The sequence below is a fragment of the Streptomyces rhizosphaerihabitans genome (assembly GCF_025399795.1).
Taxonomy (GTDB): Bacteria; Actinomycetota; Actinomycetes; order Streptomycetales; family Streptomycetaceae; genus Streptomyces; species Streptomyces rhizosphaerihabitans.
Genome location: NZ_JAODTZ010000003.1, coordinates 1 through 57,282 on the forward strand (window position 1 = coordinate 1; position 57,282 = coordinate 57,282).

Sequence of the window (57,282 nt, forward strand, 5' to 3'; positions counted from 1 at the left end):
GATCAGCCCCAGAGCCTCACAGCACGTGCAAGGCGGCACCCCGCTTCCCCGGGGCTGCCGCCTTCGTCGTACCCGGACACGCTCGGGTACGACCGCCTCCCCCGCGGCTCCGCCCCGGACCCCGCCCCTCAGGCACCGGAGGGGCTGAATCGCCCCACGGCAAACCCGGGACCGGACGCGAGCGCGAGCGCCCCCGTGGTGGACTGACCTCCATGACCACGCAGACGGACACGCCCCACGACCCTGAGTCACGAGGTCTGCCACTGACATCCGCGCTGCTGTCGCTGACCGTGGTCAGCGGCCTCATCGACGCGGTGAACTACCTGGGCCTGGGGCACGTCTTCACGGCGAACATGACCGGCAACGTGGTGGTCCTCGGATTCGCGGCGGCCGGAGCGCCCGGCTTCTCCGTACCGCACACACTGACCTCGCTGTGCTGCTTCCTGGCGGGCGCGGTGACCGGCGGGCGGATCGCGGTGCGGTTCGGCAAGGGCTCACGCCGGAGCTGGGCCCGCGGCACGTTCGCCACCGAGGCGGTCCTGACGGCCGCCTGCGCGGCAGTCGCCTTCGCCGCACCGGACGCCACCGCCACGGCCTACACCCTGATCGCCGTCACGGCCTTCGCGATGGGCCTGCGCAACGCGACGGTCCGCAAGCTCGGCGTGGCCGACCTGACGACGACCGTCCTGACGATGACCCTGACGGGCCTGGCCGCCGACTCCCGCCTCGGCGGCGGCACGAGCCACAACTCCCCGCGCCGCATCGGCTCCGTGTTCGCGATGCTGCCAGGCGCCCTGCTCGGCGCATGGCTGGTCCTGCACCACGGCCTCGCCATCCCCCTGCTGATCGCGGCGCTGGTGCCGGCGGTCCTGGCGACAACAACCTCCGGCCGGGAGTGACGCGACCCGAGGCCTGCCGGCCGGAGCACCTCTCGGCCCCTCAGGCCGGAACGAACCCCGGCCACCACGGCGGGACGTTCCCGGGGCACACCGGATCGGGGTAGGAACCCATCGTGCCCAGCGCCGTCACGACGTACCAGAGGAACCACAGGTTGAAGAGGACGCCGACGGCGACGACGGCGCCTCGGCCGAACCTTCCGATCGCACCGTGGACGAGGGTCCAGGAAGCCGCCGTACCGATCCAGACGACGGGTGCGACGAGAAGCAGGGACAGTGAATTCGCCGACGCGTTCACACCGATGCCGCAGGACGCCCACACCCGGCCGATGACGAGAACCGCGACGAGCGAGGTCGGTACTCCGAGAAGCGCACCCAGGCGGAACCCCGCGAACCAGGGCCCTGACGTCTCCTCCGCCTCGGGCACCGCCTCCATGACCGGCCCCCCTTCTTCCCGCCCCCGCGGGACCGCACGTTCGCGGTGGCACAAAAACGCCGCCGCGAACAGTCCGCACCACGCGTGGTCCGGGAACCGACCTGACGCCGAACTCTACTGACCCAAGGGGAGGTCGGTACCGCGAACTACAACCGCTGAATGATCGTCCCCGTGGCCAGCCCCCCACCCGCGCACATCGTGATGAGCGCGAACTCCTTGTCGCAGCGCTCCAGTTCGTGCAGTGCCGTGGTGATGAGCCGGGCCCCTGTGGCCCCCACCGGATGGCCGAGCGCGATCGCGCCCCCGTTCACGTTCACCTTCTCCAGGTCCTGTTCGAAGACCTGCGCCCAGCTCAACACCACCGACGCGAAGGCCTCGTTGATCTCGACGAGGTCGATGTCCTTCAGGGACATACCGGCCTTGCCGAGCACGGCCCGGGTGGCGTCGATCGGGCCGTCCAGATGGAAGTGCGGATCGGAACCCACCAGCGCCTGCGCCACGATCCTCGCCCTCGGCCGCAGTTTCAGCGCCCGCGCCATCCGCTTGGACGCCCACAGGATGGCGGACGCGCCGTCGGAGATCTGGGAGGAGTTGCCGGCCGTGTGAACGGCCGTCGGCATCACGGGCTTCAGCTTCGCCAGCGCCTCCATGGACGTGTCACGCAGCCCCTCGTCCCGGTCGACGAGCCGCCACATGCCCTGCCCGGCCCGCTGCTCGTCCTCGGTGGTGGGCACCTGCACGGCGAACGTCTCACGCTTGAACCGCTCCTCGCCCCACGCGATGGCGGCCCGCTCCTGCGAGATGAGCCCGAGGGAGTCGACGTTCTCGCGGGTCAGACCGCGGTGGCGCGCGATGCGCTCGGCGGCCTCGAACTGGTTCGGCAGATCGACGTTCCACTCGTCGGGGAACGGCTTGCCCGGACCGTGCTTGGACCCCGAACCCAATGGCACCCGCGACATCGCCTCGATGCCGCAGCTGATCCCGACGTCGATGACACCCGCCGCGATCATGTTGGCGACCATGTGCGAGGCCTGCTGCGAGGAGCCGCACTGGCAGTCGACCGTCGTCGCCGCCGTCTCGTAGGGCAGCCCCATCGTCAGCCATGCCGTACGCGCGGGGTTCATCGACTGCTCGCCGGCATGCGTCACCGTGCCGCCGACGATCTGCTCGACGCAGTCGGCGTGGATGCCGGTGCGGCCGAGGAGTTCACGGTAGGTCTCGCCCAGGAGATAAGCGGGATGCAGATTGGCGAGCGCGCCACCGCGCTTGCCGATGGGGGTCCGTACGGCTTCGACGATCACGGGTTCCGCGGCCATGGGGGCTCGTCCTCTCCTCAGGCCTGCCCGGCGGTCAGGCCCTGCTGACCCGCGCAGCGCGGGGCGTCCCGGCCCACCCACCGCGCAGAACTAGAACGCGTACCAGTTCTGCGTGCAGTTTGCTGAGCGAACCCCCCGCGCCGCAAGGGTCCTGCAGCTCCCGAAGTCGTGATCTGCACGAATCCCGCACGCAATTGGGAGGCCCACACCTCTTGCCACTTGTAGAACCCGTTACTACCTTCTCGGCGATTCCCTGTTCCTGATGGACCGTCAGACCCGACCGCCGGACCCGCTCCCGGGAAAGGCGGTCACCACCGCAGGCACCACCGTAGGCGCGAGACCTGGAGTTGCCGATGCCCTGTCCAGCGCTGCCCGACGGGTTCGATTTCACCGACCCCGACGTACTGCACCAACGCGTTCCCCTCCCGGAGTTCGCCGAGCTGCGCCGGGCCGAACCGGTCCACTGGATCCCGCAACAGCCCGGTGTCGCGGGCTTCGAGGACGACGGCTACTGGGCCGTCACCCGGCACGCGGACGTCAAGTACGTCTCGACGCACCCCGAACTCTTCTCCTCGTTCCTCAACACGGCCGTCATCCGCTTCAACGAGCACATCCAGCGCGAACAGATCGAGGTCCAGCGGCTCATCATGCTCAACATGGACCCGCCCGAGCACACCCGGGTCCGTCAGATCGTGCAGCGCGGCTTCACCCCGCGCGCCATCCGCTCCCTGGAGGACGCGCTGCGCGCCCGGGCCGGTTCGATCGTGGCGAACGCGCTCGCGCAGGCCGGCCCCGACGGCGCCTTCGACTTCGTCACCCAGGTCGCCTGCGAACTGCCTCTGCAGGCGATCGCCGAGCTCATCGGCGTCCCGCAGGAGGACCGCGTCAAGATCTTCGACTGGTCCAACAAGATGGTGGCGTACGACGATCCGGAGTACGCGATCACCGAGGAGATCGGTGCCGAGTCGGCCACCGAACTCATCTCGTACGCGATGAACATGGCGGCGGACCGCAAACAGTGCCCCGCCAAGGACATCGTCAGCACGCTGGTGGCGGCGGAGGACGAGGGGAACCTCGCCTCCGACGAATTCGGCTTCTTCGTCCTGCTGTTGGCGGTCGCCGGCAACGAGACGACCCGCAACGCCATCACCCACGGGATGCACGCCCTGCTCACCCACCCCGACCAGTGGGACCTCTACAAGAGGGAGCGGCCCAAGACCACCGCCGAGGAGATCGTCCGCTGGGCGACCCCCGTCGTCGCCTTCCAGCGCACCGCGACCCAGGACACCGAGCTGGGCGGACAGCGGATCAGGAAGGGCGACCGCGTCGGCATCTTCTACTCCTCCGCCAACAACGACCCCGAGGTGTTCGAGGGCCCCGAGGTCTTCGACATCGCCCGTGACCCCAACCCGCACCTCGGCTTCGGCGGCGGGGGTCCGCACTTCTGCCTCGGCAAGTCCCTGGCCACGCTGGAGATCGACCTGATCTTCAACGCGATCGCGGACGCGATGCCGAATCTGCGGCTCGTCGGCGACCCGCGCCGCCTCCGCTCCGCCTGGCTGAACGGCGTCAAGGAACTCCAGGTCAGTCACGTATAGCGGGCGTCGCACGCTCGGGCCGACGGCCTCCCGGCACCGTCGGCCCGTCCCGAGGGAGGCAGGGGCTCATCCCCCCGCGCCCGCCCCTGCCTCCCCCGAGACCGCACAGACACGTCCGCACACACGCCCGCCCGTACACACGCCCGCCCGCACCCTCGCCGGGACGTACCGGATCAGTTCCGGCTACGGCCCGTCGCCGTGACCGGCTTCCTCGTGCCGGCCGCGACCGCTTTCATCGGCGTCCGGGACCGCGGGCCCTGGAGGAGATGGGTCAGGCCGAAGCCCGCGGCGACCACGGCCGCGCCGCCGAGGGCGTCCAGGACCCAGTGGTTGCCGGTCGCCACGATCGCGGAAACCGTGAAGAGCGGGTGCAGCAGACCCAGCGCCTTCATCCACCATCTGGGCGCCAGAATCGCGATGACGACCCCGCACCACAGCGACCAGCCGAAGTGCAGCGAGGGCATCGCCGCGTACTGGTTGGTCAGCGCGGTCAGGGTGCCGTAGTCCGGCTTGGAGAAGTCCTGCACGCCGTGCACGGTGTCGACGACGCCGAGGCCCGGGATCAGGCGTGGCGGGGCGAGCGGGTAGAGCCAGAAGCCGACGAGGGCGAGCAGGGTGGCGAAGCCGAGGGCGGAGCGGGCCCAGCGGTAGTCGGCGGGGCGGCGGACGTAGAGCACGGCGAGGACGGTGAGCGGGACGCCGAAGTGGAACGACTCGTAGTAGAAGTCGAAGAAGTCCCGCAGGAAGGGGATCTTCACCACCGCGTGGTTGACGCCGTGCTCGATGTCGAGGCGCAGGAACCGCTCGACGGTGAGGATCTGGTCGCCGTGGTGCTCGGCGGTGGCCCGGCCGTGCGCGTTGGAGCCGCCCGTCACGGCGAGGCGTACGGAGGCGTAGGCGGAGTAGCCGACGCGGATCAGGAGCAGTTCGAGCAGCAGGTTGGGGCGGGTGAGGACCCGGCCGAGGAACGGGAGCAGCGGCACGCGCTTCCACCGGGCGGGGACGGGCGCCGCATGGTCGGTGGAGACCGGGGCCCGGTAGAACTCCGAGGTGCGGGACAGGAACGGTACGACGGTGGCGGCGGCCAGCGCCGCGATCAGCACCACGTTGTCGCGCAGCGGCTCGAGCACCGGCTTGTCCGGCAGCATCATCCTGGCGGGCAGCGTCATGACGAGGACGACGGCGACGGGCCACACATAGCGGTCCGAGGCCTTGCGCCCGACCCGGCCGGCGAGCGCGAGCAGCACCCACAGCAGCTGGTGCTGCCAGGTGGTGGGCGAGACGGCGACGGCGACGCAGCCGGTCATCGCCACGGCGAGCAGCAGCTGCCCGTCGCGCGCGCAGCGCACCGCGCGTCGGAGTCCGACGGCGGCGACGACCGCGCCGAGCGCCAGGAAGAGGCCGATCTCCAGCGGCCCGGTGAGTCCGAACCGCAGCAGCGCGCCGTGCAGGGACTGGTTGGCGACGTCGTCGGCGTCCTTGCCGAGGCCGACGCCCGCAAGGTGGTGCACCCAGTAGGTGTTCGAGTCGCGCGGCATCGCGGCCCAGGCGAGCGCGGTGAGGGCGGCGAAGGTGGCCCCGGTGGAGGCGGCGGCGCGGCGGCGGCCGGTGAACCAGAGAAGCGGCGTGAAGAGCAGCACGGTCGGCTGGAGGGTTGCCGCGAGCCCGATGAGGACCCCGCAGACGCGCTCCCCGCGGACGGCGAAGCAGCCCAGCAGGACGAGCAGCACCGGGATGATGCTGGTCTGGCCGAGGTAGAGGGCGTTGCGTACGGGGAGCGACAGCACCAGCAGGCTGATGGCGACGGGCGCGGCGAGCAGCGACGTACGCCGGCTCACGGGGTGCGGCAGGGCTCGCGCGGCGACCAGGCCGAGCGCGACGACCAGCAGCAGGGTGCCGAAGGTCCAGCCCCAGCCGAGGGCCTGTTCAGCCGCCCGGGTGAGGGGTTTGAGGACGAGTCCGCCGAACGGGGTGCCGGTGAACCGTGTCGAGTCGTACAGCGAGCCCTTCATGTGCAGTACGCCGTTGGGGCCGACCCAGGTCTCCAGATCCGTCAGCCGGTCTGCCTTCGGTGCACTGAGGACGGCGGCGACCTGCCGTACGGCCAGTGTCGCGGCGATCGCCCAGAGCCCGATGCGGAGCGCGCGCAGCCGTGCCCGCGCCGTCTCCGCCGCCCCCGCGACGGCATTGCCCGCTCGTCCGCCGTGCTCCACGTTCGCCACGCCCTGTCGGCTCTCCCGCCACGTTGATTACCGCGCGCCCCACACGTCCCCTATGTCAGTCCATATCAGGACCTTATGGGGTGCGGCCGTCCTCGTCGAAATGCGCAGGAACCCCTCGCTCCACCTGACACCCCTACCCCTTTTGTCCGGTTGACGATAGTTCGCGGAGAGTCCGGTCCCCCCTCGACTTCGCGACATAGATCACAAATGCCCCTTCGGAGGGAGCGCCCCGGCCGCCTCGTCACACCTGCGTACGCCGCCTTTATGTGCGCTGCGCGGCGGGTCGCACACCGCACGTGACGTGGACGAACAGTCCTAAGGTCGCTTCTTCGGTCCGCCCCGGGCGAGCCGCCGGCCGCCTCCGGGCGAGCCGCCGGTCCAGTCCGGGCGAGCCGCCGGTCCGCCTCCGGGCGGACCCGTCCCTGTCCCCGGCGAAAGGAAGGCCCTTGCCGACCGCGACCCCGACAGCCCCCGCCGTATCCGTCCCGGCCCCCGCACGGCCGGCCTCCCCCGAGGTCACCGTCACCGACCCCGCGCTGGTCAGGCGCGCCGTGAAGGCGGCAGCGCTCGGCAACGCGATGGAATGGTTCGACTTCGGTGTCTACAGCTACATCGCGGTGACCCTGGGCAAGGTCTTCTTCCCCTCGGGCAACCCGACCGCCCAGCTGCTGGCGACCTTCGGCGCCTTCGCCGCGGCCTTCCTCGTCCGCCCACTCGGCGGCATGGTCTTCGGCCCGCTCGGCGACCGGATCGGCCGCCAGAAGGTCCTCGCGCTCACCATGATCATGATGGCGGCGGGCACCTTCGCGATCGGTCTGATCCCGTCATACGCCACGATCGGCGTCGGCGCCCCGGTCCTGCTGCTCGCGGCCCGTCTGGTGCAGGGGTTCTCCACCGGCGGCGAGTACGCGGGCGCCTCGACCTTCATCGCCGAGTACGCGCCCGACAAGAGGCGCGGCTTCTTCGGCAGCTGGCTGGAGTTCGGCACGCTGGCCGGATACATCGGCGGCGCGGGCCTGGTGACCCTCATGACCGCCCTGCTGTCCACCGACGACCTGCTGTCCTGGGGCTGGCGCGTCCCGTTCCTGATCGCGGGCCCGATGGGCATCATCGGCCTCTATCTGCGGATGCGCCTGGAGGAGACCCCGGCGTTCGCCGCGGAGCTCGAGAAGTCCGAGGCCGACCGCCCCAAGGTGCCGCTGCGCGAGATGATCACCGGCCAGTGGCGCAACCTGCTCCTGTGCGTGGGCCTGGTCCTGGTCTTCAACGTCACCGACTACATGCTGCTGTCCTACATGCCGAGCTACCTGACCAGTGAGCTCAAGTACGACGAGACGCACGGTCTGCTCGTGGTCCTCGGCGTGATGGCGCTGATGATGATCGTGCAGCCCTTCGCGGGCGCCCTGACCGACCGGATCGGCCGCCGCCCGGTGATCGCAGCGGGCTGCGCGGGCTTCCTCGCCCTGTCCGTCCCGGCGCTGCTGCTGATCCGCCAGGGCAGCCTGTTCGCGATCGCGCTCGGCATGGGCGCCCTCGGCCTGCTGCTGGTCTGCTTCACCGCCGCGATGCCCGCCGCGCTCCCGGCCCTCTTCCCGACGCGGGTCCGCTACGGCTCGCTCTCCATCGGCTTCAACATCTCGGTCTCGCTCTTCGGCGGCACGACCCCGCTGGTGGTCACGGCCCTCATCGGGGCGACCGGGAACATGATGATGCCCGCGTACTACATGATGGCCGCGGCCGTGATCGGCGGTGTCGCCGTCTGGTTCATGACGGAGTCGGCGGGCCGCCCGCTGCCGGGTTCCGCGCCCGCCGTGGAACCCGCGCGCCGCTGAGGCGGCACTACTCTCGCCGGGCCCGCGCGCCACTGACGTCGTGGCCCTCCTGGCGCCCGCGCGCCACTGCTGTCACACCTCCGCAGGTGCCCTCGCGCGCCCGCCCCGGAATCGGCCCGCCGGGCCCGAATCCTGCTGGCACGCGCGGGCGCCGGCGGATAGGTTCGTCTCCGGAAGTCCTTAGCGCATCTAACTAGGCATATGAAAGGCCCGGTGCATGAGCGAGTCGCAGCTCTGGAACGACGTCGACGACCACTTCACCACCCTCCTGGCCCCCGCCGACGAGATCCTGACCGCCGCGCTGCGAGACAGCGACGCGGCCGGACTGCCGCCCATCAACGTCGCGCCGAACCAGGGCAAGCTGCTGCAGCTGCTCGCCGAGATCCAGGGCGCCCGCCGCATCCTGGAGATCGGCACGCTCGGCGGCTACAGCACGATCTGGCTGGGCCGCGCCCTGCCCGCCGACGGGCAGCTGATCACCCTCGAGTACGACCCCCGGCACGCCGAGGTGGCGCGCGCCAACCTCGCCCGGGCCGGCCTCGACAGGATCGCCGAGGTGCGGGTGGGCCCCGCCCTGGAGTCCCTGCCGAAGCTGGCGGACGAGAACCCCGAGCCGTTCGACTTCGTCTTCATCGACGCGGACAAGGTGAACAACCCCCACTACATCGAGTGGGCGGCCCGGCTCACCCGGCCCGGCAGCGTGATCGTCCTCGACAACGTCGTCCGCGGCGGAGCTGTCACCGACGGGGCGAGCACCGACCCGAGCGTGCTGGGCACCCGGGCCGCGCTCGAACTGATCGCCTCCCACCCGAAGTTGAACGGCACGGCGGTGCAGACGGTGGGCAGCAAGGGGTACGACGGGTTCGCGCTGGCACGCGTACAGGCCTGATCACCCGCCCCGCCCGGCCCGATCGGTCCTAGGCCTCGTGATAGAAGCCCACGTTCACGGTGTGGGGGCCGGTGCGGTCCTGGATGACGAGTTCGCCGGAGCCGCCTGCCGGGAGTCCGGCCGTCCCGCCGTACGGAAGCGGCTGGGACGGCAACCCCGCCAGGATCAGCCGGACCTCGGAGGACGGTTCCGCGTGGGAACCCCGAAGCCAGGTGACCTGCCAGGAGCCGTCCGGGCCGCACAGGAACTCCAGGTGGACCCGGGACACGAACAGCCAGTCGTCGGGGGTCGCGAGACGGCACACGGCCCGGTCCCGGCCCACCCGCAGCATGGCCCCGGGGTCGCTCGGCGCGTCGGCCATCTGCATCCCGGCCGTCGCACCGGCGTCCGCTCCGGACACCGAGGCCATGGTGAGTTCGAGCACGCGCGCTCCTTCGTGAGGTACTGGTCCAATTGTCCTGGCGCGGAACGTGGTTGCCCCGTCGCCGCCGCATGATAATTCGCCCTTTCCCCTCGCCGTGTGACCTCCGGCACAATGGACTCATGACCGAGCGCAAGCCACCCGGTGTCAGCTTCGAGTCCTGGGTCGACAAACAGATCCGTGAGGCGGAGGCCCGCGGCGAGTTCACGGGACTCCCCGGCGCCGGCAAGCCGATGCCGGAAGTCACCGACACCCCGTACGACGAACTCTGGTGGATCAAGCGGAAGATGGCCCGTGAGGGGCTGTCGGTCCTGCCGCCCACACTTGCCCTGCGCAAGGAGGCGGAGGACGCCCTCGTGGCGGCCTCCGCGGCCCCTTCGGAGCGGACGGTGCGGCGGATCGTCGAGGACATCAACGCCAAGATCCGCGAGGTCATGTTCAAGCCGCCGCCGGGCCCTCCCCTCGGGCTCAAGCCGTACGACGTGGAGAAGATCGTGCGGGAGTGGCGTGCGGCCCGCGAGGACCCGGCCCGAGCGGACCCGGCCCCCGGCGGCGGACACCCCGAGGGACGGGCCGACGGGCAGGGAGGCACCGGAGCCGCGTGAGGCCGCGGAGGACCGCGGGGATACCGGAGGAAGTCCGGTGAGAACCCCGCGGCACTGTGAACCGCGCGGCCGCACACGGACTCGACGGCCCGCGCGAAGTACGTGCTGCCAAGCCCGCGACGAGCCCGTGCGGCCGCTGGAAGGACGTGCGGCCGCATGCATGCGTGAGGCCGCGTCCCGGGGCATGGTCCGGGACGCGGCCTCACCTCACCAGGGAGGTGTCCGAGTGGGCTCAGAGCCGCAGGAGCCGCTCGGTCATCTCGCGGTAGTCCCGCAGAGCCAGCCGGAGCTGCTCCGTGTCGGAGCCCGTCGCCTTGTCCTCGCCGCCGGACTGCCAGGACGTGCGCAGGGCGCGGCGCCGCCGGGTCACGGCTTCCGTGAACCGGCCCGCGAGCTCTTCGAGCACATGGTCGGCCTCCTCGACGGAGGCCTGCGGACCGTCGACGAACCCGCCGACCGCGTGCCGCATCCGCAGCGAGAACTTGTCGTACTCGTCCAACGGCAGCATCCGTTCGTCAGACGCGGCACGATCTTCCGTGCCCGTGCCCGTGCCCGTGCCCGTGCCCGTGCCCGTGCCCGTACGGCCCTTGGTGTCCGCCGGGCCGCTCTGGGGGAGCGCTCCCCCGGCGCCACGGGGCACGGGTCGCGGCCCGGGGCCGTCGGACGTGCGGGGTCCGTCGCCGGCGCCCGTGCGCCCTGTACGGTCGCCGCTCCGGGCCTCCCGCTCGCCGACCTCAGCACCTGTCGTCTCGCGGGCCTTCGTGCCGGTCCCCGTCGGCCCGCTCGGCCGGGCTGCCGCGCCGTCACCGTTCCTGGCCGGATCGCTGTTCCTGGATGGGTCGCCGTTCCTGGCCCGGTCGCCGTTCCCAGCCGGGTCGCGCCGGCCGGTCTCGGCGGACGCGGGATCCACCTGGCCCTTCAGGGCCTCGCGGCGCGACACTTCCTCGGTCTCCTGACGGTTCTCGCTCTCCCGGTCGTCCGGGGAGCGCTCGGCGGGTACCGGGGTCACGCGGCCTTTCACGACAGCCGCTTCACGCGACGGGGTCTGCTCAGAATCCTGGTCCGGCTTCATGGCGCTCACCTTCTTCAACTCCCCTTCGCCTGACGCCTGTTGAAGGACCAGGGCAGAGGGGAGCGAGTGTCGGGGGTGGAGGTCTCGGTGCTCTCGGTGCGCTCAGTGCTCTCAGCGGTTTCGGCGCTCGTCGGCGCCTGCGCGGACTCGGTGCGCCGGACGTCCTTGGTCATGCCGAACCGCTTGGGGCGCTCCGAGCGGGCGGCCGTCGGCTCGCTGACCTCGTCCGCGTCGCGCACACGGCCGGGGGAGGTCTCCTGGCGGGTCGGGGTCAGCAGGTCGTCGAAGAGGTCGCGGGCCTCCAGCATGGCCTCGCGCATCTGCTCGGTGTCGACGCCGCCGTTCTGGCCCCCGCCGGTGCGGGCCAGCGCGGCACGGTGCACACGCCGGTAACCGTGGACGTGGTGTCCGTGGTGAACGGAGAGGGCGGAGACCTGCTCCTCGTAACGGTCCCCTTCGGGGAACCCGCGTGCTCCGGCCAGCTCACCGAGCAGCCGGTCGGCCTCGGCCACCGCCTCCTGGGGCGAATCGACGAAGCGTTCCTGGGCGGCCGTCCAGCCGGCCGCGTACCGTTCCCGGGCCGCGGGTTCGAGGGGCCGCTCGCGCAGCGCGCCGTGCTGCTTCACGCGCTCGTTGAGGTCGCGTTCGGCGGCCTGGGTGTCGCCGTCGTGCCGGGCGACGGTTCGGTCGTACTCCGGTCCGAAGCGCCGCCGCAGGGTGCGCCCGCCCGGCGGCCTTCGGGCGAGGAGGGTCAGGGCGGCCGCGACAACGGCAACGGCCGCCACAATCACGATCAGAGCGATGATCACGCCTGTGGACATGGGTGCCTTCCGGGGTTCTCGACCCAACGGGCCGGTTCTTGAACCGGGTTGCCCGGAACCCGTTCCTCAAACGACCCCCGCTCCAGCGCGAACCACCGCACCCCCGAAGCCGATCACCCACCGACCGTTCAGCGATCGTCCGGCGATCGCCCGGCGACGATCCGTCCACCCCTCACTCACGAGAACCGCCAACGCCCGCTAGCCGCCGGGCGGTTCGGTCCGACACCCTTATCCGGTTGCGCGCCGGGGGCGGCCCCTGACGACAATGGCCGGCATGACCCGATCGCCTTCCGGCACGCCGGCCCCCTGGAGTGTGGCCCCCGAACCCTTCGGCTCCCCTGTCGCCGCCGCACTTTGGAGGGCGTACTACACGGAGGTCAGCGACCGGTGGTACCTGCTGCACGAAGGGCGTACGACGGATCCCGAGGAGTTGGAGCGGGAGGTCGCCGCGCTGACGGGCAGCGAGTTCGCGCCACCGACGGGTGTGCTGCTCGTCGCGCGCCACGACGGTGACCCCGTCGGCACCGCGGGGGTGCGGATGCTCGACGCCACGACGGGCGAACTGCGCCGCGTCTTCGTCCGCGAGGACCTGCGCGGCAAGGGCGGCGCGTCCCTCCTGCTGGCGGCGGCCGAGGCGGCGGCTCGCGGCCTGGGCGCCCGGCGGCTGGTCCTCGACACCCGCGGCGACCTCGTCGAGGCGCGGGCGCTGTACGCCCGGCACGGCTACGAGGAGACGGCGGCGCACAACGACGAGGTCTATGCCGAGCACTGGTTCCGGAAGGATCTGACCGGCTGACGCTCAGCCCATTTCTCCTTCGGGCCGGCCGAGCAGCATGCGCTCGTGGGGGCGCTCGGCATCAGAGCCGCACATCTCTTCGTTCAGCTCCTCGACCAGCTGAGTGAGGTCCGTCGGGCGGTCCGGTGTCCACCAGTCGCCGAGGAGGTCGGAGAAGGACTCCTCGCGGGCTCTGGACAGATTCCCGGCGGCCCCGCGGCCCGCGTCGGTCAGGACCAGGTCCAGGCCCTCGCGGCGGACGAGCCGGCGTTCCTCGAGCTGGCGGGCGGCGGCCAGGACGACGTTCAGGGGGACGGCATGGTGCTCGGCCAGGAGCGCGGGCTCCGCCCACCCGTATTTCTTGATCCGCAGCAGCAGCCAGCTCGCCGCGGGCAGCAGGTCGTAGCCCGCCCGCTCGGTGATCTTCTCGTAGATCTCGCGGCGCCCCTCCCGGGTGCCGAGCACGGACAGCGCCCGGCACACCTCGTCGTACGACGACCGCTCGACCGGGTTGCTGGCGAGTGTCTCCGTCACGTCGGGGGCCGTGACGGAGCCGCGCAGCTTGTCCTCCCGCAGGAACCAGGCCAGCACGAAACCGAGCAGGGCGACCGGGGCGGCGTACAGGAAGACGTCCGTGATCGACGTCGCGAACGCGTGCAGGACCGGCGGCTGGAGATCGGCCGGCAGCCGGCTGATCCCCTTCGGGTCGGCCTTCAGGGAGTCCGTGGTGATGCCGGGGGGCAGTTGCTGCCCGCTCAGTGCCTTCGTCAGGTTGTCGCCGAGACGGCTCGCGAAGACCGTGCCGAAGATCGCGACGCCGAACGAGGCGCCGATCGACCGGAAGAAGGTCGCCCCCGAGGTGGCGACGCCCAGATCCTCGTACGACACCGCGTTCTGCACGATCAGGACCAGGACCTGCATGACCAGGCCGAGGCCCAGGCCGAAGACGAAGAAGTACGCGCTCATCTCGCCCGTGCTGCTGTTCTCGTCCAGCTGGTGCAGCAGGAGCAGACCGAGGGCGGTGACCCCGGTGCCCGTGACGGGGAACACCTTCCAGCGGCCGGTACGGCTGACGATCTGCCCGGAGACCGTGGACGACACCAGCAGCCCGAACACCATCGGCAGCATGTGCACGCCGGACATCGTGGGCGACACGCCCTGCACGACCTGGAGGAACGTCGGCAGATAGGTCATCGCGCCGAACATCGCGAAGCCGACGATGAAGCTGATGATCGCGGACAGCGTGAAGGTGTGGATACGGAAGAGCTTGAGCGGCAGAACGGGTTCGGCCGCGCGCCGCTCCACCACCACGAAGACGACGGCGAGGACCACGCCGAGGATCACGAGACCGATGATCTGCGCCGAGTCCCAGGCCCAGGTGATGCCGCCCAGCGAGGCCACCAGGACCAGACAGGTGGCGACCGCGGCGATCAGGAACGTACCGAAATAGTCGATGACGTGCCGCGCCGACTTCTTCGGGATGTGCAGGACCGCCGCGATCACCGCGAGCGCGACGACGCCGACGGGGAGGTTGATGTAGAAGACCCAGCGCCAGCTGAGATGTTCCGTGAACAGACCGCCGAGCAGCGGCCCGAGCACGCTCGTCGCGCCGAAGACCGCACCGAACAGCCCCTGGTACTTGCCCCGTTCACGCGGCGGGACGAGGTCGCCGACGATCGCCATCGACAGCACCATCAGCCCGCCGCCGCCGAGGCCCTGCAACGCCCGGAAGCCGATCAGCTCGCCCATGTTCTGCGACATGCCGCACAGCGCCGATCCGATCAGGAAGATCACGATCGCCGTCTGGAAGAGCTTCTTGCGGCCGTACTGGTCACCGAGCTTGCCCCACAGCGGGGTCGCCGCCGTCGACGCGAGCAGGTACGCCGTGACCACCCACGACAGATGCTCCAGACCGCCGAGGTCGCTGACGATGGTCGGCAGCGCGGTCGACACGATCGTCTGGTCCAGCGCGGCGAGCAGCATGCCGAGCAGCAGTGCGCCGATGGAGACGAAGACGCTGCCGTGGACGGTGTCCCGGGCGTCGGTGGCCGCCGCGGTGCGGCGTCGCACCGCCGACTCGCTCACCTCGACCGAGTCGTGCAGTCCGGGCGGCCCGCCCATGCCGCTGCCGGTCGGCGCGTCCGCCCCTTCCGGCCCATGGCCGGACGGCGTGTCCGAACCGTGCGCGTCCCCGGTCATACGGCCTCCCTGAGCCCCGAGGGTCCCGGTCATCCTCCATCCTGATCGGTGTGTCCGGTTATGGCCTGTCGAGCTAACCGGAATCCGTGGTTCCGGGGGGCTGCTTGAAGGTTGCATGAAGGTCGTCCGGATAATCACTGGAGTTTTCAGGGGGGAGGGACCCACTCGTGACTGAACCGACCGGGCATGTCTGCCCAGAGTGCGCCGCACACCGGGCGCAGGACGGCACACCGTTCTGCGGCTGTGCCCGCACGGCGTCCGACGCGCTGCGCGACAAGCGCGCGGCGCAGGCCGCGGCGGAGGACTTCAACCCGCTGCGCATACGGCCTTACGTAGAACTGGGTACGGAGAACTCCGGGCACACCGGAGGAGGCCTGGGGCCGGCCGAGGGCACCGGTGGCCCTGGCGGCCCGGCCGGAACGGCCCCGGGGCCCTGGCATGCCGCCCCGACCGCCGGAGAGCCGTGGGCGGCCGCCGAAGCGGGTGCCTGGGCGGCGGCCGAGACCAGTGCCTGGACGGCGGCCGAAACGGGTGTCTGGGCGTCGGAGGACGCCTCGGCGCACGTGGGCTCTCACGGAGCACCCGCGAGCGGCGGCATGCCCACCGGCAGCGCCGGGACCATGGGGGGCTTCGGGGAAGCCCACACCATGCAGGTGCACGGCACCGACCCTCGGTTCCACGGCGGCATGCCCGCCGACGGCGTCGAGCCGACGGTCTCCGTGTACGGCACTCCGCCGGTCGGCGGAGCGCCGATGTCGCCCGCGAACGGCGAGGACGCGACCGCTTCCACCATGCAGCTGGCCGCGATCCCGGCGGACGCGACCATGCGACCGGCCCTCGTGCCTGCGGACGCGGCCCCGCGATCGGCTCCGCTGCCGCCGGAGGTCACCACGCCGTCGGCGGCAATGCCGGCCGACGCCACCATGCAGCTGAAGGCGCTCCCCTCGGACGCGCGCGCCACCGACGTCCGCCTTTCCCACGGCGGCTCGCGCGGCCCGAAGCCCGGCCAGGAGGTCTCGGCCACCGGCCGGCCCAGGCGTCGCCGACGTACCGGGGTCCTCGCCGTCACCGGAGTCGTGGTGACCGTGGTGGCCGCGGCGGGGGTCGTGAGCGGACTGCTCTCCTCCGACCCGCACTCGCGGGACGAGGCCCAGCCGAAGGACGTCCGGACGACCGCGCCGGACGTCCTGTCCGACACGGCTTCCGCGGTGCCGTCGGCGAGCGCGTCCTCGACGGCCTCGACGTCGTCGTCCCCGTCCGCCTCGGCGAGCGCGAGCCCGTCGCCGTCGGCGTCCGCGTCCGCGTCGGACACGTCGGCGACACCGTCCTCGTCGGCCACGGCGTCGGCGACGTCCGCGCGGCCGAGCCAGACGGCGACCGCGCCGGGATCCGCGGCCTCCACGGGTGGCGGCGGTGCGAACGTGGCGGCCGGGCCCACCCTGCGGCGTGGCGACAGCGGGGCCGAGGTGACCGAGCTCCAGCTACGGCTGAGCCAGCTCAGGATGTACATGCGGAAGGCCGATGGCCAGTTCGACCGTCACCTCGAGGACGCCGTGGGCTGGTACCAGTGGGCGCGGGGCATCACGGGGGATGCCCCGGGGGTGTACGGCCCGGCGACGCGGGCGAGCCTGGAGTCGGAGACGGCGGAGCCGTAGCCGACCGTCCGGGTACCCGGTACCGCGTGGCGGGTGTGCGGTGGGTCGGGTACGTGGCAGGTCGTGCATGCGCCAGGCCGGGTACGTGACGGGTCGTGGCCCTGCGCTTTTGTCCGGAGGGGCAGGATTCGGCCCCTCCGGCGTTCGAAGAGCGGGGGCTGGGGCGCGGAGCCCCGGGTCCGGAAGGGAAAACGCGGAGGCGGCGGAGGGGCGAAGGACCCTCCACCCGCCCTCTCCCCTTCCGGCCCTCAGCCGATGTGAAGGCGAACCGTCCCGTCCCCGACGACCTCGACCCGTACCTCGGTCAGATCACGCACGAGCACGTCCGGCCCATGGAATCCCGCCCGAGGACCGACCCCGACGACCCGCATTCCGGCGGCCCGCCCCGCGGCGATCCCCGCTCCGGAGTCCTCGAAGACGACACAGTCCTCGGGCGCGATCCCCAGCTCGGCCGCGCCCTTCAGAAAGCCCTCGGGATCGGGCTTGCTGGCTCCGACGGACTCGGCGGTGACCCGCACGTCTGGAAGCCTGAGCCCGGCGGCGGCCATCCGCCCGCTGGACAGCGCCACATCCGCCGAGGTGACGAGCGCATGCGGCACCGCCGCGAGGGAGGCGAGGAACTCCGGCGCTCCCGAAATCGCGACGACGCCGTCCATGTCGGCGGTCTCCTCGGCCAGCATCAACGTGTTGTCCGCGTAGTTCTGCTCCATGGGCCTGTCCGGCAGCAGCAACGCCATCGAGGCGTAACCCTGCCTGCCGTGGACGACCTTCATGACCTCGTCCCCGTCCAGCCCGTGTCGCTCCGCCCAGCCGCGCCAGCAGCGCTCGACGACGACGTCCGAGTTGACGAGGGTGCCGTCCATGTCGAGCAGGAAGGCGCGGGCGGTCAGAACGGTGGTGGCCGTCGTCATCGGCATGCTCCAAAGCGCAGATATGGGGGGTCGACACACCCCCGGAAAACAAGGCGGCCCCGCCCACCGGTCAGGGAGGTGCGGACGGGAACCACTTTGTTCCTACAAGATACAAAACAAGCGGCCCCGGCGCCACCTCCCCCGACCTGCCCTTTATTCACCCAGGCGCCGAACGCAACCCCCAGGACGCCATCGAGACACTGCCGGGACACCCCCCGGACACCGACAGCCCCCACCGGCGGCCCCACCGACATCCACCCACAGCCGGCCCCCGCACGGAACCCGCCACGCCCACTCGCACGCCGGAGGCGGCCACACCCGCCCACACGCGCGAGGCGGCCGCACCCGGCCCCCATGCACCCGCGGACACCGGGGTACGAGGCACCCGCCGAGACACGTCCCGGCACCACACAGGGTCCCGTGAAGGGCACCCCGCGAAGAGCGCCCCGCCGAGGACGAGTGCCGGCCCCGACAGGGCTCAGCCCGCGACAGCCTCGTACAGGCTCCAGGCCCCCAGCCCCAGCATCAGCATCGCCGCCACCTTGGTGATCAGCGTCAACGGCACCCGCTTCATCAGGGCCTTGCCACCCACGATCCCGAGCCCCGCGACAGCCCACAGCCCCAGCACCGCACCGAGCCCCACGGACAGCGGGTCGTCGTACCGCGCGGCGAGGTTCGCCGTCATGATCTGCGTGAGGTCGCCGAACTCGGCGATGAGGATGAGCATGAAGCCCGCCCCGGAGACCTTCCAGAAGGTCTGGTTCTCCGGCTTGCGGATCTCTTCCTCGCCCTCGTCCTTCTTCATCAGCAGCACCGCGGCACCGCCGAGGAACAGCACACCGGTGACCGCGTGCACGATCTGCTGCGGCAGCAGCGTCAGCACGCTGCCCGCCGCGACGGCGAGTGCCACATGGACGGCGAACGCGGCGGCGACACCGGCGAAGACGTACGAGGCGCGGTAGCGCGTGCCGAGGACGAGGCCCGCGAGAGCTGTCTTGTCCGGCAGTTCGGCAAGGAAGACGACACCGAAGACGAGCGCCATCACGCTGAAGCTGATCAAAATTCCTCAATCGGTCGGGCTGCCCCGCCGAGAGTGTTGCGACTGCGCGTGCTGTGACTGCGCGACACCTCGGCACGGCAGCACACAGCGACACCCGCACCGGGAGGCGCGGGAAGAAGCACCCACGCCGGAAGAGCCCGGCACGGGCAAGTGCACTGCTTGCCGAAGGTCTCGCTGGCCGGCCTCGTGAACGAGGTCTGCCTCCGGGCGCCGGCTCAGACGAGCTGAGCAGTATGTCGACGGTCCGGCGAAGAGCTACTCCCCTTCTGCGCCGTCCATAGTACGCGACCAGCGAAGCGGCCTCCCAGGGCCGAAAGTCCCGCGGTCGGGATTTCCCCCCGAGCCGAAAGTTCTGCCATAAACCTTGTTATGTCATGTGCACGTCACTAACTTCTAACCGCGCACTTACCTCCCGGCAATACGACGCCGCGAGCATTCGTTCGCTCGCACTCCAACGCCCCCACACCCCAAGGGAGTTCGCATGCCAAAAGTCTACGCGCGTCGACGACTGAGCATACTCGCAGCCATCACGGGCCTGATAGCCATGGCCAGTGTTTTCAACGGCCCGACCGCCTCCGCCGCCCTCCCCACCCCGGTCAGCGCGGCCACCGCCCGCACCTACCTCGCGTCCCTCACCGTCGCGACGGAGAACCGCACCGGCTACGACCGTGATCTGTTCCCCACCTGGATCACCATCAGCGGCACCTGCAACACCCGTGAGTACGTGCTCAAGCGCGACGGTTCGAACGTCGTCGTCAACTCCGCCTGCACGGCCACCAGCGGCAGCTGGTACTCCGTCTACGACGGCGCCACCTGGACCGCCGCCTCCGACCTCGACATCGACCACCTCGTGCCGCTCGCCGAGGCCTGGGACTCCGGCGCCAGCGCCTGGACCACCGCCCAGCGCCAGGCCTTCGCCAACGACGTGACGCGCCCGCAGCTCATCGCCGTCACGGACAACGTGAACCAGTCCAAGAGCGACCAGGACCCGGCCGAGTGGATGCCCCCGCTCAGCTCGTACGCCTGCACCTACGTCCGCGCCTGGGTCCAGGTGAAGTACTACTACAACCTCAAGGTCGACTCCGCCGAGAAGTCGAAGCTGAGCTCGGTCCTGAGCGGCTGCTGACCGCACCGCGCCACAAGACCGGCGGCCCAGGTCGCCCGGGTTCCGGACATCGTTCCCCCCACGGTGTTCCCACGGTTTCCGGAACCTCCCCACAGGCCTCCGTCGTTCCGTACCGTACGGGGCGACGGAGGAGGGGGATCATCATGGCTGAACTGCGCCTGGGACCACTGCTGAGGTACGTCGACGGCTCGTCCGCGACCTTCTGGGTCGAGGCGAGCCGTCCGTGCACCGCCGAGGTGCGCTGCGCGGACGGCGCCGGCGGAAAGGCCCGTACGTTCCAGATCGCGGGCCACCACTACGCGCTGGTGCCGGTGAGCGGACTGACGCCGGGCACGGTCACCGCGTACGAGATCCTGCTGGACGGGGCGACCGTCTGGCCGCTGCCGGACTCGCCCTTTCCCCCCTCGGTCGTCCGCACCCCCGAGGGCGACGACGCCGCCGTCCGCGTGACCTTCGGTTCCTGCCGCTGGGCGGCGCCGCCCGCCGACGAGAAGGACCCGGTCGGCCCCGACGCCCTGGACACCCTCGCCGCCCGCATCGCCTCGGCCCCGGACGGCGAACGCCCGGACGTACTGCTGCTGTTGGGCGACCAGGTGTACGCGGACGAGGTCTCGAAGGCGACCCGTGCGTGGATCGCCGCGCGAAGGGGTCTGGCGGACCCTCCGGGCCATCAGGTCGCGGACTACGAGGAGTACACCCGCCTCTACTACGAATCCTGGCTCGACCCCGAGATCCGCTGGCTGCTGTCCACCGTACCCAGCTGCATGATCTTCGACGACCACGACGTCATCGACGACTGGAACACCAGCGCGGCCTGGCTCGCCGAGATCCGCGCGACCCCGTGGTGGCGCGAGCGGGTGCTCAGCGGTCTGATGTCGTACTGGGTCCACCAGCACCTCGGCAACCTCTCCCCCGGCGAGCTCGCCGCGGACCTGCTGTACGCGGCCGTACGCGAGACCCCCGACGGCACGGACGTGCTGCGCGCCTTCGCCGCCCAGGCCGACGCCGACCCGGCCTCGGTCCGCTGGAGCTACCGCCGCGACTTCGGCCGGACCCGCGTTCTGATGCTCGACACCCGCGCCGCCCGCGTCCTGGACGAGAAGCACCGCTCGATGCTCGATTCCGGCGAGGCCGCCTGGCTGCGCGAGCAGGTCCTGGAGGCGCCGGACTCCCGCGACCATCTCCTGATCGGCACGTCCCTGCCCTGGCTGCTGCCCCCGCTGATCCACCACGCGGAGACGTGGGACGCGGCCCTGTGCCGGGGTGAACGGGGCGCGCGCTGGGCGCGGTTCGGCGAGCGGCTGCGGCGGGCGGCCGATCTGGAGCACTGGGCGGCGTTCCCGGAGTCGTTCGAGGAGCTGGCGGAGCTGATCGCCGAGGCCGGGTCGGGCGAGGACGCGCCGGCGACGGTGTGCGTGCTGTCGGGAGACGTGCACCACGCCTATGTCGCCGATCCGGTCTGGGCCGACCCCGCCCGGCAGCCCGCCGCCCGGGTTCTCCAGCTGACCTGCTCCCCCGTCCACAACTCCATCCCGCCCTACATACGGCTCGGCTTCCGCTTCGGCTGGAGCCGCCCGGCCCGGCTGCTCGGCAACCTCCTCACCCGGCACGGCCGTTGCAGGCGCCCACCGGTCGACTGGCGCAAGTCCGGCGGCCCTTGGTTCGGCAATCAGCTGATGACCCTGACCCTGCAGGGCCGTTCGGCCTCCCTGCGCCTCGAACAGGCACGGGAGGCACGGGGCGGCGACACCGGCAGCACGGCGAGAGGCGCCCGGCTGACCACGGTGGAGGAGTCCGCGATCACCCTCGGATAGGGGCATTCCCCACGGGCGGGCCCTGGTCGCGCGCTCACCCGACGCGCCCGGGGGCCGGCCGTCCGCGCGACGACTCCCGCGGAGGCTCGGCTACCGGAACCTGAACCGGATGCGCGGCGGGCGGCGGGCGGCGGGCGGCGGGCGGCGGGCGGCGACGGACCAACGACGAACTCCTCGCCCGGCAGACACGGACGGGACAGCGCCGGGCCCGGAGTGGATTCGGTCAGGTTTCCGGGCGCCGATGCCGTGGCGTGAGGGGCACTACGTGCAAGGACGGCCGAAGCGGAATCGTAAACGGAAGCCCAGCCATGGCTGAATGTTGAACTTGCAAGCATAGATTAGGTCCACCTAACCTTGGTGACTCACTCGGTTCCGTCCCACGGTCCGGCTCTGCCCGGACCGAACCAGACCGAAGGAGTTCCCCCACATGACCGGACGCCTCAACAGCGCCCAGCCGTACGCCATTTCCCTGTTCCGCATCGTCGTCGGCCTGCTCTTCGCCGCACACGGTGCCGCCTCGCTCTTCGGTGTGCTCGGCGGCGCGATGGGCACCGACGGCGGCACCATCGACACGGGCACCTGGCCCGGCTGGTACGCGGCCGTCATCCAGCTCGTCGCCGGGGCGCTCGTGCTCCTCGGCCTCGGCACCCGCGCCGCCGCGTTCATCGCCTCGGGCTCGATGGCGTACGCCTACTTCGACGTCCACCAGTCGGCGGCCCTGTGGCCGATCCAGAACGGTGGCGAGCTCTCCGCGCTGTTCTGCTGGACCATGCTCCTGCTCGTCTTCACCGGCTCCGGCGCTCTCGGCCTCGACCGGCTGCTCGCCGCCCGCACCTCCTCGGCAATCGAGGACGAGCGGGCAGCGGAGCCCGTCACCGCCTGACCCGCACGAAAGCGCCCGCCCCGGTCCACGGAGGCGGGCGCCGTCGGGTCCGGGGCCGTCCAGCCTCGCCGACGGGCCTCGCAACTCGTCGACGGAGCCGCTCACCCGGTTCGCCATCCGCACCCATGGCGGACATCGGCGCCATGCGGCGGACTGCGGACTGCGGACTGCGTACCGGAGCGTGCGGGCGCGTGAACGTGACGTGACCGACACATGCGGCCCCCGAGGATCTTCTGTCACATCCTCGGCGTACGCTGTAGGGCTGTCACAGGCCGCCCCGCCACTCCCCCGCGAGTCGCGGCGCGGCCGTGCTTACGGGGAGTCGGGGGAGAGTTTCGGTGCTGGAGAGTGTGGGGTCGCTGACGGGCAGCCCATGGATCTACGCGGTGGTCGCCGTGTCCATCGTTCTTGATGTGTTTCTGCCGGTCCTGCCGAGCGGTGTCCTGGTCATCACGGCGGCGACGGCCGCGGCGGGCTCCGCCACCGCCACCGGCGCCGTTCCGCACGCCGTGCCCGACATCCTGGTGCTGACCCTCTGCGCGGCCACGGCCTCGGTCTTCGGCGACCTGGTGGCGTACCGCCTCGCCTGGCGCGGTGGCGACCGCCTGGATCGCGCCATCGCCCGATCCCGCCGCCTGACCAGCGCGCAGGAACGTCTCGGCGAGGTCCTGGCGCGCGGCGGCGGGGCCCGCGGCGTACTCGTCGTCGTCGCCCGTTTCGCTCCGGCCGGCCGCTCGGTCGTCTCGCTCGGCGCGGGCGCCGCGCACCGCCGGGTCCGCGAGTTCCTGCCCTGGTCGGTCCTCGCGGGGCTGGCCTGGGCCGGCTACAGCGTGGCACTCGGCTACTTCGGCGGCCAGTGGCTGGGGGCCACCTGGCTCGCGACGGGCGTCTCGTTCGGGGCCCTGTTCGCCGCGGGAGCGGGTGCGGCCTACCTCGTGCGCCGGCCCGCGGTACGGGAGCAGGCCACCGGCGCCTGAGCCGCGGCCGCCCGAGGGCTTCGGACCACGGACCACGGGTGGACCACGGGTGCGGATCCCCGACTGCGCGTGCGGGCCCCGGACCACGAGTACGGACCACGCGTACGGGCTACGGGTACGGACTACGGACCGCGCGTACGGGCTACGGGCCACGCGTGCGGACGGCGGCCTGCGGGTAGCGGCGCGCAAGCCGCGGCCCACGGGCTGTGCGGGGCTGTGGGCGCGCTATCCGGCGGCGCGCTGGGGGACCGCCCCGCGTACCTCCAGGTCGTCCAGCAACTCGGCCGTGGCCGCCGCGACCGCCGCGACGGCGCGGTCGAAGACCTCACGGTTGTGGGCGGCCGGGGCACGGAACCCGGAGACCTTGCGGACGTACTGCAGAGCGGCGGCGCGGATCTCCTCCTCGGTCGCTTCCTCGGGGATCGCGGGCGGGCGAAGTGTCTTGATGCTGCGGCACATGAGTCCAGTCTCGCGCGTCCGGCGCCGTCGTGGTCACCGCTCGCGAAAGAGGGCCGCCGGGGCCGGGAATAGCGCCGCCGGTTCCGCGGATTGAGCTGAGCATGACCTCAACGGAGATCACTTACGTCGGCGGCCCCACCGCCGTCATCGCGATCGGCGGCCTGCGGCTTCTCACCGATCCGACCTTCGACGCTCCCGGCGAGTACCCCGTCGGCGCACGGAAACTGGTGAAGACGACCGGGCCCGCCCTGCTGGCCGAGAAGCTCGGCCCGGTCGACGCCGTCCTGCTCTCCCACGACCAGCACCCGGACAACCTGGACGCGTCCGGGCGCGGGTATCTCCAGGACGCCCCGGTGACCCTGTCGACGGCGTCGGCGTACGAACGGATCGGCGCGCCCGTACGGGCCCTGCGCCCCTGGGAGTCCGTCGAACTGGCGCGTCCGGACGACGGAGTGCTGCGCGTGACGGCCGTTCCGGCGCAGCACGGACCCGACGGCTCGCTGCCTCTCGTGGGCGAGGTGACCGGTTTCGTGCTGTCCGGGGAGGGGCTGCCCAAGGTGTACGTGAGCGGCGACAACGCGTCCCTCGACGTCGTACGGGAGATCGCGGTCCGGGAGGGCCCCTTCGATGTGGCCGTGCTGTTCGCGGGGGCGGCGCGAACTCCGCTGGTACCGGACGCTCCGCTGACCCTGACCAGCGAGGACGCGGCACGGGCGGCGGAGATCCTCGGCGCCGCCCGGGTCGTTCCGCTGCACTTCGAGCACTGGGGCCACTTCACGCAGGACGGCTCGACCCTGACGAAGGCCTTCGCGGAGACCGGTCTCACGGACCGGCTGCGGCTCCTTGAGCCCGGGGCTTCGGTACGGGTTCCGTAGCGGCGTCCGCGGTCCCTTCCGCCGCGAAACCCCGATACCCCAGTGAATCCTTGGAGTTGGGCAAGCTTCTCCGAGGATTGACTCGGGTGACGGCTGGTTGTGAACATCACCGGGGCCCTCGTTCGGGGGCTCACCGAGAGGAGCGGGGTCACATGGCGAACGACGGGCTGACGGTGGCGGTACTGGGTCCGGGTGGGGTCGGCGGACTGCTCGCGGCGCTCCTGGCCCGCGCCGGCCACCGGGTGATCTGCCTCGCCGGGGACGAGACCGCCCGGACGCTGGCCGCGGACGGTATCGAGGTGCGCAGCGGTCGCTTCGGTGACTTCACGGCGCGGGTCGCGGCGGACACCGAACTGCGCGAGCCGGCCGACGTATGCCTGATCGCGGTCAAGGCGACGGCCCTGGACGCCGCGCTGGAGCGCCTCCCGGCGAAGACTCTGGGCGAGGAAGGCCTGATCGTCCCGCTCCTCAACGGTGTCGAGCACCCGGCGCTGCTGCGCGAGCGCTATCGCCCCGAGCAGGTGGCCCCCGCGGTGATCCGTGTGGAGTCGACGCGGATCGCGCCGGGAGTGATCGAGCACGGCAGCCCGTTCGCCGAGGTCGACCTGACAGCCGACACGGCACCCCGGGCGCGGATCGAGACACTCGCCGGGGTCCTGGAGTGGGCCGGGGTGCGCGTCCGGATCCAGGACAGCGAGGCGGCGACGCTCTGGGCGAAGATGTCGTTCCTCGCGCCGTTCGCACTGCTGACGACGCGGTACGGGGTGCCGGTGGGCGACGTACGCACGCTGCACCGCGAGGAGTTGGCCGCCCTCGTCGAGGAAACGGCGGCGGTCGGCCGCGCCTGCGGAGCTCCCGTCGACCCGGCGGCCGCGCTCGCCCGCTACGACGCCTTTCCGGCGGCCACCAAGTCCTCCATGCAGCGGGACGCCGAGGCGGGCCGCACACTCGAACTCGACGCGATCGGCGGTGCGTTGCTACGGGCGGCGGAGCGGACCGGGGTGCCGGTACCGGTGACGAGCAGACTGGTCCGAGACCTGGCACCGGCCGCCGACAGGGGCAACTGACAGCGGGACGGCGCCCGATGATGTCGGGACCTGCGGGACCGGGTGGCGAGCGTGACATCTGACGGCCCATGAACCCGGGACGGCGGTCGACGGCATCCGGGGGCCTATGGGACCGGGGCGGCACCTCGGGCCGGCGAGACCGAGCGGCACCGTCCGGCGGCTTCCGGGGGGGCTTACGGGACAGGTGTCGGCGTCAGTCCCCCGTTGCCGTCCCGGCGTCCGCGCAGTGCCGGGTCACCGTGTCGGCGAAGGCGTGCGCCACGGGTGACAGGGCGTCCCACTGACGTACGGCCCAGCCGACCGTGAGGGGCGGCAGGGCCGGTACGGGGAGGAAGCGGAGGCAGGGATGGCCGGGTCCGGGCAGGCCGGGCAGGGCGGGGACGACGGCGTGGCCGAGCCCGAGTTCGGCGAGCAGGATCGCGGTGTCCCAGTCCGCGACACTGGTGTCGGAGGTGCCCGCCGGTATCCCCAACTCCCGGTAGGCGGAGTCGAGATGGGCACGGGAGGTGGAGCGATCGGGCAGTCCCACGATCCGCAGTCCGGCCAGCTCCCGCGCCTCGATCCGTTCCCGCGCGGCGAGTTCGTGGTCGGCGTGTACGGCGAGCACCCAGGGGAGTTCGGCGACGGCCCGCTGCTCGACCCCGCGTACGGGAGGGCCGAGGGTGACCCAGGCGAGGTCGAGTCCGTGGTCGGCGAGCGCGTCGAAGCAGCTCCGGCTGGAGTTCTCGGTCTGGAACTCCAGGCTCACCTTGGGGTACCGCCCCCGGAACTCGACCACGGCCTCGGCCATGAAGTGCCGCACGGTGGTGCCGCCGGTGGCGATCCGTACCGTCCCGGCGCCCCCGCGCGCCAGCTCGTCGAGCCGGCGCAGCGCGAGATCGAGACCGGCCATTCCTTCGGCGGCGGCCCGTTCGAGGACCCGCCCGGCTCGGGTGGGCACCACACCCCGGGCCTGCCGCTCGACGAGGCCGACCCCGACCTCCCGTTCCAGCCGGCGTACGTGCTGGCTCACCGCCGACTGCGTACAGCCCAGCTCCCGGGCCACGGCGCTCAGACTCCCGGCCCGGCAGACGGCGACGAACACACGAAGATCATCCAGGGTCATGGGCCCCAAGGTAGCGGCGGCCCGCCGGAGTCGGCCGCTCAGGCCCGGGTCTTGTCGAGCAGCTCGACGATCTCCTCGGTCGTGCCGGTCTCGCCGAGGCGCGGGAAGATCCGCTCGACGCTGTTGCGGTGCGTCTCGGGGTCGAGGTCGGACATCGCGTCGGTGGCGAGGGTGACGTGGTAGCCGTGTTCGTGGGCGGCGCGGGCGGAGGACTCCACGCCGATGCTGGTGGCGATGCCGGCCAGCACGATCTGGGTGATCCCGCGGCGGCGCAGCTGGAGGTCGAGGTCGGTGCCGTAGAAGGCGCCCCAGTTCCGCTTGGTCACGGTGATGTCCTCGGGGTGCCCGGACAGGTCGTCCACGATGACGTCCCAGCCCTCGGGGAAGGCGAGGCCGCGGCTCGGGCCGTCGATCCGGCCGGGAACGGCGTCCGCGCCGTCGGCGGCGGCGGTGACCCGGACAAGGACGACCGGGAGGTCGTGGCCGCGGAAGGCGTCGGCGAGCCGGACGGAGCGCTCCACGACGTCGGCGGCGGCGTGCGGGGCGAGGCCCGGGTTGCCGACGATGCCGTGCTGAAGGTCGATGAGCACGAGCGCGGTGCGGGGGTCGAGCGTGGTGACTGCCATGGTCAGGCCTTTCGGGGGATGAGATCGCGAAGGGATCGGTCGATGAGGGTCACCGCCAGGAGCAGCACTGCTCCGGCGAGCATGAAGAGGGCCAGATGGTGCAGGCCGCCGGTGTCGGCGCCGTGCGTGAAGAAGGCGGCGTCGGCGGCGGAGGCGGCCATCGCGCCCAGGTAGGTGAAGGTGCGCAGGAGTCCGGCCGCGGAGCCCATCCGGGCGGGGTCGGCCTGCCGGTACAGGGCATTCTGATTGGCCAGGCCATTGAGACCCTGCGGAACACCCATGAGGGCGCCGACACCGGCCAGCATCCAGATCGCGCTGCCGGAGTTCATGGTCAGCAGCGCCGCACACCCGGCGATCTGGACGAGACTCCCGACCACCAGCTTGCCGCGGACGGCCTCCCGCCGCCCGGTGACACCGGAGACGACGAGTCCGCTCAACGACAGCGGCAGCAGGACGAGCCCTGCGCCGGCCGCGTGCAGCCCGTGTCCCTCCTCCATCCACTGCGTGAACCCGTAGAGGAAGGCGTACGCCGTGGTGTAGCTGAGGAACTGGCGCAGGAAGGTGGCCAGCATGGGACCGTTGCCGCCGAGCACCCGCAGGTCGATGAACGGCTCCGGGACCCGGAGTTCCCGCCGCGCGAAGGCTCCCCCGGCGAGGAGTGCCAGGACCGGCAGGTACCAGTCGGCGGCCCGCGGTTTCATCAGGAACAGCATCAGTGAGACGAGCAGGGCGGCGAAGAGGGCCATGCCGATGAGGTCGACGCTGCGCGCGCCCGGTACGTGCGGCTCTTGGGGGGTGTGGGGTTCGTGGGGTTCGTCCTGCGCGGTCGCGCGGTCCGGGGCGGTCACGCCCGGATGCGGCGTCGACTCCGGAACTTCGGGCGTCCCCGCCCTTGGCGGTCGCGCTTTTGCCGGCTGTGATTTCGGCAGCCGCGCTTTGGGCATCCGCGTCTTCGGCAGCCGCGCTTTGGGCAGCCGCAGCGCTCCGAGAACCAGACAGGCCAGCGACAGGGGCACGTTGACGAGGAAGATGGTGCGCCAGCCGCCCGCGCCGATGAGCAGGCCGCCCAGAGTGGGCCCGACCACGGCGACGGTCTGGGCGGAGACGGCGAGCGCGGTCAGCACTCCTGCCGGGCTGCCCTGCCCGGTGCGTTCGGCCTCGCTGCGGGTGAGGTGCATCGCGGCGGGGTACGCGGCCGAGGTGCCGAATCCGAGCAGCACCCGGGCGGCGACCAGCGCACCGAGGTTCGGGGAGAGGGCGCCGAGAAGTCCGGCGACACCCACCATCGCCGTACCGGCGAGGTAGAGGCGGCGGGGTCCGTACAGATCGACGAGCCGTCCGATGACGGGCTGCCCCACGGCGGTGGCGAGGTAGAGCCCGGAGACCAGCCACGCGGTCTCGGCCGCCGACGCCCCGAGAGCTCTGCCGATCGGCACCAACGCCACCGCGATCATGGAGGAGTTGACCGGGTTCAGCACGGACCCGAGGACCATCGGGGCGATCAGCCGACGGTCGAACCGGTCGGGCGGGCGGTGGCGCGCGGGGGTGAGGCGGTGCTGGAGCCAGTCCCGGATGGTGGGTATCACGGCCGGGTGAGTCGTTCCAGCAGTGCCATCGCCTCGATGACCGTCTGCCGCTCGTCCTCCGTGCACCTGTCCTGGAGGGCTCGGGCGAGCCACTCCGAACGGGCCTGCCGGGTGCCTTCGACGCGCTCGCGTCCGGCGTCCGTGAGCGTGACCAGCTGACGCCGGCCGTCCCCGGGGTCCGGGTTGCGCTGGATGAGTCCGTACTGGTCGAGGGCCGCGAGCGTCGCGGCCATCGACTGCGGGCGCACTCCCTCGGTCGCCGCCAGCGCACTGGCCGTGGCGGCTCCGCTCTTGCTCACCAGGGTGAGCGCGGAGATCTGGGAGGGCGTGAGGTCCTGCTTCTCGGAGACCTCGCGGATCCGCCGTCGGAGCAGGCTGAACGCGACCCGCAGATCCTGCGCGGCGCGCGCCGCGGAATCCGAGACGCCCGCGTCGCTCCGTCGATTGCCACTCTGATCCATACCGTCACCGTAAATCGCTCAGCCCAAACTGTCCAGTTGAAACTGCCCAGTTTCAACTGGGTAACTCTTCCGGACTCACGGGGCAGCGACCGACCGGCCCGGGGCCCGACCGGAATCCGGGCGGACCTCGGGCCGAGTCCATCCGGGGTCCTCCCGGGGTCCGCCCGAGGCGCTCCCGGGGCACTCCCGGAACCCACCACCGGGCGGAACCCGGGAGGCGAAGCGTTCCCCCAGGTCACGCACCATCTGAACACCCGTTCGGAACACCCGTTCGCGTGAAGTCCCGGAAGGAACTCGCATCACAAAATCGAACAGGCGTAGCATTGCCGTGTGGCTGCGACCTACGACTTTCCGAGTGACCTCCTCGCCGGTCAGGAGGAGCTGCATCAGGTCCGGGCCGAGCTACTGGCCCTGCTGAAACGACTCCCCTGGTCGGTGGAGCCGCTGGACGGCTTCAGTGACACCGGCGGCTGGCGCAAGGTGGAGCGCCCCGCTTCCCCCGGCTGGACCTCCGACGAACAGGCCGAGGTCGAGAAACTCCGCCAACGCGAGCGCGAGCTCACCGTGTTCGTCTCCGGCCACCGCTTCTGGTCGGAGGTCGCCCCTCCGGACAAGGTCGACGCCCGGATGCGGCTGAAGCACGCGCGCGACACCCCGTCATAGGGGCGCACGCAGGGGTTCGGCGTGCGCGCCGGACCCCTCCCTCCTCCCCTCTTCCCGGCTTCCGGCCCGAAACCGCCCGCGAGGACGTCCCGCCGGACAAGCCTTGGCGGACGGGCGGACGGGCGGCCGAGCGCGAGCGGGGTCACCGTACTGAATTAGGGCACAGTGAAGCGGAAAATCGCAGCTTCACGGTCCGCCGAACAGCCGAACGTGACGCGCCAGAAGAATGTTCAGTGGATTGTCGATCAATTCAAGTTGGCTACAGATCACACTCTGCGGCACCGGTTCACAGAGGGAGAGAAGTCGCCCTTCCGCTGGAGCGGCTTCGGGCAGGCAGAACGAGTTCGGCCGCACCGGATGAGATGGTTTTACGTGTATTCAGACTGGCAGTAAATTCGATTCCATTTCCGACGCCTGCCGAATTGCTGCCGATATCGGCCCAATGAGCGCCTTTCCCGGACCGGACCGGCGCGCTCCGGCAACGTCCCGAGTCGGCCCTGTATCCCTTTGGACGTCATGTGGGGCGATGGGGAAGGCTGGAAAAAAATGTTCGAGCGAAGAAAATTCCTCATGGCCGGCGCCCTGGGGGGTGCGGCCATGCTTCCACCGGGTGTGCTGGGAGCGCGGGCGTATGCGTCGCCCGCTCACGGATCGGGGTCCGCCGACACCCCGGTGCCGCAGACCCCTCCGTTGAAGAAGTACGTCGATCCGCTGCCCATTCCGATGACGGCCGTCCCGGATCGTTCCGTCTATCCGGGCGCCGACTACTACGAGGTCACCATGCGGGAGAGCTCGTGGCGGTTCCACCGGGATCTCGGGCCGTCACCCGTGTGGGGTTACTGGGCCACGAACCCGCACCATCCTCGTAAGTCGATCGGCATGGGCTATCTGGGGCCGACCCTCGATGTGACCAGGGATCACCCGACGGTCGTCAAGTGGCGCAACGAGCTGCCGACCACCCACATGTTCCAGTTCGTGATCGACGCCATTCGCAACGGGGACCCCGAGCTCACTCCGACCGCTCCGCCCCCGTACACGAGCGAACTGCCTTTCCCCTCGAACGTCAACGTGTGGAACGTCGTGCACCAGCACGGCGGTTTCACGGCACCGCAGTCCGACGGTATGCCGCTGCAGTCGTTCAGCCCGGACGGAATCCACGCCGAGTCGTACACCACCCTGGACCCGAGCCGGGTCGAACCCAACGAAGCGATCTGCGCCTACACCAACCACGACCATTCGTGCATGCTCTGGTATCACGATCACGGCATGGGGATGACCAGCCTCAACGTCTATGCGGGCCTTGCCGGTCTCTACCGGATCGGTGACCCCGCCGACGAGCGGCTCGGGCTGCCGCGAGGCGAATTCGAGGTCCCCCTCATCCTGCAGGACCGGACCTTCCACCCGGACGGCTCGCTCGCCTACACCATGACTCTGAGGGAAGGCGAGGACACCCCGGTCGTCAACGGGAAGGCATATCCCTTCCTGGCCGTCGAGCCGCGGCGCTACCGGCTGCGCATTCTCAACGCTTCGAACGAGCGTTTCTGGCGACTGAGGTTCGACGTCCCCAGGGACGTACTCCCTCAGCCCACACTGCCGTTCCATCTGATCGGCACCGACGGCGGCTTCCGCAGTCCTTTGCAGATGCTGAACTTCCTGATCAGCCCTGCCGAGCGGTACGACCTGATCGTCGACTTCAGCCAGATGCCCATGGGCACGAACATCACATTGATGAACTACCACGCTCCGGTCCACTACCCCGGCATGCCCGGCGAAGGACCGGAAATCTCGGAAATCATGCAGTTCCAGGTGACCAAACCATTGTCCGGAGGCGCGGACAGGACGACGCCGCCCAAGAAACTCAGGCTGCCGGCGGTCACGCCTGTCGAGCCGAAACCGCACACCCGTCGACGGGAATGGGTCACATACCAGCACGAACTCTTCGGCACCATGACATTCAACGCGGTGCCATTCATGGAGCCGTCCCAGGACTTCATCGAGGCGGGCTCGACCGAGATCTGGGAGTACATCAATCCCAACCACGACGCCCACCCGATGCATGTCCACCTCGTCAACTTCCAGATCCTGAACAGGCAGCCGATCGACGCGGCCGCCTACCAGGCGGATTACGAGAAGTGGCTCGACGGCGGCCGCAAACCGGAGGCCCGACCGGTTCTGGCGAACTATTCACCGGCCCGCCGATCCCGCCGGACCCGGACGAAGCACTGTCCTACAAGGACACCTTCAAGTCGTATCCGGAGACGGTGACCAGAATCATCATTCAGGAATTCAGTCCGCCGACGGATACGATCGCGTCCATTCCGGGCAGTGGCACCGAGCTCCCGGCGACGTACGTCCACCACTGCCACATCCTCGAACACGAGGACGACGACCTGATGCGACCCTGGACGATCGTCGGCCACGGCGACCACGGCGGTAACACCCAAAGCGACGGCTACAGCCACGGGCACGGCCACGGCCACTGAGGTCGATCGACTCCGCATGCCGGCCCCGCCCGAGGGCCCGGACCGGCACCGACGCCGTAACCCCCATCCCGCCCGGATCCTTGCAACCCGGCCGGTGGCACGGCGCCACCCACCGGCCCAAAAAGATCAAGGCCCAGGCATCCGGCTTCGCACCGGTTGACCTGGGCCTCGTTCATGTCCTGAGACTGGTGGGCGCGGACGGTTTCGAACCGCCGACATCCGCCTTGCAAGTTCGCTCCAACTCGTCCTTGGCATGGTGGGTGGCGGGCGGGACGCCGGCGATCCCTGCACTCGCCGGGTCGAAGTTGCCGGCCGTGCCCGCCTGGCGCGACACCGCTCTGCACGACGTAGTGCGTCCGCTCATGCCGGCCATGCTCGCGCTGTCCGTGTGCTGGTACGCGGTCCTCGTCTTCGCCGAGGTGCGCCGGCTGCGTCCGCACTACGACATGGGCGCCGGGCGACCGTCTTCCCGATGGGCGTGACAGCCGTCGCCGTCGCTGTCGCTGTCGCCGACGCCGCGGCCGTCGGCCGGCTGCGGACGCCGGGCCAGGTGCTGCTCCGGATCGCCGTCGCCGCCTGGGTGATCACGCCGGTCGGACCGGTCCGGCACTCGGCTGCGTGAACCGAATCTGCGATCACGGCTCTGACCCGCTGCTTCGAGCCTCAAGAGGTGGCTCCTGCGGCTTCCTCCACCGTCCGTACACCGGAACGCGGGCTTCCGTGCGGCCGGCGAGCGTCGTCGATCGCTCGGGAAGGTACGCCGTTCGCGTGCATCCCGAGCCCCGTCCGCAGGTGCTGAGCATGGCCCCTCTCCGACCGTGGTTGAGTCGCCGCTATGACCAAGAGTGACGCCGAGACTCTGTTCGGCAACCGTTTCCTGACCATGCCCGCTCCCTCGGAGACCTTCCCCGAGAAGGGCATGGCCGCGACGGATGCAATGAGGCTCGTGGATGTGGATCTCGCCATGGAGGGCGACCCGCAGCGCAACCTCGCCACGTTTGTCACCACTTGGATGGAGCCGGAGGCGCAACGGCTGATCGCCGAGAATCTCCACCGCAATTTCATCGACCATGCGGAGTACCCGATTTCCGCCGAGATCGAGCAGCGTTGCGTGCGCATGCTCGCCGACCTCTTCAACGCGCCGGGCAGGACAACCGGATGCCGGACCCAGGGTTCGTCCGAGGCGATCATGCTCGGCGCGCTGTCGCTGAAGTGGAAGTGGCGGGAGCGCCGGCAGGCGGCCAATCTGTCGGTCGACCGCCCCAACTTAGTCTTCGGCGGGGACGTCCACGTCGTGTGGGAGAAGTTCTGCCGCTACTTCGACGTCGAACCGCGGATCGTGCCGCTCGCCGAGGGCAAGTACACGATCGGCCCGGAGGACGTGGAGCCTCACCTCGACGAGAACACGATCGGTGTCGTCGCGGTCCTCGGCACCACGTTCACCGGCCACAAGGACGACGTCGTCGGGATCGACAAGCTCCTGCGGGACGTCCGCCAGAAGCGGGACCTCGACATCCCGATCCACGTCGACGGCGCCAGCGGCGCATTCGTGTGGCCTTTCCTCTACCCGGACTCGAAATGGGACTTCCGGCTCGAGCAGGTCCGTTCGATCAACGTCTCGGGACACAAGTACGGCCTGGTCTACCCCGGCATCGGCTGGCTGGTCTTCCGCGAGGAGTCCGACCTGCCCAAGGACCTCGTGTTCGAGGAGAACTACTTGGGCAAGACCGACTCGACGTTCACGCTGAACTTCTCCACCGGCGCGTCGATGGTGCTCGCGCAGTACTACAACTTCGTCCGGCTCGGTCGCCAGGGCTACACCTACGTCATGAAGATGATGCAGGAGAACGCCCACGCGCTGGCGGACAACCTGCGTAACGGCGGCCGCTTCGAAGTGATCGGGAGCGACCTGGAGCAGCTGCCGCTGGTCGCTTTCCGTCTCGCCGGCAAGCACGCCTACGACGAGTCCGACGTCGCCTGGCAACTCTCGGCCGAGCGCGGCTGGATGGTGCCGGCGTACACGCTCCCGCCCAACGCGGAGCGGGTGAAGATCATGCGTGCCCTGGTCAAGGAGACCCTGAGCCGCGAACAGATCGACCGCCTGAGCCAGGACATCGCCGACGCGTGTCGCACTTTGGACGACAAGGGTGCGACCCATGAGGCCGAGCGGGCCCGGGTCAAGCGCGGCACCGGCTACTGACGCCCGCCGCCGGCACCCCCGGGGACGGGCCGGCGGCGTTATGCACAGGCCTGCGCGCGATCCCGGCTGCCGCCCTTACCGCGCCGCCCCTGCGGATCACAAGGGGGCCTTATGCACAGGCACGGCACGGCACGGTTTTCGAGGAGCTCGCCGTCGAGGTCATGGCGGAACTACCGACCGACGACGCCCGGAACGAAGTGTTCGCGCTCGTCGAGGAGGCGCGCGCGGCCCCGCGGGCGTGGTCGGATGCACCTCTCAGCCCAACCCACCACTCACCTCAGCTCCCATCCCGTCCGCCTTCGACCCACACCGTGGAGCGGGCGTGGTTCAGGGCGTCAAGGTGGAGCGCGCCACTGTACGAACGACGTGAGGCCCTGGGCCGCGACTGCTCGGCTCTGCCTGGGGCGAAGGCGGACGGGATGGAACACGTCGTCCAGGACACGCAGCGCGAGGCGGTCAGCCATATGGATCGGCTGCTCACGCGGCGCCTACAGCGCGAGTAGATCTGGCGCTGATGTCAGATCCGGATGTCAAAGACCCCCAGCCATGATCGGCTGGGGGTCTTCGGCCTGGTGGGCGCGGACGGTTTCGAACCGCCGACATCCGCCTTGTAAGGGCGGGTGTGGTCGGCGGCGGAGTTCCCCAGGTCGGTCCAGCGGTCGCGCCGCCCAACTCATCAGCGCATCTCGACTGTGATGAGCCGTCGTTGACCGTGGTTGACCGCACGATGTGGCACGGCTGTGGCACGCGACCGCTTCGTCCCGAAGCAACTCCTGTGGACGCCCCGACCTGGGGCGACTATGCCTCTCACCTGCTGCGATGGTCCACAGCTGTGCGCGGTTGTCCGCGGCGGTACGTCCGCGTTGTCACGCGGTTGAACAGGCGTCTACGTCATGCTCCGTCCCAACAGTCACGGCACGGTCGTGACCGTTGGATCTAGAGGTCGAGTTCTGGACGGTTGGAATCGAGAAGGTCGGGGTCCTGGCGGCTCAGCGCGTCTTCGAAGGCATCCCAACCCTCGTTGCGGATGAAGGCGGTCTCCGATGCGGTGATAGGGATCAGCCAGACGACGGCGACAGCACTGCCGTTCTCCACGGTGACCGAGGAGAAATCGGCGTCGAAGTAGACAGGCAAGGCTGCGCAGAGGGCTGTCATGGTTCCGCCGGGCAGTGGTGCGGGAAGTGGGACAACGTCACCGCGCAGTATTGCCTCGCCGCTCGCCACCAACTGCCCAGCGACATATTCCAGTACGTCGGGGAAGTGCCCGTACCCCTCTGTACGGTTGGCGTACTCGCAGGTCAGCAGTTCCAGGTGGAAGTGGCTGTCTGTAGTCGGTTGCCACAACGGCGTACGAGAAAGGCCGATCGTGGCGAACGCTTGTACACCCGGGAGCTTGCCGTCGCGGAAGAGTGCCACCTGAGGAGTGCCTGGCGCAGCGCCTGTGGGCGCCGACCAGGCCCCGATCATGCGCCCGAGTCGGCTCTCAAGGTGGTCTATGAGCTCCGGCACTAGGCACCCCTATCTGACGTTCTTACGCTCGGCCGTAAAGGACGGCCCCTGGACAGTACGACCGAGACGGGACGTGAGCGAGTCAGGTGTCCCCGAAGCAAGGTGCCAGGCTGGTCGGGAACACTACCGACGCAGTTTTGAACGTTTGGCCTCATCCTTATCAGGTCGATCGCGGTCCCCCTGGAGGTCGGAGGGATGTCAGCCATCGCGAGGATGGGGTGACCGTTGGAGGCCGCGCTCGTCCGGGCCGGTCCATCGCTGTTGGTGTCAGTTGCTGATGTCAGGCGCCAGGGCCTCTCTTGACAGACCGCCCATCGCGCCCAGGTACCTCGGAAGAGCGTTCTGACAAACTGCCCGCTCATGAGTGAAGATCGCCCTGCGAGCATCCCTTCCGGTCTGGTCGTTGAACTGTCACGTGCCAAGGTCAAACCCGGCGCCGAGGCTGAGGCCGACAGATGGATGCGCATGCTCAATGACCGACTCGACGAATGCATAGCCACGCTGGATCGCGAACGGATGGCGATCGAGATCGTGTTCCGGCTACGGGAAAACGGCGAGGACCATCTGTTCTGGGTCACCGTGAGAGGTGAAGACGGGGCAGGACTGGACCACAGTCTTCCCATCGATCGCGATCACATCGAGCATGCCAAGCGGACGAAGGAACCGGGCTGGGTGGAGGCTGAACCACAGGTGCTCATGCTTCCAGAACCAGTGAGAAAGGCGGTGTTGAGCTGGGCACTGCGAGACCGGTAGCTGCTCGCTCAGTCGTACCAGGCAGTCCGTCCTCGCATCATCCCTCCCCTGGTGCCGGCCGATTCCCCGCCGTAGACATCGTCTTCGCAGTACGCGGCTGCACGACGGATCAGAGCCCCACACGGATCTCTCTCTGGGGCTCTGAGCTGCGGTTCGGGGACCTGTGGGGATTTGAACCCCAGACCCCCTCGATGCGAACTATGGGCGCGACGGTCACTGAGGTCTGCCGGGCACGTCAGACGGTTGCTCAGGGCCGGTGGTGGTCGGGTCTGGTCGCGATGGTTGCTGTACTTCGATGCTGTACAGCCACCTGCCCTGCTGGCCGACCACCACTTTAGGAGCGAGGTGGGGCGGTTGCTGGGATGAGCTGCGGAGACGTGCACTGGGGCAAGTGCACGCTTGTGCTCCGTTGTTGTCGCCGAGTCCCCGTGAGTCCCCGCCCGTTCTGGCACGCGAGTGGCACGGACTTGAGGTGGCGGTGAGGCAGCCGACCCTTGTCGCACCCCGGGTCGCGGCCTTTACCGTGCGGACGACCTCACCGCCAACCACGCTACGCCTTCTGATCCGTAGCTCTAGCCAGTTCGGTCAGCGACGGTCATTCCGGTCACTTCGAGGCCCATGAGGGGCGGCAAGGGACTGGGACAGTCGCTGGGGTTGCTGTACTGCGCTGCGGTACAGCACGCAGGTCGGTCGGTGTGAGATCGACGGAGTACCGCTGACACGCTCCGGCATCATCGCGTGTATGACGCAGAGCGAACCCGTACTGAGGATGGCCGATCTCCGGCGAGCCTGTTCCGTACTCCTGGACGAGACGGAACGCCGGTTCGGCGGTGAGGTGGACCTCTCCGAGTTGCCCGTCGATTACTACTGGAGCCTCGACCTCGCAGCCGCGTTCGACATGAGCCAAACGCCGACAGCGCAGCTTGACTGCGGACAGGTCAGCGACGATGTCGCCGAGATCGCAGCGCTTGTGCGGCGCACCCCAGAGGACGTCATCGCCCTGTGGCACGATCTCGATCACCTCGCCGGTGTGCTGCGCCTGCTCGCGCACCTCGATCTGCCGCGGTGAGCCCAGGGGGACAGTCTTGAAAACCGTCGTGGCGCGAGTCACCGTGGGTTCAAATCCCACACCCACCGCAGGTGAACGGCCCCTAGAAAGCGCCAATATCGGTCGGGGGCCCTCATCGTGGATGTTGCCCGTTGGTGACCGTGACTCCCTGCTGCTTCCCGACCGAACGGGCACAGGAGGGGCACGGGCACAGTCCCAGGTGTACGGAGCCAAACAGGTTATGACTGCCTGATCCGTCCCGCAGTCCCGTGTCCGTCCGCGCGCAACAGTCGTTCCCTGGGCATGACCAAGATCTTCAGTCAAACCCTCGGAGTCGCGGCCGTCGTCGGCGCCTTCGCCCTTGCCGCTGCCGCACCCGCGTCGGCCGACCCCAACCCCATCGGGGACGACATCAGAATCAGCCAGACTGCCAGCGGCAACGAAGGTGCCAACAGCGGAAACGACGGGTTGCTCAGCAACCACAACAGCGGCAACGGCAACTCTGCCGCCAACAACATCGTCGACCCATCGAACGTTGCCCTCATCAACACGGTGAAGCAGCTCGGAGGCTTCCTGGAGCTCTGAGCTAGGCCACCGGTCTTCTCCCTCTCCGCCGAGTGGGTCGTCCATCTGTACCGGTGGAGTCGCGATTCATGGCGGGCACTCGCCCCGGGGAAAGGTCCTCGGCCTGAGCCTTCGGGAATGAGGTCGGCGGAACGGCTTTGGGCTGGAGCTGCCATGGGGCGAGTGATCATGGCCCGGTAAGCTTCCTGCGAGTCGGGCAGTCTGTGGACCTGCCCGGTAAAGCACGACGTTGGGGCCATGATCTTAGAGGCTCGCCCCATGGTGGCTGCCTAATCCGTTGCCAAGGGCGTTCCGAGGAAGCGGTTGGTTCCCGGGATGTTCGAGTGCCGGACCGTGACACCTCGTGGCTGCCGGGCGGGCAACGCCTCGCTTTAGACAGCGTGCACGGTCCTGGTGCTCATGGTGGTGGCGGTCATGTGAGCGCCGTGCGGATGCCCCAAGAGGCCCTGGCGTGTGATGCCTCAAGGCAGAGCGGCGACATGCGGTGCGCGGGCACTTGACGCGGGGGTCGGGCCGGCCACCGTCTCCAAGGCGTATCAGGTCCTCCGGGCCATCCTGAACACGGCCGTGGATGACGGGCTGATCGAGCGCAATCCGTGCCGGGTCAAAGGTGCGGGGACGGTCACCCACACCGAGCGGCCGTTCCTCTCAGTGCCCGAGGTGTACCGGCTCGCCGACGCGGTGCCGCCGCACTGCCGCGCCCTGGTGCTCCTGGCCGCGTTCGCCGCGCTCCACTCCGGTGAGCTGGCCGTTCTCCAACGCCGGGACATCGACCTGGAGGCCCGTACCGTCTCCGTCCGCCGCTCGTACGCCGAGACCCGGACGGATGGCCTTACGGTCAAGGCGCCCAAGAGTGCGGCGGGTGTCCGCACCGTGGCGTTCCCGGCCTCGCTCGTGCCCGAGCTCGCGCACCACCTGGCCGAGCACGCGGAGGCCGGCCGAACCGGGCTCGTCTTCGTCGGCGCCCGCGGTGGTGTCCTGCGGCGGAACAATTTCCGGCGGATCTGGCTCCGCACGCTCGCCTCGACCGGTCTCGGTGACGTCCACTTCCACGATCTCCGGCACACCGGCAACACCCTCGCCGCGACCGGCGGTGCCACCACCCGTGAGCTGATGCAGCGGATGGGCCACTCGTCGGTGCGGGCCGCGCTGATCTATCAGCACCTCGTCAACGGGCGCGACCACCAGATCGCCGACTACGTGGACGGTCAGATCAGGAAGGTGCGGCGGCCTCCGCGCGGCCCATCTGGCACGTGAGTGGCACGACGGCCCCGAGCGGCCGAAAAAGATCAAGGCCCAGGCATCCGGATTCGTACCGGCTGACCTGGGCCTTGTTCGTGTCCTGAGACTGGTGGGCGCGGACGGTTTCGAACCGCCGACATCCGCCTTGTAAGTCCGATCCGAGTTCGCTCCGGCCGCTGTCGGCTGATGGTGCGATGGCTGGACAGAGGCGCTGGTGTACGTACCCGTCTGGCGTCGTCGATGTCAGCCGTGGATGTCAGAAGCCTCCCGACCCGTGCCCCCAAGGAGATCGGCCTCGACCAGCCTTCCACGGACGGACGCCTGCGATGGTGCTCGACGCGCTGCGCCCGCGCGCCGGCCAGACAGTGGCCGCACCTCGGAATCCGCCCTGAAGCCTGGTACAACCCTGGGCCCGCCGGACTTGTCCTCACAGGTAAAGGCCATGCACCCGGGCTCGCCGGCACGTTCGCGGCGCCTGCCCTGCTCTGCCCGGGCCACGTTCGGAAGGGAACACGTGATCAGACGGATCGGGCTGGGGCGGGTATTTGCGGTGACGGCTGCCGTGTTGGGCGGGGGGCTGCTCCCGGGCGTGCCGGTGACGCACCAGCCCGGGCAGGGGGACGCGGGGTTGCTGCCCGCGGGGAGCAGTCGCGTCCTCCGGGCGGAGAGTGCGGAAGACGAGGACCGGCTGACGCTCGACCGTCTGGAACAGGACGGCGGCGAGCTCATCCACAAAGGGTCGACGTTTCACGTGCGTGGCGGGTTCACCTATCACGGCGAGCGGGCACTGCGGCAGGTCGCCGTCTCCATGAAGGTGTCCGAGGGGATCTCGTTCACGACGGAGTACAGCAACTGCGAGTACGGCGAGTATGTGCCGTTTTCCCCGGAGCTCCGGGGGTCCCGCCAGGCGGTGTGCCTGATCGACGCGCGGGTCGAACCCGGCGAGTCCGTCGACCTGGCACCCGTCACCCTGAAGGCGGGCAGTCTGGCCGAGGCAGGAGCCGTAGACATGCTCGTGGGAGAGGTCGAGAAGAGGGGCTGGTCCGGCCTCAAGTGGCGGGACCGGCATCGGGGCCGGGGCGAGGAGCTGACCCTCGCGCGGCGCACCGGCAGCGTGCCGCCCGCCGCCCGCCAGACCGCTGGCACGTACAGCATTCTGTTCGTGTCCATGGACAACCCGTGGGATCTCAAGGTGACGGGCGCCGCGCTCAAGGGCAGGAAGGGTGAGACGGTCACGGCCGACCTGGCCCTGGACTTCCACGGCGCCAACGTCAGGGCCCAACGGAGCAGCGAGAACGACGAGCCGTTCGCCAATGTCGAAGTGCGGCTCCCCAAGGGCGTGACCGTACTGAGCACCCCGAAGCACTGCAGGCTCACCAACAGCAGGACGGTGAAGACCTACACGTGCGACTACGGCTTGTACACCTCCGGCTTCGACGAACCCCTGCTCCGGGACGGATTCCACGTCGCCTATCCCTTCAAGCTGCGGATCGACGACCCGTCCAAGCTCACCGGCGGCAGGATCCGTGTCGTGGACGCCGAGGCGAGGCCGCTGCGGAAAGACGCCGACCCCAAGAACAACACCGCTCCCATCACCACCGGCGCAGCCGACGGCTCCGGTGCGACGGCCTGGGCCGTAGCCGCGAGTGCGGCAGCCGTGGCGCTGACCGGGCTCCTCGCCGCCGCCCTGATCCGCACCCGCCGCGCCCGCCAACGGACGGGCTGACGCCACCTGGCAGGGTCCGCCCCCGCTTTTGGATGCTCTGGAGTTCCTCAACTCACCTACGCCGACGGGCACCTGCGCAAGTGTCCGCCGCGCCGCCTCTGAGCAGGGGCGCGGCTGTTGTCGACTGTCGCCAGTTGTCGACGTCGGCCACCCTCGGACGGCCCAGAGACGGCCCGGCTCACGGACCCGATGAGCCGCTGGCCCATGCATCGCGACCAGGTACGACAAGACCCCGGACGGCTACCTCGCCGGACTCCGCCTGCGCGCGTCGATGAGTGCGGACCCGTCACCGTCCGACGACGTTGATGTCAGCCGTGGATGTCAGCCACCGCCGATCAAGCACGACTTCGGAGGCCGTTGCGACTTCCGGCGTGGCGCTGATCAGAGACGAACGATGCTCCTTCGCTCAGGTGCCAATCCACGAATATGCGGCAGCTTGGCCGGCCCGTGCGTTATCGCCTGAGCCGTCCCGGGCAGCCGCGGAGCCATTGGCGACGTCAAATGGAGACGTCAGTGGTAACTGACGCGCCGTTCCCGAGAAGGAGCTCGAGCAGGGCAGCGTCGTGGGGGCGTAGCCAGTAGGACTCGGTGCCGAGATCCACAGCTACGGTGTACCCCATTCGGGCCTGTGTGCCATTCTGCTGCTGGCGCTCCCGACGTGCGGCCACCGGGCCCTGAAGGTTGATCGGCTGGTCAGTGCTGCCCTTCCCGCGCTTGCGCCAGGCCAGACAGACCTCGCCGTCCGAGGACTGGTGCAGGAGCACGTGGCCGAGGGTCTGACTGCCGTCGCGCAGGCCAAGCGAGAGCATGCTGAGACGCACTCCTTGCCGAAGCCTCGCGGCGTCGGCCTCGACCGTGCGGGAGGCTCCCAGCCCGAGGCGAGCGGTCAGTTTTGCGGCCCAGCCGCGGTACAGGGCGCAGGTCGCTTGCGCCCCCTTCGGAGCCATGAGGAAGGAAACCGGAAGTAGCGCCCAAATCAACGGCTGAAGAACAAAAAAGAAGATCACGAAGCCCAGCAGACCGAGTGGCGCCCCTCCCAACGTCAGGCCGCCGAAAAACAGACCGAAGCCGACAGCAAACAGGATCAAGAGGTGTATCTGAGTACGGACGTTCACGGTTCCCACCAGTGTGCTTACTGTTCCAATTAGGCGAACCGGCAGGCTATCTGATGATCAGAGCTCGTTGACCATGGAGAACGTAGTGGTTCTCAGGCCAGCCTCGGGCGGGAGTGCGGACACACGTGGGCGTCGGCGCGATCTTTGGTCGATGGCACGCCCGGACTGGAGTCGAGCATGGCCAGGGAGCCGTACGCCAGCCGCGAATGCGGCTGGCTCCTGCCTGCCCGTAACAAGCCCGATCGGCTCCCTCGTCTTGCTCGACGTCGGGTTCCAGGCAACACGTTCTCCGGGTGCGGTGGGGCAGCGACGATCAGTCGGCCTGACGGCTCGAACTACCGAGCCTGTGGCACGGGTGTGGCACGGCCGTGATCACGACAAGAGCCAGCTCCAGAGGATCAAGCCTCTGAACTGGCCCTTAGCCGTGTGCCCCGGCAGGATTCGAACCTGCGACACCCGCTTTGGGAGCGAGGTTGGGCGATCAGGAGCCTGACCTGCAATTTCCCTGCCTCGGGTAGAGGCTGGCCGTACCGCCCTGACGAACCCCGGTTCCCCGTGAGTCCCCGTGCGTTCTGGCACGAAAGTGGCACGGCCGGCCGCCTCTGCGCTGTTACGGCGATGCAGTCGCCTCTCTACGCCGAGCGAGCCGACGCCGGGCCACAAAGAGATTGCCCAAGATCATGGCCGCTGCTCCCGCAATGACCCAGTCCATGGATCCTCCGTGGCGGTGGGCGCTGAGTCCGACTGCTAACAACGTTGCGCCTACTGCCAGGTCCATCAGGTCGCGGAGGATGTACTTCCGTCTCGTGACCCTCGAAAGGTTGACCATGCTTGATCATGGCAGGTGAACACGCTTGCTGATAGGGCGAATTCCCTTCCACGACCTACGCTTTGGACACGCGGTCGGCGAAGTCTCAATGGGCGAGTCAAGTGGTACACGGTCTTGAAAACCGTCGTGGCGTGAGGCATCACCGTTCGAATCCTCGACGTTCCTGCTGCCTCCCGAAGCGGTGAATATCTGCTGTCCGTTCTCGTGGACAAAGCCAGCTCCGCACGCTCACCTCGACCGGTCTCGGTGACGTGCACTTCCACGATCTCCGGCACACCGGGAACACCCTCGCCGCGACCGGCGGCGCCACCACCCGTGAGCTGATGCAGCGGATGGGCCACTCGTCGGTGCGGGCCGCGCTGGTCTATCAGCACCTCGTCAACGGACGAGACCACCAGATCGCCGACTACGTGGACGGTCAGATCAGGAAGGTGCGGCGGCCTCCGCGCGGCCCATCTGGCACGTGAATGGCACGACGGCCCCGAGCAGCCGAAAAAGATCAAGGCCCAGGCATCCGGATTCGCACCGGCTGACCTGGGCCTTGTTCGTGTCCTGAGACTGGTGGGCGCGGACGGTTTCGAACCGCCGACATCCGCCTTGTAAGGGCGGCGCTCTACCACTGAGCTACGCGCCCAGGACGAGTCGACAGCCTACATTGCCCGGGGGTGTGCCCCGCAAACCCGTATCCGGCGAGTGGGTGGCGGGGCGGAGGGCGGGACGGGACCTGGTGGGGCAGCCCGGGGGTTATCCCCACCCCTTGTCCGGGAGCGGGCCGGATCGTCCCGGGCTCCGTGGATGCCTACCGTCGGAGAGGCTTCGCGGACCGGCTCCGGTCGAAGGCCGAAGCGACTCGCAGACCGTCCCAGGGGGAAAACGTCATGGCCCGCACACGCACCCGTAGCACCACCCGGAACCGTACCCACAGCGCCGCACGCGCCACACGCAGCCGTGCCGCCGCCGTCAGCGGTGTCGTGCTCGCGCTCGTCGTGGGCGCCAGCGCGTGCGGCGCGGCCGCCGGGGACGACAAGCACCCCGATCATCGGACCTTCGGGCTGCACGGGCGGACCCTGACCGTCGACTCGGACGACTCCGCGCTCGATCTGGTGGTGTCGGACTCCGCGAAGGCCGGCGAGGTCCAGGTCACCCGGTGGTTCCAGGGGCATGTCACGCTCGGCGGGGACCCCAGGGTCACCTGGGCGATGAAGGACGGCGACCGGCTGGTGCTGCGGATGAAATGCTCGGGAGTCGTCGCCGACTGCTCGGCCCGGCACCGGATCGTGGTGCCGCGCGGGGTGGCGGTCAAGGTGGAGGACGGGGACGGGCGGGTGAGCGCGCAGGGCTTCGAGGAAGCGCTGAGCATTCGTACGTCGGACGGTTCGGTGCGGGTCAGCGACTCCTCGGGAGCGCTGGATCTGCGCAGCGGAGACGGCTCGATCCGGGCGGTGGGCGTGGAGGCCCGCAGCGTACGGGCCCGTACCGAGGACGGCTCGGTGCTGCTCGAACTCGGCGCCGTGCCGGACCTGGTGGACTCCCGCAGCGGAGACGGCTCCGTCTCCGTCGTGCTGCCCCGGGCCACCTACCGGGTGACGGCCGAAAGCGGTGACGGCTCGGTCCAGGTGGACGTGCCCCGCGACGACTCCAGTTCCCACCGGGTCTCCGCGCACACCGGCGACGGAAAGATCACGGTACGAACAGCGAACTGACCGGCCCGTGTGTTCGTCTTCAACCGGTGGGAGAATGACAGCCGGGCAAGGCGGATGACAGCACGGGAGAGGGATGTGACGGCGACACCTTCGCAGCCGTATTCGCCGTTTGCGCGACGCGCGCGGCCTGCACACCCTCTTGCCCCTGGGCGAGGCCCCTCGCCGGAGCGGCCGGCGCCGCCGGAGCACCGGCCTCGTTCGTACGTCGCCCGTGACGTGCTCACGCTCGTCGCATTGCCCCTGCTCGCCGCCCTCGCGCTGCCCGCGGCCTTCGCGGGAGGCGGCACCCGGCGCTGGTTCGGCGGACGGGCCGAGGGCCAGCGGGCCGAGGCGCAGGCCGCCAAGGACGCAGCGGCGGAGGCGTTCTACGAACTCGACACCGCCCAGCGCGACCTGCGGATCTCGATCGAGACCATCACGGCCGTGGACGACTCCCCGGCCGCCCGGCGGGTGGTCTCCGACTTCGAGGCGCTGGGGCGGCGGATCGACGAGGCCAGCCAGAAGTACATCACCGCCGTCGACGCCCACGATCTGGACCGGGACGAGCTGGAGGCGTCGGTCGCGGCGCGGGCCCGTGGCGAACTCGTCGCCGCGAAGGACGAACTGGACCGCGCGAAGGCCGATCTGGACCGGTTCGAGCAGAGTCTCGGGCCGCTGCTCGGCAAGGCCGAGACGCAGCTCGCCCGGCTGGCTCCGGCTGTCGAGCGCGCCCGGCAGACGCTGCTCGCCGCCTCGAACGCCCTCGATTCCGTACGACAGTCGGGGCTGAGGGCCGACGATCTCGCCGCCCGGCTCGCCACTCTCGGCCCCGAGCTGACCAAGCTCAACCAGGGCGCCGGGCAGCACGGCGTGCCCGAGACCCTGGAGCGTGCCGAGCGGGTTTCGCGGGAGGCCGCGGCGGTGCGCTCGGAGGCGGAGGGGCTGCCGGAGCGGGCCGCCGAGATCGACCACCGGCTCGTTTCGCTGCGGACCCGCGCGCAGGCGCTGACGACCCGCTCGGGGCAGGTGGAGCCCGTGCTGAGCGAGTTGCGTCGGCGGTTCTCCGCGGCGTGCTGGCAGGACCTCCAGCATGTGCCGGAGCAGGCCGCGGAGAACGTGCGGCAGGCCGAGGCGAAGCTGAAGGAGGCGCGGGCCGCGCGCGAGGCGCAGCGCTGGCCGGACGCGACCTCGCTGCTGGCGACGGTGCGCGCGCTGCTGAACGGCACCGACGAGGCCGTGTCGGCGGCCGGTGACCGGCTGCGGCGGCTGAACGCCGTGCAGAAGGACCCCCAGCAGGAGATCGACCGCACCCGGTTCGCGATCCGGGACGCGCAGCGGCTGGCCATGGCGGGCCGCACCACCCCCGACCCCCGGCAGGCCGGTCCGCTCGACGACTCGGTCGCCCGGCTCGACCGGGCCGTCGCCACACTGGAGGGCCGGCACCCCGACTACTGGCACTTCCTGACCGAGACGGAGGCGGTGCGCCAGACGGTGGCGGGCGTGGTCGCGCAGATCCGCGAGCAGCGCGGCGGCGGCTGAGGGCGGCGGGGAAGGCCCCGGGCGAGGAAGGCTGCCTCCCGGCGGCAGTCGGTGGGCGATGGGCATGCCCCGGCGGCCGTCGCGGACCCCGGCAGCGGCCCTGCGGCGCGCGCATCCGTCGCGTCGCAGGGCCGTGCCGGGGCACTGATCAGGTGCGGTACGCGTAGTACGCCGCGTTCGGGTACGACGCTATGAGGCTGGACACCGACCGCCGGTAGGTGTCGATGTCGTGGTAGGTCACGTACGGCACCCCACTGGCGCTCCGGTACGACGTGATCATGGAGTGGTCCTTGGACCCGTCCTTGTCGAAGTCCATCTGCATGACGTCACCGACGTCCATCTGGTAGACGTTCGCCAGGGGCGTGGAGCGTCGGGCGGTCTGGGTGAACCAGGACAACTCGTTGACGCCGACCCAGGTGTCGGTCTGGGTGGTCGCGCCGTAGTTCCAGGTGCCGTAGTCCTCGTCGGAGCTGGTGACCGGCGCCCAGCCGCCTGCCTTCAGGGACTGGCTGACGTAGTTGGTGCAGTCGCCGCCGACGGAGTTGAAGCTGCGGTAGGCGGGGTTGTAGTTCTTCCAGTACGTCTCGGCGTACGTCGCCATGGCCGCGTAGTCGTACGGGCCGCCGGTGAGCGTCTTGGCGTTGGCGGGCGCGGGGTACGTGGTCGCTGCCCGGGGGGCGTCGACAGCGGCCATCGTGGTCCTGCGGGGTGTCGTCGTGACGGGCTCGTTGACCTGCCGGGGACCCTTGTCCGTCGACCGCTCGCCCGTCAGCTTCCAGGTGCCGTCCGGCCGGGCGGCGAAGGTCAGTACGTGGTGGGCGCGAAAGCCCGTGGTGGCGGGCTCGTCGCCGCGGATCCTCCGGTAGGTGAGGGTGGTGGTCTCGGTGACCCAGGCGGTGGCCCGCTGTCCCGTCACACGGGTTCTGTTCACGGCGACCCGGGTGTCGGCGGCGCTGTAGGCCTCGCCGAGGGCCGCGAGGCGGGACCGGGTGCCATGCAGCGAGGAGACCGCGGTGTTCTCGGTGTGGACGAGGGCGTCGGCCACCCGTATGCCCGCCGTGGTCGCCTTCAGGGCCGTACGGGCCGTCGGGGCCCGGTCCAGCAGGGCGGCCGTGCGGTCGGTGAACACGGCGTCGGCCACGCGGCCGAAGGCGTCGGCCGTCGACGCGGTCACCCGGGGAGCGGGGGCCGCCGCGTGGGCGGCGGACAGGGGCAGCAGGAGGGCTGAGAGGGTGATCGCCCCCACGGTCGAGCAACTGCGGCTTAAGTTCTTCGCCATCACTGATGATTCTCCTTGATCCCCGGTCGGACTCCAGGGAAGGGAATCTTTACATGTCCCACTCAACTGTGCCGAATCCGGGGGGAGTTCGCATCGGGTACAACCAAGTCCCTTATGTCGGAGGTAAGTTGATGTTCAATGCATTGCCGGGGCGCCGCCGACCCTATGGCCGGCACTACTTCACCACGGTCGACCAGTCCGGCGACTGGGCGGGGTCCAGGCTGCGCAGGCGTTCCAGGGTCTCGGGCTTCTGCACGTCGAGCCAGTTGGTCAGCTCTTGGAAGGACACACAGCGAACGCCCTTCTTCGTGCACACGTTCTTGATGACCTGGTCGATGGCCTTCATGTAGATGCCGCCGTTCCAGTCCTCGAAGTGGTTGCCGATGAACAGCGGTGCCCGGCTGCCGTAGTAGACGCGGTTGAAACCGGCCTCGTAGGACTTGACGGTCTCCTGTTCCCACTGCGGGTACTGGGCCGGGTCTCCCTCGGTCTCACCGTCGGACTGGTTGTAGAGGAAGTTGAAGTCCATGGACAGGCCTTGGTACTTGCCGTTCTCGTAGGGGAGCATCTGGAGCGGGAAGTCCCACACGCCCTCCTTCTTCTTGGGCCATATCTGGAAGTCGCCCGCGGAGCTGGCGTCGTAGCGCCAGTTGTACTTCTTGGCCGTGGCCTTCATGGCCTTGAGCAGGTTCTTCTGGCCTTCGAGGCAGGGTGCGCGCCCGCCGCTGATGGCGCGGGCCGGGTCGAAGGGCAGCGGCGCCAGGTCGGTGTAACCGGTGTTGGTCTTCCACTTCTCCAGGAAGGAGAAGAACTGGTTGATCTCGCTCTCCCACTCCGTCACGCTCCACTCCCCGCCGCCCTTGTCGCCGCAGAAGTGGCCGTTGAAGTGGGTGCCGATCTCGTTGCCCTGCTTCCACGCCTTGCCGAGCTCCTCCAGCGTGGCGCGCAGGTGCTCGTCGGTGGCGTAGCTGATGGCCGCCGAGCCCGGCGAGTGCATCGGCGGTTCGTAGAGCGTCTTCTTGTCCTTGGGCAGCAGGTAGATGCCGGTCAGGAAGAACGTCATGTGGGCGTTGTACTGCTGGGCCAGCTCCTGGTAGTGCGAGAAGAGCTGGTCGTCGCCCTGGAGGGCACCGTCCCAGGAGAAGACGACGAACTGGGGCGGCTTCTCACCGGGCTTGAGCGGTACAGCCTTCAACTCGCCCTTCTGCGGGCCGGTGTAGGACGTGGAGCCGTCGCCCAGCACATGGGTCTTCCCGTCCCACACCGGTTCCTTCTTCGCCTTGGCGGCGTCGGAACCGTGCGCGCGGGCGGACGCGGCCGGTGTGGTGTGGTCCGTGTTCAGGGCCAGGTAGGTGGCGGCCACGGACGTGACGACGAGGAAGGCCGTCATGGCCGCGAAGCTCTGGCGTGCGGAGGTGGCGGCAGAACCGGGATCGGGCTCACGGCGACGGCGCCGGCTGTGCTTCGAGTTCATACGGGGCACATTCTGCGAGGGGGGTGGAAGGAGCGTGGCGCGGCCACCGGGTGGCCGTCGGCGGGGGCCGGACCGGTCGGTCGGCCGACGGGGTCAGCGAAGCGGGCTCATGGCACCGGACCAGATGCCGTACGGCACGTCGGCGAGGGGTGCGCCGGCGATCCCCTTGAGCGGCAGGGGTTCGAGGCTCTTGGACAAATCGATGCGGTACAGGACCACCGCCGTCGACACGGAACGGTTCGAGCCCACGTACCAGGCGGCCTTGTCGTCCAGCGTGGCGCCCCGCTTTCCGGCCACCTGCGCCGAGAGGGGGGCCGCGCCGGGGTGACCGGTGCGGAAGGAGTCCGAGAGCGCCTCGGTGACCTGGCGGGCCACCTCCGCGCGCATCGCGCGATGGGGTGCGGGCATGTCCAGCCTGACGCTGGCGCCGTTGCGGGTGATGCGGTGCACGGAGTACGGCGCGATGTGCGTTCCACCGGCGGCGAAGGTGGCGTAGGCGCTGGCCATGCGGATCGCGCTGGGCGTGGAGGTGCCGAGGGACAGTCCGGGCACCTGCGGCCCGATGCTGGAGGACAGCAGACCCGACGCCTCGGCGGTCTCGCGCACCTTGTCCAGACCGGCGTCCATGCCGAGCTGCATGAACGGTGTGTTCACGTTCGCCGCGAGCGCCGAACGCAGCGTGATCCGGCCGTAGTTCTTGTTGCCCTCGTTGTGGGCGGCGACCTTCTTGCCGCCGCGGTCCCAGTAGGGGCCTTCGGGCGTGCTGACCGGGACGCCGTCGTCGCCGTTGTAGAGGGAGTCGGGGGTGACCGGTGTGACCGCGCCTTCGCGGGTCTTGCGGACGCCGTTCTCCAGGGCGGCGGCGTAGACGAACGGCAGGAAGGCCGAACCGGCCGGGACGGTGGTGGCGTTGGACTCGTTGTAGCCCTGTTCACGGTGGTCGGGACCGCCGTAGACGGCGAGGACCCGACCATCGGCGGCGATCGAGGCGGCACCGTAGTGGGCCGCCTTCGCGTCCCCCGGGTGCTCCTTCTTCGCCTGTTTGCGGGCCTTGGCCACGACGTCGGTGAGCGCGGTCTCCCGCTTGCGGTCGAAGGTCGTGTAGATCTGGTAGCCGCCGAGGTCGAAGTCCCGGTCCGAGATGTGCCCGGACTTCTTGGCGTACTGGGTCGCCAGCTCGACCAGGTAGTCGCTCTGCTTCCCGGTGTCGTAGGACCCGGTCTGCTTGATCGGCTCGGGGAACTTCTTGTACGTGTCCCGCTCGGCCTGCGACAGTTTGCCGTACTCGACCATGCGGTCGAGGATCCAGGACCAACGCTCCACGGCCCGCTGGTGGTTGGCCTTGCTCAGGGTGGGGTCGTAGAGGCCCGCGCCCTTGAGGAGCGCGGCGAGGAAGGCGCCCTCGCTGGCGTTGAGGCGGCTCACGTCCTTGCCGTAGTAGGCCTGCGAGGCCCGCTGGAGGCCGTAGGTGCCGCGCCCGAACCAGCTGGTGTTGAGATAGCCCTCGAGGATCTTGTCCTTGCTCATCTTGTTGTCGAGCTTGAGGGCGATCATGGCCTCGGTGAACTTGCGGGTCACCGAACGGTTCTGGGTCAGGTAGACGTTCTTGACGTACTGCTGGGTGATGGTGGAGCCGCCCTGGGTGTCTCCCTGGCCGACCGTGCGCACCAGGGCGCGGGCCAGGCCCTTGGCGGAGATGCCGGGGTCGGTGTAGAAGCTCTCGTTCTCCGCCGCGAGGACCGCCGAGCGCACGTCCTCGGGTATGTCCTTCAGCGGCATGGCCTGGCGCCGCACCCAGCCGGTACGGGCCATCGGCGTGCCGTCCGACCAGAAGTAGACGTTGTCCTGCTGGGTGGCATATGTGTTCAGGTTCTGGGGTATGTCCGTTGCGGCGTAAGCAATGACGAGCAGCGAGCCGCTCAGTCCGATGGAGAGCGCGACGGCGCCGAGCCACTGCCGCCAGGACGGCATCCAGCGTCGCCAACCGGCCCGACCGGGGCGCGGATAGGCGGGTCTGAGGCGACGGGCGAGCGGCACGAGGCGTGCGGCCAGTCCGGACAGCGGGGTGGGCTGCGAGGGCTTGCGGCGACTGCCGCGACCGCGCTGCGGTCCGGTTGGGCTAGCCACAGCGCACCCCTGCTCCCGGGCGGCCCAAAGACAGGGGATTCGGAGCATCGTTGCGATGCCATGTCCTGGTCACGACTGCGTCTCCCTCCGCACTTCGGAATTGCGCGCGCGGGTAGTTGCAGCGGCCGCTTTCGCGGCTGCGAGCCCCCCTCCCCGACCTTGCGGCTCGTCGCGGCCCTATTAAATTATCAGCGACCAATGCGATCCCTTCGATCGGCAACGAGACAAAAAAGCTCAAGGGGCAACGGAGTTCACCGGTTTCCCCCTTCGACCGGCCCTCACTCGCGCCCCGGGGACCTCGATCCGCCACGCCAGCCGAGGTCGCAGAGCCCTACGGACGACGGCTCGTTCCGGCTAACCTGTGCGCATGCCTCGCTACGAGTACCGCTGCCGGACCTGCGGCGACACCTTTGAACTGAGCCGCCCCATGGCCGAATCCGCCGCTCCTGCCGCCTGCCCGGCAGGGCACGACGACACCGTCAAACTACTGTCGACGGTCGCTGTCGCCAGGGGTGGTTCGGCGTCCGCGCCGGCGCCCGCACCGCGTTCGAACGGCGGAGGAGGCGGGTGCTGCGGCGGCGGCTGCTGCGGCTGATCCCGGGGGAATTTCTTACCAACTCTTCAGTCCCGCCCGAATCCGCTCCGGCGTGTCGCGGCGGAACGGCCCCGATCATCCCCAACAGGACGATACCGGGAGCAAGTTCGGCATATCCCTCAGTTCATGCCGATCCGGTCGCATCACGGGCGGAGCGGATCATGACCGCTGAATACGACGGGGCTGGGAGCGAGTTCGACACCCCGACTACCCCGCCCGCCCCGCCCGGAAGCTGACGTTTTGCGGACCGGCACCCGCACGCCCCATCGCGACAAGGCGAAGTCAGGTTCGGGCGCGCCAGGTTCGGGGCACGCCCGGTCCGGTCCCGCGCCGGGGGTTCCAGGGGCGGAACGCCCCCGGACGCACCCGCCACCACGGGACCGGAACCTGGTTCCGCGTGTCCCTCAGGCCGGTCCCGACCCGGCGCAGGCGCCCACGAACTCGCGCAGGATCCGCTCCCCCGCCGCGACACCCCGCTCCGGCAGCGCGGTGATCGCCGGTGCCGTCCAGTCGGCCTCGGCGAGTTCACCGTGGCCCGGACGCCAGCCGCGGTCGGCTGCGAGCAGCAGGTCGGCGTCGAGCAGCGAGTCCCCGGCGGCGAGGGTGAGGACGGCTCCGGTACGGCGGGCGACCTCGCGTACGGCCGCGCTCTTGGTGAGCGGCTTCGGCACGGCGTAGATCTTGCGGCCCTGCAGCGAGACCGTCCAGCCGCGGTTCTCCGCCCACACGGCCAGGTCCTTCACCCACTGCTCGGGGAGCAGTTCACGCTCCACCACGAGATAGGCGAACAGGTCCTCGGCGACCCGGTGCTTGCGCACCCAGACCGGGTCCGCGGTGGCCTCCAGGTGCTCGCGCACCTCGTCGAGCGGCGCGCACTCGGACGCGAGGCGCTCCTTCACGACCGTGTGCCAGTCGAGGTCGGAGACACCGTCGACGAGCAGATGTCCGCCGTTGGCGCAGATCGCGTACTCCGGCGCCGGACCGGGCAGGTTGATGCGCTGGTACTGCTTGCGGGTGCGGGTCGTGGTCGGCACGAAGTGCGCGAGGTCACCGAGTTCGGTGAGCAGTGCGGCGGCCGTCTCCGTCATGAAGGAGAGCGGTCTGCTCTCGTGCACCTCGACGCAGAGCAGCCGGGGCGCGCGGGCGTCCGGCATGGTGAGGGCGAGCGCGGCGGAGGAGTAGATGAGCGTGCGGTCGAGGTCGCTGGCGACGAGCACCTTGGGCGCGGACATCAGAGGGTCACCGCCTTGCCGTCGGCACCGGTCGCGCCGCGCGTGTACTTCGGGTGGATCAACCCCACGCAGGTGTACGGGAGTTCCTCGACCTCCTCGACGGGTACCCCGCGCTGCCCGGCGAGCAGCCGGACGTGGTCGAGGTCGGCGCCCGCACCGGCGCGCGCGAGGATCTTCCAGGGGACCCGGCGCAGCAGGACCCGGGTGGTCTCGCCGACGCCCGGCTTGACGAGGTTCACGTCGTGGATCCCGTACTCCTCGCTGATCCGCTCGACCGCCGCCCAGCCCTCCCAGGTGGGGGTGCGTTCGGCGGCGAGGAGTTCCTTCGCCCGGTCGCGGGCCGATTCGGCGACGTCGGGGAAGTGGGCCGCCACAGCGTCCAGGAACTCGACCGAGACGTCGGAGCCGGCGAGCTCGCGGTAGAACTTCGCGCCGTGGAAGTCGTGTTCGCCGACCAGGTCGGAGCGCAGTACCGTGCGCGAAATCAGCCCGGAGACGGTGGAGTTGAGACAGGCGGAAGGGATGAGGAAGTCCTCGCGGGTGCCGTACGTGCGCACGCAGGATCCCGGATCGGCGAGCACCGCTATCTCCGGGTCGAAGCCCGTGATGCCCTCGGCTTCCTCGAACTCCTCGATGGCGTCGGCGAGTTCACGGGTGATGGCACCCTTGCCGGTCCAGCCGTCGACGAAGACGACGTCCGCCGGGTCGTGGTGGGCGGCGAGCCAGCGCAGCGCGTTGGCATCGATGCCGCGACCGCGGACGATGGAGACGGCGTAGTGCGGCAGGTCGAGGCCGTGCTGGTGCTGGGCCCAGCGGCGCATCAGAACACCGACGGGGGTTCCGGCCCGGGCCAGGGACACCAGGACGGGGCGCGGCGACCGGTCGGCGAGCACCAGCTCGGTGACGGCGCCGACGGCCTCGGCGATCCGGGCGGCCGAGGTGGCGAGGGCCGCGCGGAAGAGCTCCTGGTACTCGGTGCTCGGCTGGTACTCGACGGGCAGCGACTCGGCGTAGTGGGCGCCGCCGCTCTGGATCGCCTCCTCGCGCTCCTCGGTCGGCGCCTCCAGCGTCACGTCCGACAGGTCCTGCAGCAGCCAGCCGACCTCGTCGGGGGCGTACGAGGAGAAGGCGGGGCCGCGGAGGGGCTCGGGCAGCATGGATGGCCTTTCGGTGGACGGCCGTGCGGGGACGTACGACGGGACGACGGCGAGCAGGACTCGCGGGGTGTGCGCCGCCAGCCGGTCCAACAGGCCGTCGGGCGCGTGCAGTTCAAAGGTATCGGCGGCGGAGTCCACGACCGCCACGACGGCGTCGAAGCCGGCGCCCGCGACGTTGTAGGCGTAGCGCTCGCCGGGACCGTCGTCCGGGTTGTCGTGGGCCGGGAAGGCGATGCGGCTGCGGATGGCGTAGCCGGGGTCGTCGAGGGCGAGCACCGGGGACCGGGTCGTGGTGGAGAAGCGCACCTCGGCGGGCAGCAGCTGTTCCAGCTCGTGGGCCAGTCGGAGCGGGGCGTACATCAGCTCCTCGAAGCCGAGCACCAGGACACGGCGGGCGCCGTCGGGCAGGGCGGCGGCGAGCCGTGCCGCCATGGCGGGCAGGGCACTGTCCAGGCGTATTCGGTGTCCGGGCGTGAACCCGTGCCGTCCGCCGTCGGGGAGGCCGTGGGGCCAGCCGAGCTCGACGCGGACGGCCCGGCCCGCGCCGTCGGGCGCCGGAGCGGGGGCGCCGGGCGCCGGGGCGGGGGCGCCGGACACCGGAGCGGGGGCGCCGGGCGCCGCCGCCTCGTGCCGGGCGACCAGGGCCGTCCCCTTCGCCAGGACGTCCTCGGGGAGGCGCACCGTGCCCGACGCGGCCGCGATCAGGTCCACGCGGGCGCCGATGTCCCCGGCGAACTTCTCGAAGCGCGCGTGGTCGGCCTGCGACCGCATGTCGACCAGCGCCACGACGACGTACCGCTCGCGCGGGTAGCGCTCGTGCAGGTCACGGATCGTGTTGAGGACGGTGTTGCCGGTGGAGAACTCGTCGTCGACGAGGACCAGCGGGCCCGAGCCCGCCAGCAGACCCGGGTCCTCGGGAAGCAGGAGATGCGAGGTGGCGTGCGAGTGGGACTCCTCGAAGCCGCCCGCCGCCCGGACCCCGCGGACCGGGCGGCGGGTGGAGTGGAGATAGGGCGCGACGCCCACCCCGTCCGCGACCGAGTGGCCGAGCCCGGTGGCGGTCTCGGCATACCCGAGGACCACGGCCGCGCGGGCCTCGTCGGCACCCAGCAGCTCGCGCACCCGCCGGCCGAGCTCGACGCCGTACCCGTGGACGACGGCCGGTGACTGCGGCACGTGCTTGCCCAGGACGTTCGAGACGAGCAGGTGGGCACGCTTGGGGTTGCGCCGCAGCGCGAGCCCCAGCAGGCCGCTCAGCCCTTCGTCGCCGACGAGCTCGACGCCGAGCCGCTCGGCGACCCAGGTCCCGGTCCACACCACTTCATCCACGCCATCGACGCCGTCCGGACCGTCCGGACCGTGGGGGCCGTGCGCGTCGTCGGGGTGGTTCGGGTCGTGCGCTGGGGTGTTCATCGGTTCCTTGCTGTCGGGGTTGCGCGCCGCTCGGCCGGACCGGCTCACGCCGGGAGTCCGGCGGTGAGCAGCTCGACGAAGCCGATGTCCTCGTGGGCGACCCCGAAGACCTCGGCGCGCAGCAGGGTGCGCTCGGCCCAGGCGCGATGCGGCTTCACCTCGTTCATTTTGTTCGTGTACGCCGATCTCAGTACACCCCCGCCGCCGCGCTCGGGCCTGAGGATGTCCTGGGCGTCACTGAATTCCTCGTGGCTGACCACGGACAGTGCGTGCACGGGCAGCACGTGCGAGGGGTGGATGCAGGTCTTGCCCATCAGGCCGTTGGCCTGGTCGAGGGTGATCTCGCGCAGCAGCCCGTCCATGGCGTGCTCGATCAGCGTCTCGCGCAGTTCCTCCGCCTGGCCCTCCAGGAAGGGGCTGCGCCGCAGCTGAGGCTTGAACATGCGTTCCTGTACGCGGAAGTACTCCCACACCGGTCCGGTGACGGTGAAGCCGGTGCCGTCGGCCCGCCCCAGCATGTTGACCACGTCGGCGATCACAGAGGCGACCACCTGGACGTCGTACGCCGTCATGTCGGGGGCCCGGCGCAGGGCGTACGAGGAGCAGAAGTCGGTCACGCCGAGGCGCAGTGCGAGCACCCGGTCGCGGTACTTGTCGACGGCGCGGGAGATGCCCTCCAGCGTCTCCATGCGCGATTCGCGGTAGAGCAGCTCGGGCGACTCCAGGACCGGCATCGCGAAGAGCCGCCGGCCGCTCGCCGCCTCGGCGACGGCGAGGGCCTCCAGGAACGGGGTACCGCGCTCCTCGGTGAATTTGGGCATCACGAATCCGGACAGCAGCCGGACGGCGGGGCCGAGGCGCCGCACGAGGTCGGGGATCTGCTCGGGGAAGCGCACCCGCACGAACAGCAGGGGCAGCTCACCGGCGTCCGGGCGGGCCGCGAG

The 57,282-nt window shown here is 70.1% G+C and carries 48 protein-coding genes, 1 tRNA gene and 2 pseudogenes (1 of these 51 only partly in view); 28 read left to right on the plus strand and 23 right to left on the minus strand.

Translation table 11 applies throughout. The features are described from left to right. The first annotated feature begins 212 nt into the window (after positions 1–212). On the plus strand, positions 213–899 hold the full coding sequence (locus N4G66_RS03570; protein ID WP_261702447.1) for a YoaK family protein: 687 nt from the start codon (positions 213–215) through the stop codon (positions 897–899). Positions 900–939: 40 nt separating this feature from the next. On the opposite strand, the gene N4G66_RS03575 is transcribed toward N4G66_RS03570, so the two are convergent. Both N4G66_RS03575 and N4G66_RS03580 read right to left on the minus strand, forming a co-directional pair. Then, positions 940–1,332, minus strand: a complete 393-nt coding sequence (locus tag N4G66_RS03575) for a hypothetical protein (protein ID WP_261702448.1) — start codon at positions 1,330–1,332, stop codon at positions 940–942. Between the two features lie 146 nt (positions 1,333–1,478). After that, a complete protein-coding gene (locus N4G66_RS03580; protein WP_261702449.1) occupies positions 1,479–2,648 on the minus strand; it encodes a steroid 3-ketoacyl-CoA thiolase in 1,170 nt (389 codons plus the stop codon). 353 nt (positions 2,649–3,001) lie between these two features. Here N4G66_RS03580 and N4G66_RS03585 point away from each other — a divergent pair, with 353 nt between their 5' ends. Next, a complete protein-coding gene (locus N4G66_RS03585) occupies positions 3,002–4,246 on the plus strand; it encodes a cytochrome P450 (protein WP_261702450.1) in 1,245 nt (414 codons plus the stop codon). A gap of 173 nt (positions 4,247–4,419) precedes the next feature. Here the strand turns inward: N4G66_RS03585 and N4G66_RS03590 are convergent, their stop codons facing one another. Continuing rightward, complete coding sequence (locus N4G66_RS03590; protein WP_261702451.1) at positions 4,420–6,468, minus strand: bifunctional glycosyltransferase 87/phosphatase PAP2 family protein; 2,049 nt, start codon at positions 6,466–6,468, stop codon at positions 4,420–4,422. A 446-nt stretch (positions 6,469–6,914) separates the two neighbouring features. Here N4G66_RS03590 and proP point away from each other — a divergent pair, with 446 nt between their 5' ends. Together proP and N4G66_RS03600 are read left to right on the plus strand one after the other, a co-directional pair. Further along, a complete protein-coding gene (gene proP / locus N4G66_RS03595) occupies positions 6,915–8,300 on the plus strand; it encodes a glycine betaine/L-proline transporter ProP (RefSeq protein ID WP_261702452.1) in 1,386 nt (461 codons plus the stop codon). A gap of 217 nt (positions 8,301–8,517) precedes the next feature. After that, positions 8,518–9,189, plus strand: coding sequence for an O-methyltransferase (locus N4G66_RS03600; RefSeq protein WP_261702453.1), 672 nt, complete (start codon positions 8,518–8,520; stop codon positions 9,187–9,189). 28 nt (positions 9,190–9,217) lie between these two features. On the opposite strand, the gene N4G66_RS03605 is transcribed toward N4G66_RS03600, so the two are convergent. Continuing rightward, the gene (locus N4G66_RS03605; RefSeq protein WP_261702454.1) at positions 9,218–9,613 is read right to left on the minus strand and encodes a hypothetical protein; all 396 of its coding nucleotides are present in this window, start codon (positions 9,611–9,613) and stop codon (positions 9,218–9,220) included. Positions 9,614–9,732: 119 nt separating this feature from the next. On the opposite strand from N4G66_RS03605, the gene N4G66_RS03610 reads away from it, so the two are divergent. Next, on the plus strand, positions 9,733–10,215 hold the full coding sequence (locus N4G66_RS03610; protein WP_261702455.1) for a DnaJ family domain-containing protein: 483 nt from the start codon (positions 9,733–9,735) through the stop codon (positions 10,213–10,215). Positions 10,216–10,447: 232 nt separating this feature from the next. Here the strand turns inward: N4G66_RS03610 and N4G66_RS03615 are convergent, their stop codons facing one another. After that, positions 10,448–11,287, minus strand: a complete 840-nt coding sequence (locus tag N4G66_RS03615) for a hypothetical protein (RefSeq protein ID WP_261702456.1) — start codon at positions 11,285–11,287, stop codon at positions 10,448–10,450. 14 nt (positions 11,288–11,301) lie between these two features. Further along, positions 11,302–12,108, minus strand: coding sequence for a hypothetical protein (locus tag N4G66_RS03620; RefSeq protein WP_261702457.1), 807 nt, complete (start codon positions 12,106–12,108; stop codon positions 11,302–11,304). A 265-nt stretch (positions 12,109–12,373) separates the two neighbouring features. Between N4G66_RS03620 and N4G66_RS03625 the strand changes: the two genes are divergently transcribed. Then, a complete protein-coding gene (locus tag N4G66_RS03625; protein ID WP_391858743.1) occupies positions 12,374–12,904 on the plus strand; it encodes a GNAT family N-acetyltransferase in 531 nt (176 codons plus the stop codon). A 3-nt stretch (positions 12,905–12,907) separates the two neighbouring features. Here the strand turns inward: N4G66_RS03625 and N4G66_RS03630 are convergent, their stop codons facing one another. Further along, entirely contained in the window at positions 12,908–15,082 is a 2,175-nt protein-coding gene (locus N4G66_RS03630; RefSeq protein WP_391858744.1) for an MDR family MFS transporter, read from the minus strand. Between the two features lie 167 nt (positions 15,083–15,249). On the opposite strand from N4G66_RS03630, the gene N4G66_RS03635 reads away from it, so the two are divergent. Continuing rightward, complete coding sequence (locus N4G66_RS03635; protein WP_261702459.1) at positions 15,250–16,737, plus strand: peptidoglycan-binding domain-containing protein; 1,488 nt, start codon at positions 15,250–15,252, stop codon at positions 16,735–16,737. A gap of 248 nt (positions 16,738–16,985) precedes the next feature. Here N4G66_RS03635 and N4G66_RS03640 read toward each other — a convergent pair whose 3' ends face one another. Together N4G66_RS03640 and N4G66_RS03645 are read right to left on the minus strand one after the other, a co-directional pair. After that, positions 16,986–17,654 (minus strand): HAD-IA family hydrolase, encoded by a 669-nt coding sequence (locus N4G66_RS03640; protein ID WP_391858745.1) that lies wholly within the window; start codon positions 17,652–17,654, stop codon positions 16,986–16,988. A 472-nt stretch (positions 17,655–18,126) separates the two neighbouring features. Next, positions 18,127–18,708 carry a TMEM165/GDT1 family protein gene (locus N4G66_RS03645; protein WP_261702460.1) on the minus strand — a complete coding sequence of 194 codons (582 nt, stop codon included), beginning with the start codon at positions 18,706–18,708 and terminating at the stop codon, positions 18,127–18,129. A 481-nt stretch (positions 18,709–19,189) separates the two neighbouring features. Here N4G66_RS03645 and N4G66_RS03650 point away from each other — a divergent pair, with 481 nt between their 5' ends. From N4G66_RS03650 to N4G66_RS03665, 4 genes are all read left to right on the plus strand, one after another. Continuing rightward, positions 19,190–19,834: an HNH endonuclease family protein gene (locus N4G66_RS03650; RefSeq protein WP_261702461.1), complete on the plus strand. Its 645-nt coding sequence runs from the start codon at positions 19,190–19,192 to the stop codon at positions 19,832–19,834. A 143-nt stretch (positions 19,835–19,977) separates the two neighbouring features. Continuing rightward, a complete protein-coding gene (locus N4G66_RS03655) occupies positions 19,978–21,648 on the plus strand; it encodes an alkaline phosphatase D family protein (protein WP_261702462.1) in 1,671 nt (556 codons plus the stop codon). Positions 21,649–22,075: 427 nt separating this feature from the next. Next, positions 22,076–22,531: a DoxX family protein gene (locus tag N4G66_RS03660; RefSeq protein ID WP_261702463.1), complete on the plus strand. Its 456-nt coding sequence runs from the start codon at positions 22,076–22,078 to the stop codon at positions 22,529–22,531. Between the two features lie 338 nt (positions 22,532–22,869). Continuing rightward, entirely contained in the window at positions 22,870–23,508 is a 639-nt protein-coding gene (locus N4G66_RS03665) for a DedA family protein (RefSeq protein ID WP_261702464.1), read from the plus strand. Between the two features lie 225 nt (positions 23,509–23,733). Here N4G66_RS03665 and N4G66_RS03670 read toward each other — a convergent pair whose 3' ends face one another. Beyond that, positions 23,734–23,967 (minus strand): DUF2277 domain-containing protein, encoded by a 234-nt coding sequence (locus N4G66_RS03670; protein WP_261702465.1) that lies wholly within the window; start codon positions 23,965–23,967, stop codon positions 23,734–23,736. A gap of 101 nt (positions 23,968–24,068) precedes the next feature. On the opposite strand from N4G66_RS03670, the gene N4G66_RS03675 reads away from it, so the two are divergent. Together N4G66_RS03675 and N4G66_RS03680 are read left to right on the plus strand one after the other, a co-directional pair. Continuing rightward, complete coding sequence (locus N4G66_RS03675) at positions 24,069–24,842, plus strand: MBL fold metallo-hydrolase (RefSeq protein WP_261702466.1); 774 nt, start codon at positions 24,069–24,071, stop codon at positions 24,840–24,842. A gap of 152 nt (positions 24,843–24,994) precedes the next feature. Further along, on the plus strand, positions 24,995–25,909 hold the full coding sequence (locus N4G66_RS03680) for a ketopantoate reductase family protein (protein WP_261702467.1): 915 nt from the start codon (positions 24,995–24,997) through the stop codon (positions 25,907–25,909). A gap of 193 nt (positions 25,910–26,102) precedes the next feature. Here N4G66_RS03680 and N4G66_RS03685 read toward each other — a convergent pair whose 3' ends face one another. Genes N4G66_RS03685 through N4G66_RS03700 form a run of 4 tightly spaced genes read right to left on the minus strand, consistent with a single transcriptional unit; the run spans position 26,103 to position 29,687 of the window. After that, positions 26,103–27,014 carry a LysR family transcriptional regulator gene (locus N4G66_RS03685; protein ID WP_261702468.1) on the minus strand — a complete coding sequence of 304 codons (912 nt, stop codon included), beginning with the start codon at positions 27,012–27,014 and terminating at the stop codon, positions 26,103–26,105. A gap of 38 nt (positions 27,015–27,052) precedes the next feature. Next, entirely contained in the window at positions 27,053–27,640 is a 588-nt protein-coding gene (locus N4G66_RS03690; RefSeq protein ID WP_261702469.1) for a hydrolase, read from the minus strand. A 2-nt stretch (positions 27,641–27,642) separates the two neighbouring features. Continuing rightward, positions 27,643–29,226, minus strand: coding sequence for an MFS transporter (locus N4G66_RS03695; RefSeq protein ID WP_391858746.1), 1,584 nt, complete (start codon positions 29,224–29,226; stop codon positions 27,643–27,645). Continuing rightward, positions 29,223–29,687, minus strand: a complete 465-nt coding sequence (locus tag N4G66_RS03700) for a MarR family winged helix-turn-helix transcriptional regulator (protein ID WP_261702470.1) — start codon at positions 29,685–29,687, stop codon at positions 29,223–29,225. The genes N4G66_RS03695 and N4G66_RS03700 overlap by 4 nt, the downstream gene beginning before the upstream one ends. A 330-nt stretch (positions 29,688–30,017) precedes the next feature. Here N4G66_RS03700 and N4G66_RS03705 point away from each other — a divergent pair, with 330 nt between their 5' ends. From N4G66_RS03705 to N4G66_RS03730, 6 genes are all read left to right on the plus strand, one after another. Further along, positions 30,018–30,350, plus strand: a complete 333-nt coding sequence (locus N4G66_RS03705; protein ID WP_261702471.1) for a hypothetical protein — start codon at positions 30,018–30,020, stop codon at positions 30,348–30,350. Positions 30,351–30,920: 570 nt separating this feature from the next. Then, on the plus strand, positions 30,921–32,615 hold the full coding sequence (locus tag N4G66_RS03710) for a multicopper oxidase family protein (protein ID WP_261702472.1): 1,695 nt from the start codon (positions 30,921–30,923) through the stop codon (positions 32,613–32,615). Then, on the plus strand, positions 32,612–32,833 hold the full coding sequence (locus tag N4G66_RS03715) for a hypothetical protein (RefSeq protein ID WP_261702473.1): 222 nt from the start codon (positions 32,612–32,614) through the stop codon (positions 32,831–32,833). Before N4G66_RS03710 ends, N4G66_RS03715 begins: the two co-directional genes overlap by 4 nt. Positions 32,834–33,147: 314 nt before the next feature. Then, positions 33,148–33,315, plus strand: coding sequence for a hypothetical protein (locus tag N4G66_RS03720; protein ID WP_261702474.1), 168 nt, complete (start codon positions 33,148–33,150; stop codon positions 33,313–33,315). After that, positions 33,306–33,455: a hypothetical protein gene (locus N4G66_RS03725; RefSeq protein WP_261702475.1), complete on the plus strand. Its 150-nt coding sequence runs from the start codon at positions 33,306–33,308 to the stop codon at positions 33,453–33,455. The genes N4G66_RS03720 and N4G66_RS03725 overlap by 10 nt, the downstream gene beginning before the upstream one ends. A gap of 213 nt (positions 33,456–33,668) precedes the next feature. Further along, complete coding sequence (locus tag N4G66_RS03730) at positions 33,669–35,033, plus strand: glutamate decarboxylase (RefSeq protein WP_261702476.1); 1,365 nt, start codon at positions 33,669–33,671, stop codon at positions 35,031–35,033. 936 nt (positions 35,034–35,969) lie between these two features. On the opposite strand, the gene N4G66_RS03735 is transcribed toward N4G66_RS03730, so the two are convergent. Continuing rightward, positions 35,970–36,449, minus strand: a complete 480-nt coding sequence (locus N4G66_RS03735) for a suppressor of fused domain protein (protein WP_261702477.1) — start codon at positions 36,447–36,449, stop codon at positions 35,970–35,972. Between the two features lie 453 nt (positions 36,450–36,902). Between N4G66_RS03735 and N4G66_RS03740 the strand changes: the two genes are divergently transcribed. From N4G66_RS03740 to N4G66_RS03760, 5 genes and pseudogenes are all read left to right on the plus strand, one after another. Then, a complete protein-coding gene (locus N4G66_RS03740) occupies positions 36,903–37,295 on the plus strand; it encodes a DUF6176 family protein (protein WP_261702478.1) in 393 nt (130 codons plus the stop codon). A gap of 742 nt (positions 37,296–38,037) precedes the next feature. Further along, positions 38,038–38,364, plus strand: a complete 327-nt coding sequence (locus N4G66_RS03745; RefSeq protein ID WP_261702479.1) for a hypothetical protein — start codon at positions 38,038–38,040, stop codon at positions 38,362–38,364. Between the two features lie 282 nt (positions 38,365–38,646). Beyond that, positions 38,647–38,928 (plus strand): hypothetical protein, encoded by a 282-nt coding sequence (locus N4G66_RS03750; protein WP_261702480.1) that lies wholly within the window; start codon positions 38,647–38,649, stop codon positions 38,926–38,928. A 495-nt stretch (positions 38,929–39,423) separates the two neighbouring features. Then, positions 39,424–40,185, plus strand: a pseudogene (locus N4G66_RS03755) (tyrosine-type recombinase/integrase); the annotation flags it as partial. 535 nt (positions 40,186–40,720) lie between these two features. Continuing rightward, a complete protein-coding gene (locus N4G66_RS03760; RefSeq protein WP_261702482.1) occupies positions 40,721–41,896 on the plus strand; it encodes a hypothetical protein in 1,176 nt (391 codons plus the stop codon). Positions 41,897–42,393: 497 nt separating this feature from the next. Here the strand turns inward: N4G66_RS03760 and N4G66_RS03765 are convergent, their stop codons facing one another. Then, entirely contained in the window at positions 42,394–43,011 is a 618-nt protein-coding gene (locus N4G66_RS03765; protein ID WP_261702483.1) for a hypothetical protein, read from the minus strand. Positions 43,012–44,085: 1,074 nt separating this feature from the next. On the opposite strand from N4G66_RS03765, the pseudogene N4G66_RS03770 reads away from it, so the two are divergent. After that, positions 44,086–44,307 (plus strand): annotated as a pseudogene (locus N4G66_RS03770) (tyrosine-type recombinase/integrase); the annotation flags it as partial. A gap of 92 nt (positions 44,308–44,399) precedes the next feature. Here N4G66_RS03770 and N4G66_RS03775 read toward each other — a convergent pair. Beyond that, positions 44,400–44,474, minus strand: a tRNA-Val gene (locus N4G66_RS03775). A 244-nt stretch (positions 44,475–44,718) separates the two neighbouring features. Here N4G66_RS03775 and N4G66_RS03780 point away from each other — a divergent pair. Together N4G66_RS03780 and N4G66_RS03785 are read left to right on the plus strand one after the other, a co-directional pair. After that, a complete protein-coding gene (locus N4G66_RS03780) occupies positions 44,719–45,543 on the plus strand; it encodes a DUF4097 domain-containing protein (protein ID WP_261702484.1) in 825 nt (274 codons plus the stop codon). A 75-nt stretch (positions 45,544–45,618) separates the two neighbouring features. Continuing rightward, on the plus strand, positions 45,619–47,061 hold the full coding sequence (locus N4G66_RS03785; protein ID WP_391858747.1) for a hypothetical protein: 1,443 nt from the start codon (positions 45,619–45,621) through the stop codon (positions 47,059–47,061). A 148-nt stretch (positions 47,062–47,209) separates the two neighbouring features. On the opposite strand, the gene N4G66_RS03790 is transcribed toward N4G66_RS03785, so the two are convergent. The 3 genes from N4G66_RS03790 to N4G66_RS03800 form a co-directional block, all read right to left on the minus strand. Then, positions 47,210–48,340, minus strand: coding sequence for an amidase domain-containing protein (locus N4G66_RS03790; RefSeq protein WP_261702486.1), 1,131 nt, complete (start codon positions 48,338–48,340; stop codon positions 47,210–47,212). 175 nt (positions 48,341–48,515) lie between these two features. Continuing rightward, positions 48,516–49,814, minus strand: coding sequence for a hypothetical protein (locus N4G66_RS03795; protein WP_391858748.1), 1,299 nt, complete (start codon positions 49,812–49,814; stop codon positions 48,516–48,518). A 93-nt stretch (positions 49,815–49,907) separates the two neighbouring features. Next, positions 49,908–51,989, minus strand: coding sequence for a transglycosylase domain-containing protein (locus N4G66_RS03800; RefSeq protein ID WP_391858749.1), 2,082 nt, complete (start codon positions 51,987–51,989; stop codon positions 49,908–49,910). Positions 51,990–52,308: 319 nt separating this feature from the next. Between N4G66_RS03800 and N4G66_RS03805 the strand changes: the two genes are divergently transcribed. Continuing rightward, the gene (locus N4G66_RS03805; RefSeq protein ID WP_261702487.1) at positions 52,309–52,536 is read left to right on the plus strand and encodes an FmdB family zinc ribbon protein; all 228 of its coding nucleotides are present in this window, start codon (positions 52,309–52,311) and stop codon (positions 52,534–52,536) included. Between the two features lie 404 nt (positions 52,537–52,940). On the opposite strand, the gene N4G66_RS03810 is transcribed toward N4G66_RS03805, so the two are convergent. The 3 genes in view from N4G66_RS03810 to N4G66_RS03820 are tightly spaced (at most 44 nt apart) and all read right to left on the minus strand, a layout consistent with a single transcriptional unit that may run on beyond the window. After that, positions 52,941–53,768 (minus strand): HAD family hydrolase, encoded by an 828-nt coding sequence (locus tag N4G66_RS03810; RefSeq protein WP_261702488.1) that lies wholly within the window; start codon positions 53,766–53,768, stop codon positions 52,941–52,943. Further along, entirely contained in the window at positions 53,768–56,338 is a 2,571-nt protein-coding gene (locus N4G66_RS03815; protein WP_261702489.1) for a phosphoribosyltransferase, read from the minus strand. Before N4G66_RS03815 ends, N4G66_RS03810 begins: the two co-directional genes overlap by 1 nt. Before the next feature lie 44 nt (positions 56,339–56,382). Further along, positions 56,383–57,282, minus strand: the 3' portion of a protein-coding gene (locus N4G66_RS03820; RefSeq protein WP_261702490.1) for an HpcH/HpaI aldolase/citrate lyase family protein. 270 nt of this gene lie beyond the right edge of the window; 900 of the gene's 1,170 nt are visible here — the last part of the coding sequence; its start codon lies off the right edge, out of view; the stop codon is at positions 56,383–56,385.

What these genes read in the sequence shown, in the direction of transcription:
- N4G66_RS03570 (WP_261702447.1), top strand. Translation starts at nt 213, where the DNA reads ATGACCACGCAGACGGACACGCCCCACGACCCTGAGTCACGAGGTCTG.
- N4G66_RS03575 (WP_261702448.1), bottom strand. Translation starts at nt 1,332, where the DNA reads ATGGAGGCGGTGCCCGAGGCGGAGGAGACGTCAGGGCCCTGGTTCGCG.
- N4G66_RS03580 (WP_261702449.1), bottom strand. Translation starts at nt 2,648, where the DNA reads ATGGCCGCGGAACCCGTGATCGTCGAAGCCGTACGGACCCCCATCGGC.
- N4G66_RS03585 (WP_261702450.1), top strand. Translation starts at nt 3,002, where the DNA reads ATGCCCTGTCCAGCGCTGCCCGACGGGTTCGATTTCACCGACCCCGAC.
- N4G66_RS03600 (WP_261702453.1), top strand. Translation starts at nt 8,518, where the DNA reads ATGAGCGAGTCGCAGCTCTGGAACGACGTCGACGACCACTTCACCACC.
- N4G66_RS03610 (WP_261702455.1), top strand. Translation starts at nt 9,733, where the DNA reads ATGACCGAGCGCAAGCCACCCGGTGTCAGCTTCGAGTCCTGGGTCGAC.
- N4G66_RS03615 (WP_261702456.1), bottom strand. Translation starts at nt 11,287, where the DNA reads ATGAAGCCGGACCAGGATTCTGAGCAGACCCCGTCGCGTGAAGCGGCT.
- N4G66_RS03620 (WP_261702457.1), bottom strand. Translation starts at nt 12,108, where the DNA reads ATGTCCACAGGCGTGATCATCGCTCTGATCGTGATTGTGGCGGCCGTT.
- N4G66_RS03625 (WP_391858743.1), top strand. Translation starts at nt 12,374, where the DNA reads ATGGCCGGCATGACCCGATCGCCTTCCGGCACGCCGGCCCCCTGGAGT.
- N4G66_RS03630 (WP_391858744.1), bottom strand. Translation starts at nt 15,082, where the DNA reads ATGACCGGGGACGCGCACGGTTCGGACACGCCGTCCGGCCATGGGCCG.
- N4G66_RS03640 (WP_391858745.1), bottom strand. Translation starts at nt 17,654, where the DNA reads ATGCCGATGACGACGGCCACCACCGTTCTGACCGCCCGCGCCTTCCTG.
- N4G66_RS03650 (WP_261702461.1), top strand. Translation starts at nt 19,190, where the DNA reads ATGCCAAAAGTCTACGCGCGTCGACGACTGAGCATACTCGCAGCCATC.
- N4G66_RS03655 (WP_261702462.1), top strand. Translation starts at nt 19,978, where the DNA reads ATGGCTGAACTGCGCCTGGGACCACTGCTGAGGTACGTCGACGGCTCG.
- N4G66_RS03660 (WP_261702463.1), top strand. Translation starts at nt 22,076, where the DNA reads ATGACCGGACGCCTCAACAGCGCCCAGCCGTACGCCATTTCCCTGTTC.
- N4G66_RS03670 (WP_261702465.1), bottom strand. Translation starts at nt 23,967, where the DNA reads ATGTGCCGCAGCATCAAGACACTTCGCCCGCCCGCGATCCCCGAGGAA.
- N4G66_RS03675 (WP_261702466.1), top strand. Translation starts at nt 24,069, where the DNA reads ATGACCTCAACGGAGATCACTTACGTCGGCGGCCCCACCGCCGTCATC.
- N4G66_RS03680 (WP_261702467.1), top strand. Translation starts at nt 24,995, where the DNA reads ATGGCGAACGACGGGCTGACGGTGGCGGTACTGGGTCCGGGTGGGGTC.
- N4G66_RS03685 (WP_261702468.1), bottom strand. Translation starts at nt 27,014, where the DNA reads ATGACCCTGGATGATCTTCGTGTGTTCGTCGCCGTCTGCCGGGCCGGG.
- N4G66_RS03690 (WP_261702469.1), bottom strand. Translation starts at nt 27,640, where the DNA reads ATGGCAGTCACCACGCTCGACCCCCGCACCGCGCTCGTGCTCATCGAC.
- N4G66_RS03700 (WP_261702470.1), bottom strand. Translation starts at nt 29,687, where the DNA reads ATGGATCAGAGTGGCAATCGACGGAGCGACGCGGGCGTCTCGGATTCC.
- N4G66_RS03710 (WP_261702472.1), top strand. Translation starts at nt 30,921, where the DNA reads ATGGCCGGCGCCCTGGGGGGTGCGGCCATGCTTCCACCGGGTGTGCTG.
- N4G66_RS03725 (WP_261702475.1), top strand. Translation starts at nt 33,306, where the DNA reads ATGGGCGTGACAGCCGTCGCCGTCGCTGTCGCTGTCGCCGACGCCGCG.
- N4G66_RS03730 (WP_261702476.1), top strand. Translation starts at nt 33,669, where the DNA reads ATGACCAAGAGTGACGCCGAGACTCTGTTCGGCAACCGTTTCCTGACC.
- N4G66_RS03740 (WP_261702478.1), top strand. Translation starts at nt 36,903, where the DNA reads ATGAGTGAAGATCGCCCTGCGAGCATCCCTTCCGGTCTGGTCGTTGAA.
- N4G66_RS03745 (WP_261702479.1), top strand. Translation starts at nt 38,038, where the DNA reads ATGACGCAGAGCGAACCCGTACTGAGGATGGCCGATCTCCGGCGAGCC.
- N4G66_RS03750 (WP_261702480.1), top strand. Translation starts at nt 38,647, where the DNA reads ATGACCAAGATCTTCAGTCAAACCCTCGGAGTCGCGGCCGTCGTCGGC.
- N4G66_RS03780 (WP_261702484.1), top strand. Translation starts at nt 44,719, where the DNA reads ATGGCCCGCACACGCACCCGTAGCACCACCCGGAACCGTACCCACAGC.
- N4G66_RS03790 (WP_261702486.1), bottom strand. Translation starts at nt 48,340, where the DNA reads ATGGCGAAGAACTTAAGCCGCAGTTGCTCGACCGTGGGGGCGATCACC.
- N4G66_RS03795 (WP_391858748.1), bottom strand. Translation starts at nt 49,814, where the DNA reads ATGAACTCGAAGCACAGCCGGCGCCGTCGCCGTGAGCCCGATCCCGGT.
- N4G66_RS03800 (WP_391858749.1), bottom strand. Translation starts at nt 51,989, where the DNA reads ATGCTCCGAATCCCCTGTCTTTGGGCCGCCCGGGAGCAGGGGTGCGCT.
- N4G66_RS03805 (WP_261702487.1), top strand. Translation starts at nt 52,309, where the DNA reads ATGCCTCGCTACGAGTACCGCTGCCGGACCTGCGGCGACACCTTTGAA.
- N4G66_RS03810 (WP_261702488.1), bottom strand. Translation starts at nt 53,768, where the DNA reads ATGTCCGCGCCCAAGGTGCTCGTCGCCAGCGACCTCGACCGCACGCTC.
- N4G66_RS03815 (WP_261702489.1), bottom strand. Translation starts at nt 56,338, where the DNA reads ATGAACACCCCAGCGCACGACCCGAACCACCCCGACGACGCGCACGGC.